Origin of the sequence: Halocynthiibacter sp. (assembly GCF_049608145.1) — a bacterium.
In the GTDB taxonomy this organism is placed as follows: domain Bacteria; phylum Pseudomonadota; class Alphaproteobacteria; order Rhodobacterales; family Rhodobacteraceae; genus Halocynthiibacter.
The window spans coordinates 1-42587 of sequence record NZ_JBMYXF010000025.1 but is presented as its reverse complement, the minus strand read 5'-3'; the positions used below and the strand labels follow the sequence as shown (position 1 = coordinate 42587).

Genomic DNA, 42587 nt, shown 5'->3' with positions numbered 1-42587 from the left:
TTTGGGCATGGGGGCAAAATAGTCAACCCCAACCTGGACGCGGGCGTTTCGTGCCGCGCCCGGCGTTTCCTTCGGCAAATGTCGCCTTAAGCAAATGGAAAGAACTGACCGCGCCCAAGCAAATTCAGCGCGACCCGATGAACATTCCGGCGGGGATCTAAGAACATTGTCTGGCCTCGGAGGAGGGGGCCAGACACCACAGCAAGACCCGTAAAAACGGGCAGCCAGGGGGGATAGTCTTGACACAAGACGTTGTTATTAAAGCACAGAATTTGGATCTGACCTTTCAGACCAATGACGGTCCTGTGCACGCGCTGAAAGATATCAACTTGGATATCAATAAAGGCGATTTCGTCAGCTTTATTGGTCCATCGGGCTGTGGCAAGACCACGTTTTTGCGCACCATCGCGGCGCTTGAAAACCCCACCGCAGGCAGCATTACGGTGAATGGCATGTCCGCGGAAGAGGCCCGAAAATCCCGTGCCTATGGCTATGTGTTTCAGGCCGCGGGCCTGTATCCTTGGCGTACGATTGCGGGCAATATCAAACTGCCGCTGGAAATCATGGGCTTTGATAAAGCGGAACAGAATGATCGTGTTGAACAGGTTCTTGAACTGGTGGAACTGTCTGGTTTCGGCAAGAAATTCCCATGGCAGCTGTCCGGCGGCATGCAGCAACGGGCCTCTATCGCGCGGGCGCTGGCCTTTGATGCTGACATCCTTTTGATGGATGAACCCTTTGGCGCCCTTGATGAAATCGTACGTGACCACCTGAACGAACAACTGCTGCATCTTTGGGGTCGCACGAATAAAACCATTGGCTTTGTGACGCATTCCATCCCCGAAGCGGTCTATCTTTCCACAAAAATCGTAGTGATGAGCCCCCGACCAGGCCGCATTGCAGATGTGATCGAAAGCACCCTGCCGCGTGAACGCCCGCTGGATATTCGCGACACGCCAGAGTTCCTTGAAATCGCCCATCGGGTGCGTGAAGGCTTGCGCGCGGGGCATGCATATGACTGATCCGCGCCAGAAAACTGGGGGCGCATATGCGTAATATTTTCCCCATCCTCACCGTCATCATTGCCATGATTATTGCCTGGTATGTGGGCGCTTTCATGATGAACAAAAAATGGACCTATGATCAGGCCAACCGCGCCGGTGTTGAACTGACCCTTGGCGAAGTCTTCACAGACACTATGGCCCAGCCCCGCCCGGTTTTACCCGCGCCGCATCAGGTTGCTGTAAATTTTTGGGAAACCACGTTTGAAAAGAAAATCACCTCGCGCCGTTCACTTGTGTTTCATGGCTGGATCACGTTGAAAGCAACCCTCACCGGGTTCATTTTTGGCACCATTTTAGGCACGCTGCTGGCGGTTGGGATTGTCTATTCCCGTGTAATGGACATGAGCATCCTGCCTTGGGCGATCATCAGTCAGACTGTGCCCATCGTGGCAATCGCGCCGATGATTGTGGTTCTGTCGAATGCGGTTGGGATCGAGGGCCATCTTATTCCTAAAACGATAATCTCTGCATACCTTAGTTTCTTTCCTGTATTAGTAAGCATGATTAAGGGGCTGCGAAGCCCAGATCAGATGCAGTTGGATCTGTTGCGCACGTGGGGGACTGGAAAGTCTCAGACTTTTTGGAAGCTCCGCCTCCCGGGGTCTATGCCGTTTTTTTTCGCAGCTGTCAAAATCGCTATCGCCGCCAGTCTTGTTGGGGCAATCGTGGGTGAATTACCCATGAGCGGGTCAGGGGGGCTTGGTGCAAGAATGCTGGTTGGTAGCCAATACGGGGAACCACTTTTCATTTGGTCTGCGTTGGCCGCTGCCGCTTTATTAGCGGTGGTTTTAGTCTTGATTGTCGGGACAATCCAGAAAATCATGCTAAAGCGTATGGGGATGGCACAATGATGATCTTCCTTGCGCTAGTGATCTGGATTGGTGGTCTTTGTATTAATGTTTTTCTGGCTAGATCGAAACATCACACGACCCAAATGGTCAAAATCGCCGTGCCGGTTATTTTCGGCCTGACGGTGATCTTGATGTGGGAATGTCTGGTGCGCGGCCTAGGGGTGAACCCTGTCATTTTGCCCGCGCCCTCCGCGATTGCGGAACGGTTTATATCTGGCTCACATCTGCTGTGGGTTGATTTCCTGCAGACCTTCGTAAAGGGCGCTTTGTCAGGATATCTGATCGGCTGCAGCGCCGCGATTGCAGTCGCGGTTGTGATTGATCGCTCGCCTTTCCTGCAACGTGGCCTTCTGCCCGTGGGCAACTTTATCGCGGGTCTTCCGATTGTTGGCATGGCTCCGATTCTGGTGATGTGGTTTGGGTTCGACTGGCATTCCAAAGCTGCCGTCGTGGTCGTCATGGTGTTTTTCCCCATGCTTGTGAACACGGTCGAAGGGCTGCGCGCCACGGACTCAATGCAACGTGATTTGATGCGCACCTATGCAGCCGGTTATTGGAAAAGCCTTGCGAAACTGCGCCTTCCGGCGGCAATGCCCTTCATGTTCAATGGCTTAAAGATCGCAACCACGCTGGCGCTGATTGGTGCGATTGTGGCCGAATTCTTTGGATCCCCCACACGCGGCATGGGCTTTCGTATCTCAACCGAGGTCGGGCGTTTGGGCATGGATATGGTCTGGGCCGAAATCACCGTCGCCGCCATGGCCGGATCCGCGTTCTATGGTATCGTCGCATTTATCGAAAAACGGGTGACCTTCTGGCACCCCTCACAACGAGGATAATCAACGCAGACAGAGGCCGAAAAAACGGCCCGGAAATTAAACAGAACCAATAAGGGAGAAGATGAGATGAAAAAGCTACTGACGGGCGCATTGACCGGGGCCATGGCCATGGGGGGTGTCGCCGCCGAGGCCGCCGATGATCTGACATTGCAATTGAAATGGGTGACGCAGGCGCAGTTCGCGGGCTATTACGTGGCGCTGGACAACGGGTTTTATGAGGAAGAAGATCTGAACGTCACGATCAAGCCAGGTGGCCCGGATATTGCCCCAACCCAAGTGGTGGCCGGTGGCGGTGCCGATGTTGTGATTGACTGGATGCCATCTGCGCTTGCGGCCCGTGAACGTGGCCTGGCGCTGGTGAACATCGCGCAACCCTTTGCAAGCTCTGGCATGATGCTGACCTGTCGCAAAGACACGGGCGTGACTTCCCCTGCTGACTTTGCCGGGCGGACCCTGGGTGTTTGGTTCTACGGCAATGAATATCCGTTCCTTAGCTGGATGAGCTCCCTTGGCCTTGGCACCGAAGGTGGCGATGGCGTGACGGTTCTGAAACAGGGCTTTAACGTTGATCCGATCCTGCAAGGGCAGGCCGATTGTGTGTCGACCATGACCTACAATGAATATTGGCAGATCATTGATGCGGGCCTGACAGCTGATGATCTGGTGACATTTAAGTACGAAGATCAAGGTGTTGCGACACTGGAAGATGGCCTTTACGTGCTGGAAGACCGTCTGGGTGATGCAGAATTCGAAGACGAACTCGTGCGCTTTGTACGTGCATCCATGCGCGGTTGGAAATGGGCCGAGGAAAATCCAGATGCGGCCGCAGATATCGTGCTGGAATATGATGAAACCGGTGCACAGACCGAACATCACCAACGTCGCATGATGGGCGAAATCGCAAAACTGACAGCAGGCTCTAACGGCGCCCTTGATCCGGCGGCGTATGAACGCACCGTTGCGACCCTTCTGGGCGGCGGTTCTGATCCTGTGATTTCCGCAGCACCTGAAGGTGCCTGGACACATGCGATCACTGACGCGGCGTTGCAGTAAAATCTGTCACCTGACAGCTTGAAGACAACAGGGGCGCGGGGCATCATTCCCGCGCCCCTTTCTTGTGGGCCATGGGGAGGGGTAGACATGAATCTTGCACATTGGCTGGAACGGACAGCGCGCGAAAATCCGCAGGCACCGGCCTTGTTTCTGGGCCAGGAACAGGTTGCGAATTACAGAGAATTCCAGGCGCGCGCCGCAGGTCTTGCCCGTAGTCTGCGTGACATGGGCGTGATGCCTGGGGATCGTATCGCGACATTTGTTAAGAATTGCCCGCAGTATCTGATCGTGAAATACGCCACCTGGATCGCGGGGGCCGCGATTGTGCCGATCAACAACAAGTTGCATGCACGTGAAACGGCATGGATCCTTGAAAACGCGGCGGCAAAATTCTGTTTTGTCAGCGCGGATCTGGCAGAACCGCTGCGCGAGGTTACGGAACTCTCTCTGGTTGATGTGTCCTCTGATTATTTCACGGATCTCTGCAATCTGAAACCGCTCTCGGTGACACCGCGCGGCGCCTCAGATCTGGCTTGGCTGTTTTACACATCCGGCACCACGGGACAGCCCAAAGGCGTGATGATGACCCACGGTATGCTCACGGCGATGTCACTGGCTTACACAAATGACGTGGATGAAGTGCGTGCAGAGGATGCCGTGATTTACGGCGCGCCCATGTCACATGGTGCGGGGATTTATTCCATGCTGCATATCCGGGCCGGTGCGCGTCATGTCTGCCCTGTGTCCGGTGGATTTGATGCCGCTGAAACGCTGGATCTCGCGGCGCATTTCGGATCGGTGCAGATGTTCATGGCCCCGACTATGGTGCGCTATTTGTTGGACGCCGCCAAAGCATCAGGGCGGAAGGGGGACGGTCTGCGCACAATCGTCTATGCGGGCGGCCCAATGTATAATGCAGATATCATCGAGGCGGTCGAACATTTTGGCCCGGTCTTTGTGCAGATCTATGGTCAGGGGGAATGCCCGATGGGCATCACGGCCTTGTCCCGCCATGATGTTGCAGACCGTTTACATCCTCGCTGGCGTGAACGGCTTGGGTCTGTTGGACAAGCCCAGAGCATCGTTGACGTGATGATTGCGGATGCCGATGGCAGGCCCCTTCCAGCGGGACAGACAGGCGAGATCATGGTACAGGGCCTGCCCGTTATGCCCGCGTATTGGCGCAACGTTAGAGCGACGGAAGCGACCCTTGTGAATGGGTGGCTGATGACCGGGGATATGGGGGCGCTGGATGAAGATGGCTATCTGACGCTGAAGGACCGCAGCAAGGATATGATTATCTCTGGTGGGTCAAACATCTATCCGCGCGAGGTGGAAGAATGCCTGCTGATGCACCCGGATGTGCATGAGGTTTCAGTTGTGGGGCGTGACAGTGCCCAATGGGGCGAAGACGTGGTGGCCTTTGTGGTAGCTGCCCCGGGCGCAACGGTGGATCCGGCTGGGTTAGAGACGCATTGCCTTGAAAACATAGCGCGTTTCAAGCGGCCCAAAGATTATGTTGTTGTGTCAGAGCTGCCTAAGAACAATTACGGCAAGGTTCTGAAAACCGAACTTCGGACGCGGCTTGACGCCAAATCGTAAAAGGGAAACGCCCCGGAACCCATGTTGGCTTCCGGGGCGTTTCGTATTTCGGATCAGCTGGCGCGTTCGGTGACTTTAATGCGGAAGAACACCACATAGAGCACCGGCACCACGATCAGGGTCAGAAGCGTTGCAAAACTTAGACCGAAGATCAAAACCACGGCCATGGATTTAAAGAACGCATCCCCAAGCAGCGGAAGAACGCCCAAAACCGTGGTCAGTGACCCCATCATCACCGGGCGCACCCGGCTGGCCGCACTGTCAACCACCGCATCAAAACGCGGCATGCCTTCGCGGATCTCAAGATCCATCTGATCGACCAGCACAATCGCGTTTTTGATCAGAAGGCCGGACAGGGACAGAACACCCAGGATCGCCATGAATTCCATCGGCACCCCCATGATCAGCAATCCGATGACAACCCCGATGATGGCCAGCGGCATGGTCAGAAAGATCAAAACCGGCTGACGGATTGCGTTGAACAGCAAAATCACCGTCAGAACCATCGCAACAAAACCCACCGGGATGGTAGAGGCCAGATCGGCGTTCGCATCGGCACTGTCACCGAATTCGCCACTCCATTTCATGCTGTAACCTGTGGGCAGTTCAATTGCTTCGATATCGGCTTGCAAAGCAGCCTGCAGATCCCCCGCCAAAACCCCTGCAATAGGGTCACTTTGGGCGGTGATCACCGGAACACGGTTCACCCGGATCAGACGGGCATCACGCCAGATTGTCCGGTAGCCATCCACAAGTTGATCCAATGGCACAGTGGCCCCCGTCACCTGGCTTGCAATCTGGATAGACCCCATGCTGTCCACGCCGCGACGTTCCCGTTCGGGGGCGCGCTGGATGATGGGGATCAACGTGTCGCCATCGCGGAAGGTGCCCATGCGGCGCCCGGAAAAGCTGACGTTAATCGCATTGGCGATGTCTTCGCGGGTGATACCCAAACGACGTGCACGCACCTCATTGATCACCGGCTCGATCACAGGCACCGGGTTGTACCAGTCGGTTTTTACCGAAATCGCATTCGGGTTGGCGGCCATAATCGCGGTGGCTTCGGCGGCCAGTTCATGCAACACGGCCGGATCTGGTCCGTGGAATTCGGCCTCGATTTTGGAACCACCACCTGGCCCAAGCTGGAACCGCCAAACTTTCGCCTGACTGTCTGGCATGTTCTGGTCAAGCCATGACTGGATTTCAGGGATCAGCGTATCAATCGCCTCATATTCCGACACTTTGATCAGCAGTTGCCCATAGGCCGAAGATGAACTTTCCGGCGCATAGACCAGCATGAACCGCAGGGTGCCAGCCCCAACAAGCGCATGCACATCTTCCACATGTTCAAGGCCCGTGACGAATTCTTCGACCACTTTGATGTCTGCATCGGTCTGGTTGATATCGGTGCCTTCGGGCAGGCGGTAATCAACAACGATCTGTGGGCTGGTTGAGGCCGGGAAAAAGCCGGGAATGACATAGGCAAAGCCCATGACCGACAAGGCAAAAGCCCCCAGAGTGGCGGCAAGCACCAGGTATTTCAGGCGCAGAACGGCCACCATAAAGGCTTTGTATCCGCGCATGAACATACCATCTGGTTTTGCCTCGACCTCGCCCTTGCTTTCCTTAAACAGGATGTCGGCAAAGATCGGCACGGCGGTGATTGCAAAGATCCAGCTGAACGACAGCGAGATTAAGATCACCCAGAACAGATCACCGGTGAATTCCGCCGTTGCACCGGGTGCAAATCCGATGGGCGCAAAGGCGATGATGCCAACAATCGTGCCACCCAACAGGGGCCATTTCGTGCGGGCAACAATATCAACGGCAACATCCAGCTTTTTCTTCCCGGCCTTCACGCCAATCAGAATGCCTTCGGTCACAACAATCGCATTGTCCACCAGCATGCCCAACGCAATGATCAGCGCACCAAGGGAAATCCGATGCATCGGAACCCCCCAAAGATACATCACCGTCAAGGTCGCCGCGATGGTCAGCACAAGCACGCCACCAATCACAACAGCCGGACCAACACCCATAAAGATCCCAAGGGTCACCAGAACGATCGCCAAGGCCAAGGCCACATTCACCGCAAAATCTTTAACCGATGTGTCAACAATGGCGGCCTGATCATAATAGGTTTCCAGTTCCAGACCAATCGGGCGTTCTGTTTCCAGGGCCGCAAGCCGGGCGTTCACAAGCCCACCGACACGCACGATGTTTTCACCTGAAACGGCAGAAATACCAATGCCAAGCGCGGGCAGACCGTTATAGCGCATCATTTGCTGGGGCGGGTCCTGATATCCACGGGTGATCGACGCCATATCACGCAGGCGCAGCACGCGGCCATCATTGCCAACAGATACAATCGTGTTTTCCAGCGCCGTAATAGTTTCGGTCGTGGGGGGCAATTGAATGGTCAGACGACGCCCGTCAAGGCTGGCCTGGCCCGCCGCCGCTACAGAACTGTGCTTGCTCAGCTGGCCAAAAATCTGATCCACAGACACACCGGCAGCGGCGATCTGTTCCTGGCTGAATTCGATATAAATCGCTTCGTTCTGCGCGCCCTGAAGGGTGACTTTGCCAACCCCATCAACCGTCAACAATTCACGACGCAGACCCTTGGCGTAATCCAGCATTTCTCGTGGGGTGAACCCGTCACTGGTCAGCACATAATACAGACCATACACATCGGCAAAATCGTCATTTACAATCGGATCTTGTGCGCCAGGGGGCAGTTGCCGCGCCGCGTCACGCGCCCGGTTGCGCAGTTTGGTATAGATCAGCTGCAAAGAGTTTTTGTCAGGTGAGAAATCAAACTTGATGTCGATTGAAATCCGGGACAGCCCATCTGTCGAAACGGAACGAACCTCTTCGACCTCCTGCATCTGCTGGAATTCGCTTTCCAGCACTTCCGACACTTCATCGGCAACTTCTTCTGGGGTTGCGCCCGGGTATTGGGTGAAAACCTCAACCGTACGAATGGTGAATTCCGGGTCTTCAAAACGGGGCATGTTTTCATATGCGATCCAGCCGCCAATAAGGCTGCCCAGGATCACGATGGCGGCGATCAGGCGGTTCCTGATCGAAAATTCAGCGATGCTCATGGATCAATCCTCATACCGGCGGATCTGCTGGCCTTCATGCAGATAGGTTGCACCGGCACCCACGATCGTATCACCCGCCGCAAGACCATCGACCACCGGCAGATTTTCCCCGATGGCTTCGGCCACGGTGATGTCACGACGGGATACGGTCATGGCGTCGGTATCAACGACCCAGACAAACGTCTGACCACCAGAAGATTGAACAGCGGAAAGCGGCACCTGAACACTCAGGTTATTTGCGGCATCACCACCATAAAGCAAATCTGCCTGGACCTCTCCGGTCATGCCGGGCAGAACAAGAAAGTTTGATGGAGCATCAAAAGAAAAACGCACCTCAAAGGTCTGACTGGCCGGATCTGCCTGGGGATCAATGGATTTGAACACAGCTGTGATCGGGTTCAGCGGGGACACATCCAGAATGACCTCTGTGCGTTGCACATCAATTTCATCAGGGTTCTGCAGGGCACGCGCAGGCAGATGCGCGATGGCTTCAAACGTGTCATTGCTTTGCAAAGTTGCAACCGCAGTTTGCGGTGATACGGTCTGGAACTGACTGACATTCAATGCGGAAATCACACCATCAAAAGGCGCATGTAATGTTGCATCATCCAGCTGTTTCTGTGCGGCCTGCAAGGACAGTTCCGCAATGTCGCGCTGCACCTTGCGCTGATCATAGGTGCTTTGCGCAATTGCTTGTTGTGGCAACAGGCTTTCGGCACGGTTAAATTCCAGTTCGGCATTCTCAAACTGTGTCTGCGCCTGGGCCAGGTTGTTCAACAAAGTTGTGCGATCCACCTGTGCGATCAGATCGCCTTCTGCGACGGGCTGTCCTTCAATCACCGGCAGTTCGGTCAGAACGCCGCCCACCTGCAATGTCAGTGCCGCCTCTTGTGCCGGTTCAACGACGGCTGGCAAATTGATGTGAACGACCGGGTCGATCTCTGCGATTTCGATCAACCGCGCTGGGCGGACTTGCGCGTCAGCTTCCTGCGCGCTGATTGCCAGAGGATGCGCCAATGTCAGGGCAAGTGCCCCTGCGGTGGCCATCAGAGTGCTGCGGGAGAAGGCAGAATACATGAATTGTCCTTTGCGAAAACAAAATCTGGATGCGCTTACAGCCTAGCAATCCACCAGAGGTGGTGCAACTTTGCGCGTTTACCGGTCTCTGCGCCTTAAGATCTAAACAGTCAAGTTCGCTCATGTGCAGGGGTGAAAAACCGGTTGTGCAGTTTTGAAAAGGTTAAGGGGGCGAACGGTGTGTATGCATAGAATGTGCATAGGATGTGCATGTTTTGTGCATGGCAAAAATGCCCGAAAATCCGCTCAAAAATTTGGGCAAAAAGAAACCCGCCGGGGAGAGATCGGCGGGTTTCTGATGTGGATGTTACGCGTCTTTATTGACGGTTCATCCTATTCTCAATCAGCTCATCCACAACCGCGGGTTCCGCCAAGGTAGAAGTATCGCCCAATGCACCAAAATCATCCTCGGCAATCTTGCGCAGAATGCGGCGCATGATTTTTCCAGATCTGGTTTTTGGCAGGCCTGGCGCCCATTGGATCAGGTCTGGCTTTGCAATCGGCCCAATTTCAGTGCGTACCCATTTTTCAAGCTCTTTGCGAAGCTCATCAGTGGGGTCAATGCCGTTCATCAAAGTGACGTATGCATAGATGCCTTGTCCTTTAATATCATGGGGATAGCCGACAACAGCGGCCTCTGCGACCTTGGAATGCGCTACCAGCGCGCTTTCAACTTCGGCCGTGCCCATCCGGTGACCCGAGACGTTGATCACATCGTCCACACGACCGGTGATCCAGTAATACCCATCGCTATCGCGCCGCGCGCCATCACCGGTAAAGTAATAGCCCTTATAGTCGCTGAAATAGGTCTTTTCGAACCGTTCATGATCGCCATAAACCGTGCGCATCTGACCCGGCCAGCTGTCGCGCATGCAAAGCACACCTTCGGCCTCAGTATCGGTGATTTCGACGCCGGATGTCGGATCAAGCATCACAGGGGTAATGCCAAAGAACGGCAGTGTACAAGACCCCGGTTTCGTCGCTGTCGCCCCCGGTAATGGCGTCATCAGATGCCCGCCGGTTTCGGTCTGCCACCAGGTGTCAACGATGGGCTTTGTGCCCTTGCCAACAACGTCATTATACCAATTCCAAGCCTCTGGATTGATGGGTTCCCCCACGGTGCCAAGAACCTTGATATCGGATAAATCGCATTTGTTTACAAAGTCTTCGCCATAGGCCATCAATGCGCGAATGGCTGTTGGGGCGGTGTAGAATTGATTGACTTTGTGCTTTTCGCAGACCTGCCAGAAACGGGATGCATCTGGGTAAGTTGGCACGCCTTCAAACATCAAAGTGGTCGCGCCATTCGCTAGCGGTCCATAGACGATATAGCTGTGGCCCGTGACCCAACCGACGTCTGCCGTGCACCAGAAAACGTCTCCGTCGTGATAGTCAAAGGTGTATTGATGCGTCATCGCGGCATAGACCAGATAACCACCGGAAGAATGCACAACGCCCTTGGGTTTGCCGGTGGAACCTGAGGTGTAAAGAATGAACAGCGGATCTTCGGCGTTCATTTCTTCCGCCGGGCAATCCGCAGACACTTCAGCCGCCAAAGCGTTGTAATCATAATCGCGATCTTGCGTCCAAGTTGTCTGGCCGCCGGTGTGTTTCACCACCAACATTTTCACGCTGTCTTTACAGTGCAAAAGTGCGGCGTCGGTGTTCGATTTCAACGCAGTCACACGGCCACCACGGGGCGCTTCGTCCGCTGTGATCACAACACGTGCGTCACAATCATTGATGCGGTTTGCCAGGGCATCTGGCGAAAATCCTGCGAAAACAATGGAATGAACCGCACCAAGACGCGCACAGGCCAACATGGCATAAGCGGCCTCAGGGATCATCGGTAGGTAAAGAATGACGCGGTGGCCTTTTTTGACGCCGAGATCTTTCAGCACATTTGCCATGCGGCAGGTGTTCTCATGCAGCTCTTTATAGCTGATGTGACGTGCTGGCGTGTCGGGGCTGTCGGCCTCCCAGATGATCGCGGTTTGATCACCACGTTCCGCCAGATGGCGGTCGATACAGTTGGCTGCGACATTCATCGTGCCGTCTTCATACCAGCGAATATCGATATTGCCGGGTTCAAAACTGGTATTTTTCACCTTTGTATAAGGCTTCATCCAGTCAATACGTTTGCCCTGTTCGCCCCAGAACGCATCGGGATCAGAGATCGATTCCGCATACATTTTTTCATAAGTCGCTTTGTCAGCATGGGCGTTTGCAGCGAAATCCGCCGCAGGAGGGTACATTTTATCAGTCATTTCTTCCGTTTCCCTGTTGTGGGCGCGGGGGAACATGCCCCCGCTGCCGGAATTGTTTTCCGGTCAGATGGCGAGATATTCAGCGCGCAGCGCCTCGTTATCAAGCACTTCTTGCGCGGATCCATCAAATACAACGCTGCCGGTATCCAAGATCACCGCACGATCGGCCAAGTTCAGCGCACGCACCGCGTTCTGTTCCACGATCACGGTGGTGATGCCCTGTTCCTTGATGATGTTAAGGGTGTTCTCAATTTCATCAACGATAACAGGTGCTAAGCCTTCGTATGGCTCGTCCAAAAGTAGGACTTTCACATCGCGTGCAAGGGCGCGGGCGATGGCAAGCATCTGTTGTTCACCCCCAGAAAGCGTGGTGCCTTCTTGTTTGCGGCGTTCACCTAGGCGCGGGAACAGATCGTAAAGACGTTCAATTGACCAGCCTACAGGTTCCATGATTTGGGCAAGCTGCAGGTTTTCTTCAACAGTCAAACCCTGAATGATGCGCCGATCTTCAGGCACCAGCGCCATACCGGCCTGGGCCGCTTGATGGCTTTTCATTGTGTGCAGATGCTTGTGGTCCAGCCAAATTTCACCGTGCGTGACCATCGGGTCATCAAGGCGGGCAATAGCGCGCAGGGTGGAGGTTTTACCCGCCCCGTTACGGCCAAGTAACGCCAAGATTTCACCTTCGTGGACGTTAAAAGAAACGCCCTGCACGATATAGCTTTCGCCGTAATAGGCATGCAAATCCCAGACAGAGAAATAGGCGGGTGCGGATGCGGTTTTTGCTTTTTGTGACATGTTCGCGTCCCTTATGTCTGCTGGGTTTCGCCAAGATACGCTTCACGCACCTTGGGGTGATCACGGATGTTGTCCGGCGTGTCTTCGACCAGCGGCGTGCCCTGGGCCAAAACGGTGATCCGTTCCGCCAGAGAGAACACAACATGCATGTCATGTTCGATGATCGCCATGGTGATGTCGCGCTTTTCCTTGATCTCTTTGAGCAGATCAATCGTGCTGTTGGTATCGGCCCGCGCCATGCCCGCTGTTGGTTCGTCCAGCAGCAAAAGCTTGGGATCTTGCACCAATGACATCGCCATTTCCAGACGCCGTTTATCCCCGCGTGACAGGCTAGAGGCCTGCATCTGCAGTTTGTCCTGCATGTTCACATCTTCAAGCATGGCGATGGCTTTTTCGTTAAGGTCTTTTTCGGCCTCAACTGTTTCAAAAGCATGCATCCGGAAAGATCCGTCACGTTTGGCAAAACAGGGGATCAGCACATTTTCAAGCACCGTCAGATCCCCGAAAATCTCCGGGGTCTGGAAGATGCGTGAAATACCCATCTGATTGATTTCATGCGGCTTACGCCCCAGAACAGATTGCCCCTGAAAGGTGACTGAACCCGTATCTGGGATCAGCTTGCCAATCAGGCAGTTCAGCAGCGTGGACTTGCCCGCCCCGTTTGGCCCGATGATGGCGTGAACCGTGTTTTCCTGGACGGAAAGGTTCACATCTGACAGTGCCTGGAGACCTCCAAACCGCTTGCCAACGTCTTTGACTTCGAGAAGACCCATAAGATCAGCCCTCCTTATTCGGCCACATGTGGCGTGTGTTGCGGTTTATGGCTGTCATCTTTGCCAGCGTCAGGTTTTTTGCGGAACAGATTGCGAATGCGTTGACCCAGTTCCACCAGGCCACCTGGCAAAAAGACAACAACCAGCATGAACAGAATGCCCAGTGTCAGATGCCAGCCTTTGCCGACAAACGGGTGCAGCAGCCAGACCAATGCATTTTCCAGACCATCCGGCAGGAAGGCGAACCAGCCATGCAAAACCTGATCGTTGATCTTAGAAAAGATGTTCTCAAAATACTTGATGAACCCTGCGCCAAGGATTGGCCCCATCATGGTGCCCGCACCGCCAAGGATGGTCATCAGTACGACCTCGCCAGACGCTGTCCATTGCATACGTTCCGCACCAGCCAGTGGGTCCATGGACGCCAGCAGACCACCAGCTAGACCCGCATACATGCCAGAGATCACGAAGGCCGCAAGGGTGTAGGGGCGCGAAGACAGGCCGGTATAGTTCATACGTTGCTGGTTTGATTTCACCGCACGCAGCATCATACCAAAGGGGGATCGGAAGATGCGCAGGCTTAGATAAAAGGCCAGGATCGCGATGATAGCACAGAAGTAGTACCCAAAGTTAAAGGTAAACTGCCAAGGCCCAACATCCATGATGTGGCTTGCGTTCATCTTTAGGCCAAAGAAATGCGTCGTGGTGATGCCATTCTCACCCATCAGGATCTGTGGATCGTCGTTATAGACCTGCAGGCCAGTTTCCCCATTGGTGATCGGGGTCAGCACGGAATAGGCAAGGTTAAAGCTCATCTGCGCGAAAGCCAGCGTCAGAATGGAAAAGTAGATGCCCGAGCGACGCAGAGACACATAACCAATCAAAAGGGCAAACAGACCGGATACAATGATCGCCAAAACAAGACCAGGCAGCACATTGTAATTCAGCAGTTTGAACATCCAGACGGTGGAATAGGAACCCACACCCAGAAACGCCGCATGACCGAAGGACAGGTATCCCGTCAGACCAAAGAGAATATTAAACCCGATGGCGAAGATGCCGAAGATCGCGAAACGCTGCATCAGGTCCGGGTAACCGGCGTTGAACTGCGCAAGGCCACTGTCGGCCGGGAAGGGTTGCAGAAGGATCGGGGTGAACAATGTCAGCGCGATCACGATAAAAAGGAACTTTGTGTCCCGTTGATTAAGACCAAGCATGATTATTCCTCCATCACACCTTTGCGACCCATCAGACCACGCGGACGCGTGAGAAGGATCAGAATTGCGACCAGGTAGATGATGATCTGGTCAATGCCGGGGATGATGCTTTTGATCAGGTTCATCGATGCAAAACTTTCCAGAATACCCAGCATGAAACCGGCCAGCACCGCGCCGGGCAAGCTGCCCATGCCACCGACAACCACCACAACAAAGCTGAGAACAAGAAAGTCCATGCCCATATGGTAGTTCGGGGAATTGATCGGCGCATACATGACACCAGCGATACCTGCGACGGCGGCGGCAAGGCCAAACATGAATGTAAAACGCTTGTCGATATCAATGCCCAGCAGCCCAACGGTTTCACGATCCGCCATGCCGGCACGTACGACCATGCCGAAGGTTGTGAACTGCAGGAAACTAAAGACGCCGCCAATCACAACAAGCGAGAAGGCAAAGTAAACCATGCGCCAGTAGGGATAGATGATTGTATTCTCTGCAAAACCCAGAAGAAGACCGAAATCAAAACTGCCGGTAAAGGCCGACGGGGCAGGGGTTGGGATCGGGTTGGCGCCGTAGAACGCTTTGATCACTTCCTGCAGAACGATCGCCAGACCAAAGGTCACAAGGATCTGATCCGCATGGGGGCGTTTGTAGAAATGTTTGATCAGCCCGCGTTCCATGATGAAACCAAAGGTAATCATGATCGGGATTGAAAACAGGATCGCCAACGGCACCGACCAGTCGATGATCGCAAGCCCCGTGCTTTCGCCGAACCATTCCACCACGTAAGGCGTCTTCACCGTGGCAGGATTGCCCAGAAAGTCGGTCTTTGTGGGGTCAATGGTTTCAAAGGACAGCGACAGAATGCGCTGTAAGGTTACGGAACAGAAGGCACCGATCATGAACAATGCGCCATGGGCAAAGTTCACAACGCCAAGTGTGCCAAAGATCAGGGTCAGGCCAAGGGCAATCAGCGCATAGGCTGATCCCTTGTCCAGACCATTGAGAATTTGCAGAAGGATCACGTCCATCTCATGCCACCCGGAATTTGGAAAAAAAAGACGGAGCCAGGGCTGCCAGGACAATGACTGCCCGGCTCCGCCGTAAAGTACCTGCCGCGGAGGTTCTGCGGCAGGGTGGGAAATTTATGCGCCGCCGTTGCAGGCACCCAGATCGCCACCGGCGAACATTGGGTGATCAACCGCATATTCAACTTGCGCACGTGGTGTGATTTCAACGATTTCAAGAAGGTCGAATTCGTTTTCAGGGTTCTCTTTACCCTTCACAACTAGCACATCTTTGAAACACTGGTGGTCGCCAGCGCGGTAATGTGTCGGACCATTGCCAAGACCGTCAAAGTCAAAGCCTTCCAGCGCTTCTGCAACCGCACATGGGTTGAAAGAACCCGCGCGCTGAACTGCATCCGCATAGAGAAGTGTCTGACAGTAAACAGTGTGTGCTGCCTGGCTTGGCGGGAAGCCGTATTTTGTGCCGAAGCTGCGCACAAAGGCTTGTGAACCTTCGTCAGTCAGGGACCAGTGCCAGTTGGTTGAGCCAAAGATACCCTTCACGTTTGCACCGGCACCACGCGCCATCAGGCGGGAATACAGCGGCACAACGATTTCAAAGTTTTTACCGTTTACAACTTTTTCACGCAGACCAAACTGAACAGCGTTGGTCAGGGAATTCACCATGTTGCCGCCGTAGTGGTTCAGAACCAGAACGTCAGCGCCAGAATTCAGAACCGGTGCGATGTAAGATGAGAAGTCAGTTGATGCCAGCGGCGTGCGCACTTTCTCAACTGTGTTCCAGCCCAGGGCTTCGGTCGCTGCTGCGATGGATTCTTCCTGTGTCCAGCCCCATGTATAGTCAGCGGTCAGGTGATAAGCGGTCCGATCGGTGCCGTAACGGGCCGCCAAAACGGGCGCAAGCGCAGCGGCAGACATGTAACCGTTAAAGAAGTGACGGAAACCGTTGGCTTTTTTGTCTTTGCCAGTGGTGTCGTTGGAGTGGGTCAGGCCGGCCATAAAGATCACGCCAGCTTCTTGGCAGAGACCCTGAACCGCAATCGCAACGCCTGAAGAAGACCCACCAGTGATCATCACAGCGCCGTCTTTTTCGATCATGGAACGTGCAGATGCGCGCGCCGCGTCAGATTTGGTCTGCGTGTCACCAGTTACATATTCAACTTTTTTGCCAAGGATACCTGTACCATCCAGAACCTTAGAGCTGAAAGTATTCATCATGCCGCCATCGCCGCCACCGTTCAGGTGTTCAACAGCAAGTTCATAGGCGCGCAATTCGTCCGCGCCTTCGTCGGCATATGGGCCGGACTGTGGCACGTTAAAGCCAAGAGTCACGCTGGAACCGGTCGGGTCATTTGTGAAAGCAGCAGCAGAAGATGCGGTGAAGATGGTCGGCATTGCAAGACCAGCGCCAGCAGCGGCACCTCCACGCAGAACGCTTCGGCGGGTCGTCAGTAGTTTAGACATGTGTTTCTCCCTTTTTGAAATGCACCTCTTGCGTTTCGGTCTCCTCAGCCGTCCTGCCGGTGCTGCCTTTTACAGGCGTTCCCTATTATCGCGTTGATTTTGAAAAATTCGCAATAAGTGCCTTAATCAAAAAGAAAAATATGTAAATAAATCTTCTCGCATGTGCGGTATCTTGTAAATATCGTGTAAATTTTCTATAAGCGATGAAGAAAAACAAAGGGTTAGATTATGGCAAAGTCAGAAGGCGCATTTTCTACGGGCACCCGTATCCGACAGCGGCGTACGGTGATTGGGATGCGTCAGGGTGAGCTTGCAAAACATGTCGGTATCTCGGCGTCTTATTTGAACCTGATTGAACATAACCGCCGCAGAATCGCTGGAAAACTTCTGGCCGATATCGCGGTTGTGTTGGATGTTGACCCGGCACTGCTGTCTGAAGATGCGCAATCTGCACTGTTGCAGGATCTGCGCACCGGGGCGGAAAACACCGGTGCCGAGCTTGACCGCATGGCTGATTTTGCAGGGCGCTTCCCGGGCTGGGCCCAGCATCTGGTGGATAAACAAAAACGCGTGTCCGAACTGGAACGCACTGTTGAAATCCTGTCTGACCGGCTGACCCATGATCCACATCTGTCTGATGCCCTGCACGAAGTCCTGACCGTTGTGACCGCGATCCGCTCTACCTCGGGTATTCTCGCCGGGGGGAATGATCTCGATGCTGTCTGGCAGACCCGGTTTCAGAAAAACATTGATGAAGATGCCCGACGTCTGGCTGAAAGTGCAGAATCCCTGGTGCAATATCTGGATGGGGCCGGGCAGCCGGATCAAGGTTTGTCATCCCCGGGCGAAGAGTTGGACGCCTGTTTTGCAAGCCATGGCTGGCATTTCCCCATGCTGGAAACATCAGACATGTCGGCGTCTCAGGCCCAAGCGCTTGCAAAAGATTTGGTGACAGAGAGCATGGACCTGCGATCAGATAACACACGTTCCCGTATGTTGCGTCATCTTCTGGAATATCGCATTCGTGTGATGCAGATGCCGTTGGATCGCTTTCTGTCTATGGCTGAGGAATGTGGCTGGGATCCCCTTGCACTGGCTGCGCATTTTAACCGTCCTGTGCCTGAGGTAATGCAACGTTTGGCCATGCTGCCCGCCGCTTCTCCTGCAGGGGGTATTGGTCTGATCAGCTGCGATGCCGCGGGAAATTTGAACTTTCGTAAATCTCCCGAAGGGTTTTCTGTGCCGCGCTTTGACGGGGCCTGTGCGCTCTGGCCCTTATTTGATGCCCTGGCCCGCCCAGGAGAGATGCTGTTACATCAGGTCGCACAAAGTCAGGGGCGCAACACAGATGATGTGCCCCGTTTTGCGGCTCTGTCATTTGGCACGCAGAATCAACCGGTTCAACTGGGGATGCCTGTTCAGCGTCAGGCATATATGCTGTTGATGTCAAAAGGTATTCTGTCCGACCAAGTCACATCCGTACCCGTTGTCGATACGGGGGCAAGTTGCCGGATTTGTTTGCAAAGCAACTGTCCCGCCCGGCGTGAGGCAGCGCTTCTCAGTCGTCAGAAAGCTGCAGATGGCTTTTGACACAGCGATATTTTCTGACAATAGTGGCCTACCGAAGGTGGCTTGTTCCAATCAGGCACGTCATTCAGGCAGTTCCGCCTTGGGGAGAGGGCGGTGGGAGGACACGTGGCAAAGACCGTTCTGCTTATCGAAGATGAGCCAAATATAGTAGAAGCAATCCGCTTCCTGCTGGCCCGTGATGGCTGGCGGGTCGAAACCCATGGCCGTGGCGATACTGCGATGGATGCCATTGAAAAACATCAACCGGATTTGATTGTTCTGGACGTTATGCTGCCGAAACGATCCGGTTTTGACATCCTGCGAGACCTGCGCGCGGCCGAAGCCACCCGCAACCTTCCCGTCATGATGCTAACCGCACGCGGCCAAACCAAAGATCGCGAACTTGCGGAACAATACGGCGTATCCCGGTTCATGACTAAGCCTTTCTCAAACACTGATATGATCGCCGCCGTGCGTGAACTGGCAGAGGCCTGATGACAGATAAACCTGGGGGAAAGCTGCCCGAAGATCCATTGGCACGCGGACCAGGGTCTCGTCTGTTTCTGGAATGGGAAAGTTATCGGCGCAAACGGGCGATGGATGCTGGAAATATCTTTCCAATCCTGGGTGTTATCTTGTTTTTGCTACCCGTCCTTTTTGCCAGCGGCCGCGATAGTCTGCCGGTGTCGGGGGCGATGATTTATGTTTTTGCCGCCTGGACTGTGCTGATTGCGCTGTCTGTCTGGCTGTCACGCCTGCTTAGTCAGCCCGATGATACCACCAAACACGGGCAGGATGATGGTCAGCTTTAATATCCTGATCGCGGTTTGCTTTGCCTACGTGGCTTTCCTGTTTGGCATCGCATTTTATGCGGATCGGCGGGCGCAGCAGGGGCGGTTGAAGTTCCTGCATTCGCCCCTGATTTATACCCTATCCCTGTCCATCTATTGCACGGCTTGGACGTTTTACGGTGCCGTGGGCAATGCGGCTCGTTCGGGGCTTGAGTTCGTGACAATCTACCTTGGCCCCAGTCTTGTGATGGTCGGCTGGTGGTGGCTTTTGCGCCGCCTTGTACGTATTGGGCGCGCCCAGCGGATCACGTCTATTGCGGACCTCATTTCATCGCGTTTTGGGAAATCTAACCTGCTTGGCGTTCTGGTTACCTTGTTGGCCGTTGTGGGGACAACCCCCTATATTGCCCTTCAACTTCAATCTGTTACCCTGTCGTTCTCAGTGTTTTCACGCGATCTTTCAGCGGGTTTTATGCAAACAGATCTGGCGTCTACGGCGTTCTGGGTTGCGGTTGGTCTGATGTTGTTCACCGTGTTGTTTGGCACTCGCAATCTGGATGCAAATGAGCGCCACCACGGCGTGGTCACCGCGATTGCATTTGAAGCCATTGTGAAACTGATTGCCCTTTTGTCGGTCGGTGCATTTGTGGTTTGGAGCATTGCAGACGGCCCCGCAGATATCCTGGCCCGCATGGATGCAAGCCCCATCGCCAACTGGCAGATCCGCCCCGGCCGTTGGGCGGGGCTGATCTTCCTGTCTGCGGCCGCCTTTCTGTGCCTGCCACGTATGTTTCAGGTCATGGTGGTGGAAAGCGCAGATGAACGAAACCTTGCCATGGCTGGTTGGGCGTTCCCTCTGTATTTGATGTTGATGAGCCTTTTCGTTCTGCCCATCGCTGTGGTTGGGCTGGAACTGCTGCCAAAAGGCTCTAACCCTGATCTTTTTGTCCTAACGCTGCCCCTGTCACAAGGTCAGGACGGGCTGGCCCTGCTCAGTTTTCTGGGTGGTTTTTCTTCGGCTACGTCGATGGTCATCGTCGCCGCCATTGCTTTGTCTACGATGGTGTCAAACCACATTGTGATGCCGGTTTGGGTGTCTTTGCGGTCTTCCGGCGCGACGGTCTCCGGGGATTTGCGCCAGGTGGTTCTGACCGCGCGGCGCGTATCTATCATGGTCGTTGTCGGGCTGGGGTACCTCTATTATCGCATTTCTGGTGGTGGGGCTGCACTTGCATCGATTGGCCTGATTTCTTTTGTCGGTGTCTCACAGGTTCTGCCTGTCTTGCTGGGCGGATTGTTCTGGCGTCGCGCCACCAAAGTTGCCGCCGCTGCGGGGCTGATCACAGGGTTTGCGATCTGGCTTTACACATTGTTCCTGCCTTCCATTGGCGGGGCAGGTGTTCTGTCTGAATCTGTCATGCAACAGGGGCTGTTTGGGGTTGGTATTCTGCGCCCACAAGGGCTGTTCGGAACGGGGGGGCTTGATCCGGTGGTGCATGCGATATTCTGGTCGATGTTTCTGAATTCCTTCGTGTTTTTTGCCGTATCTCTATTTACCTTCCCCACCCCCCTAGAACGCTTGCAGGGGGTCCAGTTTGTAAATGTATTTGAACACAGCCCCGGTCCACGTGGCTGGACATCCGGTGCCGCAGGTGCGGAAGATCTGCTGGTCATGTCGCAACGTATTCTGGGTGCGCAACAGGCACAGAAACTGTTCGAAGCCGAGGCCCGTGCGCAGGGAAAACTTGGCCATCTTCCGGACAGTTCCCCGGCATTCCTAGAACGTCTTGAACGGGAACTTGCCGGGTCTGTCGGATCGGCCACAGCGCATGCGATGATCGGCCAGATCGCAGAGGGGGCTTCCGTCTCGGTCCAAGATCTGATGGCGGTGGCGGATGAAGCCGCACAGATCATGGAATATTCCAGCCAGCTTGAAGCGAAATCAGCTGAACTGGGCCGCACCGCGCAACAATTGTCTGAAGCCAACGAAAAACTGACCCGTTTGTCGGTGCAAAAAGATGCCTTCCTGTCCCAGATCAGTCATGAATTGCGTACGCCTATGACATCGATCCGTGCGTTCTCTGAGATCCTGCGTGATATGGATGCCCTGACCCCGAAGGATCAGACACGCTATGCCACGATTATCCATGATGAAACCCTGCGTCTGACCCGATTGCTTGATGATCTTCTGGATCTATCTGTGCTGGAAAACGGACAGGTTACCTTGAACCGTGAACAGGTCAATCTGCACGATATTTTGAACCGTGCCATCGGCGCGGCCCTTGCTCCGCAGGATGATGAACCCATCCGGATTGAGCGCAATATTACATTTGAAAGCGCGATGTTGGTGACGGATGGCGATCGCCTTAGCCAGGTGTTCATCAACCTGATTTCCAACGCCCGCAAATACTGTTCTGCACCGGATCCGGCTCTGACGATATCGGTGCAGACGGGCCATGATCAGCTGCAGATCGATTTCGTCGACAACGGCGCGGGTATTCCAGCCCATCAACAACCGCTGGTGTTCGAAAAATTCGCACGTCTCACCGATCATGCCCGCGCGGGCGGGGCGGGGCTTGGTCTGGCGATTTGCCGTGAGATCATGAACAATCTTGGCGGTGCGATTGACTGTCTGCCCGATCAAAGTGGCGCAGCCTTCCGTGTCACGGTGCCTTTGCAGGTTGAAACGCAGGAAAAAGCCAACGAAACACGGATTTCGTAACGATTTCGTAACTCTGATTGCCGATGCTGAAAAGGATACTCAGCAAGGGTTGGCAGATGTCTGAAACGGGCAGCACAGAAAACGAAGAAAGCGATAATATTTCAGTTATGCGCAAGATGTCTTCGCGCAGACTGGTAGGATCGGCCAAACGGATGAACCCCGTTCTGGCGCTAAAGGCGGCATTGCCGAAGGCGGCGGAACTTGAACTGAACATGCGATTGACCGTGAAGGAGGCCAAAGAAGGTGTTCTGGACACTCAGGCCATGATGGAAGCAATCCCTGAAGATGCGTTATTAACCATTCTGTCTGCACGGGACGGGGCACAGGGGCTTGCCGGGTTTGACCCCCAATTGCTGGCCGCATTGATCGAAGTGCAAACAACAGGCATCGTCAGTAAACTTCAGGCGACTGTGCGGCCCTGGACAATCACAGATGGGCAGATGTGCGAACCCTTCATTGATCGTGTGTTTGATATGCTTGAACTGTTGCTTGATGCGGATGGCCGTGGCCCTTGGTTTTACGGCTATCGATTTTTGCGCAAGGTCAATGATCGCCGCAAGTTGGCGATGACACTCGAAGAAACCCGTTATCTGTTTTATGCCTGCAAGGTAGAACTGGGGGATGAGGCTAAGACGGGAATGCTGTGGCTGGCCTTGCCAGATTCCGTGCGTCATGCCACCACCGAAGGCAATGTTGCACCAGGAAATGAAGACTGGCAGGGCGGTTTGCGGGCCTCAGTTCTGAACAGCAATGTACAGCTTGATGCCGTTTTGCACCGAACACGCGTGCCTCTGTCCTGGCTGATGTCCTTGAAACCTGGTGACACAATTCCTGTGCCAGGGCAGCAGCTTGATGCCCTAAGTCTGATTGACAGCAGTGATCGAATTGTCGGGACGGCGCGTCTTGGTCAGGCTTCTGGTCTGAGGGCGATCCGATTGATGACGGATGATAGCGATGGCGGTGTGCGGTCGGCATCTGTTGCCCCGGCGTCTCTGCCCGCAGCATCAGGAATGCCGGATCTTTCGCCGTCGGGTGGCGGTTTGCCAGGGGTGCCGGATTTACCACCAGGAGCAGGGGGGGGGATGGAAGGCATACCTGATTTGCCTGGGCCATTGCCCGATCTGCCAGAAGATTTGCCAGATCTTCCCTCTGCGGGGGATCTTCCTGGATTGCCGGATCTTTCCACAGGCGGTGGTCTGCCTGATCTGCCTGCCGCAGGTGGCTTGCCTTCAATCGGCGAGGGGGGCGATCTTCCGGGGCTTCCTGATTTACCGGATCTTCCGCCATTACCAGCTTGATCCGGGCCCGTCCGAAGTATCTATCACCCCAGAATAACACCGGTGACAACCAGCATCAGTCCAACCCCTGACAGGGCCAACGCCCCCAGGTTGACCGTCACGATTTTTTGCAGACGAACACGCAAAGCTTCGTCATCAAGGCCGGCATTGCGTGCTTTCATGGCCTGCAGGATACACCAGACAATGCCACAAAGGCCCAGGAAAGACAGGGCGGCACCCGGCCAGATAATATATGACATTCTATGCTCCGATTTATTGCCGCTTGTCTCTACTGCGCTACAGCCCGCCGTGCAAGCGTACCGCAAACCAGGCCTCTTGCGAAGGACGGTCTAGCAGGGTAATCAGAGGGCCTTACAAAAAGGACGCAGTCATGAACGATATCACTTCCGATTCAAGCTACCGGGTAACTGCTGATGAACTGCGCCAGTTCATTGAACGTATTGAACGGCTTGAAGCCGAAAAGAAAGATATTGCTGAACAGCAGAAAGAAGTCATGGCCGAAGCAAAAAGCCGCGGCTACGACACTAAGGTTCTGCGCAAAGTGATTGCACTGCGCAAACGTGAGCCTGATGATATCGCTGAAGAAGAAGCGGTACTTGAGATGTATAAAGAAGCGCTCGGTATGAGCTGATCTGCCATTCCATCGGCACTTACGGCTGAATCATGTCCACATCTGGCATCGACATGATTCTGGCCGTATCTTCTTCATAAACCTCCATCGCCTGCTCGATCAGCTCGGCATTCCACGATGGCATGTTGATTTCCATCTCCAGGGCGTCTGGCACTGCAAATTTATCCAAGAAGGCGGCCGCAACTGCACTGTGTTGTTGCTGTGTCATTGGCGAACGGGCCTGCATATAGGCCTGATAGCGCTGCAACCCTTCCTGCGTCATGATTTCGGACAGAATATCATTTGATGCTTCCAGTGGTTTCACGCTGGCAGCAAGACCGGCAACGGTCAGCAGAACCTCTGACCAGATCATAGGCGTATCTTCCTGACACCAGACCACCAGCGGTGCATTCGGGCAAGACTGCCGCAGACGTTGTATCAGTTCTGACCACAATAGACGGCGGGGATCTGCACCTGTCACCTGGGGATTCTGGTTTTTCGTTGTATTCAAGGCCATTACAGCGGGCACGAAACTGACCGGGCTAGAGATCGACAGATGGATCTCAGATTCATCAGCCGGCAAAAGGTTGATCAGATTTGAAATTCTATCATGGGCGTCCGGATACAAAATGTTCTTTTCAATTGCGAACTTTGGAAACCCCATGAAGTTAGGGGCAGACATGACCAGACGCTGGGGTTGTTCCCCTTCCAGAATGGCTTCCAGAATTTCCTGGCCCTGTGCCTGCGTCATTGGCACATCCTGCGCATAAGCAAGAGCTTCGCGCAGGCGGCGGCGGTATTTTCCTGGCCCGGGCACGGCGATCCCACTTTGCAGAAGACGTTCTTTATCCTTAAGCAATCCCCGCAGAAGGTTGTCCCCATCCGCCGAATGTGCGCCAATATGGTACGCAATTTTCATCTTAAACCCGATGCCCTGTTTATTTTCCGGCACCTTACAAAAGAAACTCTGCTGGTGCGACGGTAATCGGCCCACTATAAGCACAAAAATACAGGGAAAAAAAGGTGATGAAATCCTGATGGCGCAGGCACAGACAACCGATGTGGCAGAAAAATCCGCCAGGCCATTGAACAGACGCCGGATATCCGGTGTGGCCCCTTGGTCTCTGGGGGCTTTTCTGATCGCGACCTGTGTGGTTTTGCCGGTACTATGCGTGGTGTTTCTTGCTTTCTTCCCAACGGAAAACATCTGGCCCCATCTGCTGAACACCACCCTGCCGCGTTATTTCTTTAACACCCTGTCACTGATGTTATCTGTCGGCGCTATTGCCGGGGTGACCGGAGTGGTCACGGCATGGCTGATCGTGATGTATCGATTTCCCGGGGCCCGGGTGATGGAGTGGCTTTTGCTGCTGCCCCTCGCGATCCCGGCATATGTCGGCGCTTATGCGTTGGTCGATTTTCTTGAATACGCGGGGCCAGTGCAAACCGCGCTTCGATCTATGTTTGGTTGGGCGACCTCGCGTGATTACTGGTTCCCAGATATCCGTTCCCGTGGTGGGGCCATTCTGGTTTTGTCTGGCGCCTTATATCCCTATGTCTATCTGCTGTGTCGTGCAGCCTTTCGGGAACAATCCGCCGCCGGATATGACGTAGCCAGGGCGCTGGGCGCTGGGCCTTTTGCGCGCTTCTTTCGTCTTGGCTTGCCCCTTGCCCGGCCAGCACTGGCCGCAAGTTGTGCCGTGGTTATGATGGAAACCGTGGCCGATTTCGGGACTGTGGAATATTTCGCGGTTCAGACATTGACCACTGGGATTTTCACGACCTGGCTTGAAAGCAACAATGCTGGTGGGGCTGCACAGATCGCCTGTGTTGTGCTGACCCTGGTTTTGTTGCTGGTTGGTTTTGAACGTATCAGTCGCCGCAAACACCGCTATCACAATTCCGCACGCAATGCGCGCCCCCTGACACAGACGCAACTGCAGGGCGGGCAGGGGGCATTGGCTTTGATCCTGTGTCTGATCCCTTTTGCAATTGGCTTTGTTTTGCCTGTTGGCGTGATCTCTTGGCACAGCCTGAATAATTATGATTTCTGGAATGACAGCTCTCTTCTGAAGGCGTTGTGGAACACGATATTTACAGGTCTGTCCGCAGGGTTTCTGACCGTTATCGCCGCGTTGTTTATGGTGTATGGCGTGCGTCTCAGTGGGCGACGTCTTCCGCGATTGCTGTTGCCCGTGACGACCATTGGCTATGCAGCACCTGGTGCGGTTTTAGCCGTGGGCATCCTGATCCCGCTGGCCGGGCTTGACCATATGATTGCCGATGGTGTGCTTGCCTTGACCGGCTATGATCCCGGGCTTTTGCTGACGGGATCTGCGGCCGCCCTGATCTTTGCTTATTGTGTCCGCTTCTTTGCGATCGCTCAGGGGGCCACTGATTCAGCCCTTGGTCGGGTCGCGCCAAGCCTGCCTATGGCGGCGCGCTCTCTCGGAAGAAGCCAGGGGGGCGTATTGCGCGAAGTCCACGTGCCTCTGATCCGCGGGTCGGTGACCACCGCCGTGCTTTTGGTGTTTGTGGATTGCACAAAAGAGCTGCCCGCAACGCTGTTGCTGCGCCCGTTCAATTTCAACACACTTGCCACCCGGGTGTATGAACAGGCCTCTCTTGAAAACCTAGAACAGGCCGCCCCCGCAGCCATGTTGGTGATCCTGACAGGTCTGTGCGCGGTTCTAGTTCTGGCGCGTTCCAGTCGCTGAAGGGAAACAAAAAGGCCTTTGCACCGTTTGATGCAAAGGCCCGTTGTTCGTTTCGGATCAATTAGATCAGATTAAATTGCCAGCCTGAAACAGTGCTTTGATGTCGGTCTTTGGGCGTGGACCCATGTGCCGGATACATTCAGCCGCAGCTATGGTGCCCATTTTAGCACAGGTTTCCAGAGACTGACCTGTCGCCAGACCATAAAGGAAACCCGCCGCAAACATGTCACCCGCGCCTGTTGCATCCACCGGGGTTACCCGATCAACGGCGACTTCGATCTTTTCATCACCACGGATCGCAATCACTGGATCGCCGGAACGTGTGCAAACGACCAGTTCACATTCTTTGCGGGCCATTTCCAGGGCGTCAACGACGTTGTCCTGCTCATATAGGGAACACCATTCTTCCTCATTCCCCAGCACGAAATCCATTTCGTCTTTCACCAGACGGCGGAAATCATCACGGTGACGGTCAACGCAGAACGGGTCAGACAGGGAAATACCGGTTTTCCCACCAGTAGACCGACAAGCTTTCGCGGCAGCGGCAAAGGCTTCTTTGCCTTCGGGTTTGTCGAACAGGTATCCTTCAAGGAAGATATATTCTGCATCTGACGCCACATCTTCGGACACATCCGCCGGGCTGATATCCGCAGAAATGCCCAGATATGTGTTCATGGAACGCTCGCCATCCGGGGACACAAAGATCATCGAACGTGATGTAGGCAGATCGCTGTCTGACACGGGCGGGTTGACGAATGCTGTGCCGCCCGCCTCTGTCCCTTCCACATAGAACCGGCCCAAAGCATCATCACGTACACGCCCGATCAAGGCCGTATCAAGACCAAGGGCACCAAGAGCAGCCAGCGTATTACACACAGATCCGCCCGGCGCCTGCACGCGGCTTTCCATTGCACCATAAAGGGTCTCTGCACGGTCTTTTTCAACCAGCTGCATGATGCCTTTTTCGATCCCCATATGATCCAGGAATGTGTCGTCACACTGGGTCAAAACATCAACGATGGCATTGCCGATACCGACGACTTTGTATTTCTTGCTCATGGGGTTCTCCGGTTTCACGGTTTACAGGTTTTTATCTTCAAAAAGACAGAGATCACGTATCAGGCAATTACTGCACATTGGTTTACGGGCCTTACAAACATAACGGCCATGCAGGATCAACCAGTGATGGGCGTGATGTTGAAATTCAGCGGGAATGTTATCTTCAATCGCACGCTCCACCGCATCCACATCCTTGCCAGGGCAAATGCCCGTGCGATGCCCGATGCGGAAAATATGGGTGTCCACGGCCTGGGCGGGCTGTTTGAACCACATGTTCAACACAACATTTGCGGTCTTGCGGCCGACACCGGGCAGACTGACCAAAGCGGCGCGGCTTGAGGGCACTTCTCCCCCATAGTCATCCACCAGGATCTGCGCTGTCTTCATGACGTTCTTCGCCTTCTGACGGTAAAGCCCGATGGTTTTGATATGATCCGTCAGCGCCTCAATCCCCAGATCCAGCATCTTCTGGGGCGCATCAGCAACCTTAAACAGCTCTTTCGTCGCCTTATTCACCCCCACATCCGTCGCCTGCGCAGACAGCGCCACCGCGACCACAAGCGTATAAGCATTGGTGTGATCAAGCTCCCCCTTGGGTTCAGGTTCAAGGTCGCGAAACCGCGTGAAGATTTCCTTCAACACAGGATAGGACATTTGCTTGGCGGGTTTGGCTGGGCTAGAAGTCATGCCCGTTTTATGCCCGGATGCGGGGAGGAGGTCTAGCCATCCATTGATCTGTTTATCCGACCTGTCGGCGTGTGTTTAATCTCGCCTTAGTGGGAAAGTGAAGCCGAGCCCCAGAGCGCCAAAATGATCTCCATTATTAACACCATGGCTGATATCCAAGAAAAAGTTGCGGTAGATGATCTGTAGAGAAGGGGCGAAACCCGTAAATCCGTTTCCGTCTGAGTTCCGATAACTGGCAACAATGCCTGCTTGAAGCTCTGGGTGAATGTTCCACATTTGGGACACTGCTAGGTATGTCGTGGTGTCCGAATAACTATCTTTATAAGCGCCTATTGAGTAGTTTAATTCCAAAGCCCTGTTTTCCCAGGTCATGATCAGCCCCGGGTTGTCTTCATTAAAATCGTTTTTTTTTTGTGCTCCCCATTTGCCGTAGTGATGACAGGCAAGAGGGATAGAAAAACGATCAGGCCTCCACGAAGGGGGGGCATTGTGAAAACTGAAGGCTTCAGCTTGTACGGCTGGACAGAATGTAAGGGCAATACAGGCTGCAGTAGAGTATCGTAGCATAAATAACTGGCTCCCATTGTAACGTGAAACAGGAACAAAATGACAGTTTGTAGTTAATTGTTGGTTGCTTCGTTTTAGGATTTCCCTGCGGCTACAGATTATAGCCCGGTTTTTACACGATAGCAGGGGCTCGGAAAAACACCGTTTCTAACGAACCTCCAGCCAATAGATCAGCAGAGACAAACAATACAAAGTTTCAACCGTGAAACATCTTTGGCTAAATAGGTGAAATTCATGATAATTGAGAAGAACACCGCGATGACCCAGACATGTATCTGGGGTAACTGCTAGTGGAACAGGACTAAAAGCAAAACATATAAAACAGAAACCAAAGCTGGGGGGCTGGTGGCGTCGGAAGTAGGCATACTTGTGAGGCACGTAGGGGCATTTTGTTGCGCATTATCTATCACTACAGCTCTAGCCACTGGGCGGTGCATGTGGCAGAGCAACGCGGCTGGCTCTAACAACCTTTCTCCATTAAGGCATAGAAATCCACCAACCTTTTGCCGCGTTCTTCTTTAAACCGTTCACCTTCCTCAAGGCACCGGATGCGGTCGAGGCGGAACATGCGGAAGTCTTCGCGTAACTCGCACCAGCCGACAATTGTCCAGACTTTGCCCCAAAACCACAGACCCAGCGGGCGGATAGTGCGATTTGTTTGCTTCCCTTCCACATCTCCATAGGTCAGCAGCAGGCGCAGGCGTCCGTCACAGGCGGCTTCGATCCGGTCGATCCGGCTGCGAACATCATCGTTTAATTCCGGCGATGATAGCGCATGGATCGGCACGGCCTCTGCATGAACGCGGTCCCGATCCGGCAGCACGGCGTTGATTTTGACAAGGGCTTCTTCGGCGGCGGCGGCCATTTCGGCCCCGCCCCAAGCTTTGATCAAACGCGCGCCGGACACCAGCGCGGTGATTTCCTTATGGGTGAACATAAGCGGCGGCAGATCATAGCCGTCGCGCATCAAATAACCGACCCCGGCCTCGCCATCTATGGGCACGCCAGAGCCGATCAAATCCGCAATATCGCGATAAATCGTGCGTTCCGACACCTCCAAGCGATCCGCAAGCATCCGCGCCGTGGTCAGGCGACCACCGCGCAAATATTGCACAATCTGAAACAGTCGGTCCGCACGACGCATGGGTTAATTCCCTTCAAACAACCCGATGGAATTGCCATCAGGATCAATGCCATAGACGAAGCGCCCCGCCGGAATAACCACAGGATCACCCGCCAGAACTTCGCCACCAGCGGATTTGAAGCGTTCTGCCGTGGCCTCAAGCGTGTCAGGTGCCAGTAGATGCAATGTCGCTCCAGAACCGTCTTTTGCAGGTTTGCCCTCATAAAGATTCGCCGCCACACCCTGACCATCCGCCGTTGGAATCAGCGCAATCATATTCGGCCCCATATCCATGGTTTGCAGGTCATAATGGAACACTGCGTTGTAAAATATAACGGCCTTTTCCAGGTTTGAAACCGGGATTTCAGCCCAGACCATTGCGTTTTGCGGTTTGAAATTTGCGTCGCTCATAAGGTGTCCTTCCATTGCTGAGAATTGCCTTATGACAGCCCCCTCCTGACAGCATTATGTCAGGAGGGGTACGCAATCAGACCCTTGCAGGAGGCTGGGGGATGTTTTGTCCATTCCAACGTGTTGAGGTCCAGCATATACACATCCTTGTTGTCGCGATAGTCACGCCCAACCTTGCCGCCCATAATCATGATGCCGGTTTCACATAATATGGCTTTGTGACTGTTTATCCAGTCGGGGTGATCGCCGGTCGTTTCAATAGGTTGCACAGAGAAATCATCCAAACTAAGCCGCAAGACCTGCGTGAAGCCAACCTTGAGATCCTCTGGATATCCAAGTGATCCGATAAGCCAGATGTGGTCGCCCACTAAACTTGCCGTATGAAAATCTGTCGGGGGAAAGACATCCGCAGGATAAATATAATGATCCAATCCACCGCGCCCATCCAGCACAGTTACATCCGCGTAAATGCAGAAATCAGGGTCGTAACCATCTTCATGTTCACCAGCAATCAGAACAAGCCGCCCATCAGGAAGCCGGGTTGCTGTGCGCCCATAGCGTTGTACGGACCAGATCGGTTTTGTACGGTCCCTTTCATGGGGCATGTCTTTTGGGGCCGCGTATCTACAGCTGCGCATTTGTTCTTGCCAGAAGGCGGGCAAAAATCGTTCCGGGTTGTGTGTTCCTGGGCGCGCGCTGCGATTTGTTTCAAAATCTTTCTGTGTCAGGGGGATCTCAGGTAGAAACCCCATCTCTGGTGCTTCCGGGTTCAATGCATAGTTGAAATATGCCGGATGAACCCCGTTTTGAACAAACACCCGCCGCATGCGATCGGTTGTCGCCATTGCAGCCGCTGACATAAATTCATTTTCGGATTGACCATATGGCGTGGCCCCGGCCTTTAGCAGCAGGTCAGCGGTTTCGATATCGTCATTTTCTGCCGCATACTTCAGGGCACTGCTGCCATGCTTTGTGCTCGCATTGGGGGAAAACCCTTCCGCCAGAAGCCAAGCAACAATCAACACGGCACGGGATTGTACGCAGTCGATCAGGGCTTCATCTGCGCGGTTTTTGTAAACTGGCGAAGCCGCTGCATATGCTTTGACCGCATCAAGATTTCCAACGCGACAGGCAAAAAGAAAGGGGTCCAGTCCTTTGGTGTCCGGATCAATAGGGGCATCCCCCAGCGCGATTGCGACTTGATCTTTCGTCCAGTTGGTGCGCGCACCCGCCCGGATCAAAAGACGCATCGCTGCCAGTTTCCCGTCATAAAAACAGCGCTTCACGGCCGTCATACCGTAGCCACGCGGTGATGCTTCTATATCTTCCCCCGCCGCAAGATGTTGGTGCAATACGGGGCATAGTTCATCATCGGGCAGCTTTATCGCATCCCGCAAGATGGGCAGAAATCGGTCTAGCTGTTTGTCTCTATATTCTTGATATCTGCTCTGTAAATTGTGATCTCGCAATGCATCTTGCACCGCGCGTTCTTCCGCCTGAAGTCGGGCGTGGAGTTCTAAGGTGTTCATAAGTATTCGCCGGCTGATCGGCGTAAAGGGAAATATGTCTTAGACTATGTGCGGAATATTGTGGGATTGCAACTTAAGGCTTCAACCAGCTCAATCCATCTTCTGTGCGCCCCGATGGGTGATATTCACCGCTGATTAAGCCAGTATATCCCGCCTTATCCAAAGCCTTAAAGAACGTCGGGAAGTCATAGCGATTTTCTAGGGTGGGTTCATGGCGACTTGGGTGGGAGGACACTTGCACATGACAGATCAAATCTTGGTATTTGCGAAACAGGTTCAACGGATCATGGCCCATGTTCGCGGCGTGAAATGTATCAAACAATAGGCCCAGATTTGGCCGGTCCACTTTGGCGATAACCTTGGCGGCGGCCTCGAAACTGTTCAACGCATATCCAGGAACAGCCTGCGTGCTGATGGGTTCAATGATAAAGCTTTGCTCTGGTTCCAGATCACAGGCTTGGATCAGATTATCGGTCAGCACATCACGGCCGCCATCCCCGGCAAGGCCTGCCATCACATGCACATGTGTCACGCCCAGAATGTCTGCCATATCAATGGTTCTTATGATTTGACCAAAGAACGCCATTTGCTGACCATCCTGTGCGCCGATGCCCCAACTGTCCCCACGCGGTGTATCCATCAGGGCAAATTCCACACCTGCGGCATCCGCCAGCCGTGCCAGTTCTTCCGGGGGCTCTTCGGCTTCATCTGGCCAGAGAAGTTCCACCGCATCAAATCCAGCATCCGCCGCCGCCTGAAACCGATGGGCAAGGGGCAGTTCCTGAAACAACATTGTCAGATTGGCACAAAACCGCGCCATCAGACGTCAAGTTCCCGGGATGGGATCACTGGGAAAAACTGGCCGGATGACCACAGGCCAAACCAGCTTTCGCCTTGCACATCCTTATGCGCGCCAATGTCCACCAGGCGATAAAAGCTTTTACGGTCGATCAGCGCCTCCAGATTTGCGCGGACCAAAATGTAGGGGGAAGGTTCACCTGTTTCCGAATCCCGCGCCACGCGAATGGGGTTATCTGGCCCGGCTATCGCGACATCATCCACATGGGTCGTGAAGGTCAAAATCTGATCTTCACCATCACCGGTCGCGTCGAAATCAATCGCCACAAAAGGCGCGTCATCCACGGTGATTCCTACTTTTTCAACCGGCGTGACCAGAAAATAGTCGTCGCCATCCTTGCGAATGATCGATGAAAACAGCTTTACCAGTTCTTTGCGCCCCATGGGTGTTCCAAGATACCACCAGGTGCCATCGCGTGCGATGCGCATATCAAGATCGCCGCAGAAATCAGGATTCCACAGATGCACGGGTGGCGGGCCCTTCTTTGATGCCGCTTTCACTGCAGATGCGAGGTTTTCCGCCGACGGGGCGGCAGTTTTCTGGTCATTTGAGGATTTTGTCATTTGTTCTTCGCCCCAATCCGGCCTTTAATACGCATATTGTAACACGACCTTAATCGCAGCGGGAGCGTATCACCATGGCAGAAGCGGAAAATCTTGTCGCAGAGATTGAAATGCTGGGCGAAAAGCTGGCCCGGGCAAAGGCCGGGATTGCTGAACGCTTTATTGGTCAGGAACAGGTGGTCGATCTGGTGCTGGCTGCTCTGTTGTCCGGGGGGCATGGGCTGTTGATCGGGCAGCCTGGGCTTGGCAAAACCCTGCTGGTGGAAACCCTGTCGACGGTTATGGGGCTGGATGGCAGTCGTGTGCAGTTCACGCCGGATTTGATGCCTGCGGATATTCTGGGATCTGAAGTGCTGGAAACCAGATCCGACGGATCTCGTGAATTTCGCTTTATCGAGGGCCCTGTTTTCTGTCAGTTGCTGATGGCCGATGAGATCAACCGCGCATCCCCCCGTACCCAGGCCGCTCTTTTGCAGGCGATGCAAGAAAAAGAAGTCACTATTGCAGGGCAACACCGTCCGCTTGGCAAACCCTTCCATGTACTTGCCACGCAAAACCCGATTGAACAGGAAGGCACCTATCCGCTGCCCGAAGCCCAGCTTGACAGATTTTTGCTGCAGATCAATGTGACCTATCCTATGCGCGATGTGGAACGTGACATTCTTTTGGCCACAACAGGGGTGACGGTTGCAAAAGCGGAACAGGTGTTCACGGCGGACGATTTGATCGCGGCACAGACATTGCTGCGGCGTATGCCCGTGGGCGAAAACGTGGTTGATCTGATCCTCGATCTGGTGCGCAGCTTCCGTCCCGAAGATGAAAACGCTCCTGAAATTGTCCGCAACTCTGTCTCCTGGGGGCCAGGGCCCCGTGCGGCGCAGGCTTTGATGTTGGCGGTGCGTGCGCGTGCGTTGCTGGAAGGCCGTCTTGCCCCCTCCATCGATGATGTCATGCAATTGTCGCGCCCGGTTCTGATGCATCGTATGGCGCTGGGTTTTGGGGCCCGTGCACAGGGGCTGGAATTGGGGGGGCTGATTGATCAGATTACGTCAGATGTAATCCGCCGCGCGCGCAACACAGGGGCCGCTGCGTGACCACCCTCGCAGCCCGGATATTGCGTCGCGATGCTGCGGGTTTAGCCGCAGATTTCCCACCGCTTCTTGCTGCCGCAGAACGTCTGGCCCAAACGGTTTTGCCCGGTATCCACGGGCGTCGTCGCGCAGGGCTGGGGGATGAATTCTGGCAATATCGCCCTGCAATAGACAGTGATGAACCGCGCTACATTGACTGGCGGCGGTCTGCGAAATCGGATGGAAATTTCATCCGCCAGAAGGAATGGCAGCTGGCGCAAACTGTGATGTTTATGGTGGATCCTGCGGCCTCTATGCAGTACAGTAGCGATAAGAAAATTCCCGAAAAATCAACGTATTCTGCCATACTGGCCCTGGCCTGTGCCATGTTGTTGCAACGTGGTGGTGAACGTTTTGGTCTGCTGGGCACATCGGTTGCTGATTTCATTTCTGCCGGGCGTGGCGATACGCAGATCTTGCGTCTGGCCCAGGGCATTGAAGCAATGTTTCGCCGAGATGAACCCGACTTTACGACGCCTGATCTGTCTCTGTTACGCGCGGATACACAGCTTGTGCTGATCTCAGATTTTCTAGGGGATCCCACAGCCTTGCGGGATGTCATTTCGCAGGCCAGCGCCCAGGGCGTCACTGGCGCGATCGTTCAGGTGCTTGATCCTGCAGAAGAGGCCTTTCCTTGGCAGGGTCGTACGGTTTTTGAAAGCAAGACCGGGGCTTTGCGTCATGAAACCCTGCGTGCAGGGGATTTGCGGGCGCGGTATCAGGATCGTCTGATGGAACGCAAAGCTGCCATCCAGGACATCGCCCGGCAGGCAGGCTGGCACTATAAGTGTCACCACAGCGACCAGCCCGCGGCGTCCGCCTTGCTTTGGATGTATCAGGCGCTTGAAAGGCGGCACGCATGATCGCATTTGGCCCTCTCGGGTTTACCGCTCCACTGATGCTTTGGGCGCTGGCCATTTTGCCGGTCATCTGGTTTCTGTTGCGTGCCGTGCCGCCGGCACCTGTGCGTCGTGTTTTTCCTGCGGTTGGGCTGCTTCTGGGGCTGAAAGATCAGGACAGTCAGTCTGATCGCACGCCATGGTGGTTGTTGCTTTTGCGGATGATGGCGCTGGCTTGTGTGATTTTCGGCCTAGCGGGACCTGTTTTAAACCCTCAAACTGCACGTGAAGGGCAAGGCCCATTGTTGGTGCTTTTGGATGGCAGTTGGCCAGCTGCACGGGATTGGAACAACAGTCAGTCAAAGCTGCAGGATGTATTGAACGAAGCGGGGCGCAATGCCCGTCCGGTGGCGATTGTATCCCTCACGGATTTGCCCCCAGATGGGGTGCGTTTTGAGACTGCGGACACTCTGCGCAGCCATATCGCTGGCTTTATCCCTGCGGCCTGGTTGCCGGATGCACAAGGCGTCATGGCCTGGGAAGAAACACTGACGGATCAGCGTTTTGACACATTCTGGTTTTCAGACGGGCTGGCCCGTGATGGTCGCGACGATCTATTTTCTGCCCTGACGGAACGCGGCACTGTCACGATCTTTGAAGGGGCGCGGCCGCTTTATGCGCTTGAACCCGTCACTTTTGAGGATGAGCTGCTGCATTTCACCGTTCGCCGCCTGTTCACAGATCCCGAGGAACAGGTGACACTCCGCGCTATGGGGCCTGATCCTTCCGGGCGGGAGGTTGTTCTTGGCCAAGGGGATGCGCAGTTTGAATCGGGTGCTGACAGTGCCACATTGTCTTTTGCTATGCAGCCTGAATTGCGCAATCGTGTTACGCGTTTTGTGATCGCAGACCAGTCCACCGCAGGCGCGATTGTTCTGGCTGATGATGGATTGCGGCGCAAAGAAATTGCCCTGATTTCAGGTGCTGCGCATGAAGGGATCGATCTTCTTAATCCTCTGTATTATCTGAATAAGGCGCTGAACCCCGGGGCTGATATTCTGACGGGCCACATGGCGGAAATCCTGCCTGCAAATCCGGATGTGATCATTCTGGCGGATGTGGCTGATTTGCCCACAGGCGAGAAAGACGCCTTGGTGCAATGGGTGGAAGATGGCGGTTTGCTGCTGCGTTTCGCCGGGCCGCGTATGGCGGCAAGCGACCTATCCCGCACACGCGAAGACATTCTGATGCCTGTCCGTTTACGATCCGGCGGGCGAACCCTTGGCGGCACGATGTCCTGGGGCGATCCCCGTGGTCTTTTGCCCTTTGATGAAGCCTCGCCATTTTACGGACTGGCGATCCCTGATGATGTCTCTATCACCTCACAGGTTGTCGCCCAGCCTGATCCCGAACTGTCGGGCCGTGTCATCGCCGCGCTGGAAGATGGCACACCGCTTGTGACGCGTAAATCGCTGGGCCGTGGGCGGGTGGTGCTGTTCCATTCAACGGCCAATGCTGAATGGAATGATCTTCCGTTGTCCGGTCTGTTTGTCTCCATGCTGGAACGTCTTGCGGTGTCGGCTGGGGGGCTGTCTGATGACCCGGCTGATTTAGCAGGCACCACTTGGTCCGCCGAACGTGTGCTGGATGGTTTCGGACAGATCCGTGATGCAAAAGACCTGACCGGCGTTGATGGCGAAACCCTTGCAGTAGGGGCGATTGGGCCTGATCTTCCGCCTGGGCTTTGGCGCAATGACGACAAGGTGGTCGCCCTGAATGTCATGCAAAGCGGCCAGGCATTCACCGCCGCATCTTGGCCTGCGGGTACCCGGATTGAAGGTTTCGAAGGTGTAAAAGAAACCCTGCTTTCAGGCTGGCTTCTTTTGCTGGCGCTTCTACTTCTGTCCCTTGATGCGCTTGTGACATTGGCCTTAACCGGGCGCCTGAATACCCGGGGGACCCGTTCTGTTTCTGGATTGGTGCTGGCCCTTACCCTGACGGGTCTGCCGCAGGATTTATCTGCACAGGCCACACACCCCCCGCAGGATGACAGCCAAGCAATCGCGGTCACTTCTGATGTGACTTTCGCCCATGTATTGACCGGGGATCCGCAGCTGGATGAGATCGCCTATGCAGGTCTTCGCGGGCTGTCACGCGTTCTGATCTTGCGCACATCCATCGAACCGGCCCGTCCCGTGGGCGTGAATGTGGAACAGGATGAGCTGGCTTTCTATCCTTTCATCTACTGGCCCATCAGCCCATCACAGCCCGCATTGTCTGACACCGCAGTCACGCGCCTGAACGCATATCTGCGCAGTGGTGGCATGATCCTGTTTGACACCCGCGATGCCGGCATCGCGGGCACAAATGGCCCCAATCAGCGTAAGTTGCGTGACCTGGCTGGGGTGCTGGATATCCCCGCACTGGAACCCGTTCCCCAGGATCATGTGCTGACTCGCTCTTTCTATCTTCTTCAGGATTTCCCGGGACGCTATCGCAGCGATGATGTCTGGGTCGAAGCCAGCACCGGGGATGCACAGACCATCGAAGGCATGCCCTTTCGAAACCTGAATGATGGCGTGACCCCGGTGGTGATTGGCGGCAATGACTGGGCATCGGCCTGGGCGGTAACGGAACGTGGTCAATATATGCTGCCCGTAGGCCGAGGCTTTGCCGGGCGGCAACAACGCGAAATTGCGCAGCGTTTTGGCATCAACCTGATCATGTATGTGCTGACGGGCAATTATAAGTCAGATCAGGTGCATGTGCCTGAACTGCTGGAACGGCTGGGGAATTAACGCAATGGTGCAAAATATCCTCTTTGATCCGCTTTTGCCGCTGCCGGTACTTTTTGCGGCTGTGGGGCTGGCTGTTTTGATCCTTCTGTTCAGCACCTGGCAGAGGTTGTCCGGTTGGCTGATCCGGGGACTGGGGGCGTCGCTGATCCTGCTGGCCCTGGCTAATCCATCATTGCAACAGGAAGAACGCGAAACCCTGAACGATATTTTGCTGGTTCTGGTGGATGACAGCGCCAGTCAGGGTATTGGCGGGCGTCCAGACCAAAGCGAGGCCGCCCTTTCAGATCTGCGCCGCAAAACAGAGGCCCGCCAGAATACAGATATACAGGTCGTGCGTATAGGGGATGCAGATGATGATCGCGGCACGCTGATCCGTGGCGCGATCACCCGGGCGCTTGCCGACATTCCGGAAAACCGCATTGCTGGCATCGTGGTTATCTCTGATGGTGTTGCTCATGATGTAACCGACGCCACAGATCCTCCAGTGTCGGCGCCTATGCATTTGTTGCAAACTGGACGTTCCACAGATCGCGATCGTCGCCTTTCCGTCAAAAGCGCGCCAGGATTTGCCATTATGGGCGAAGCCATAACGCTGACCCTGCGCATTGATGATCTTGCCGCGACACCCACGGTCAACACCGATACTAGCGCCCCGCTGTCCATCGCGGTTGATGGCGAAGATCCAGTGACACTAAATGTGCCAATAGGGCGGGATTTCACCCTCCCATTTAGTCTGCCGCATGGCGGTATGAATACGCTGCAGTTCTCTACGCCAACAGAAAGCTGGGAACTGACGGATCGCAACAATCAGGCGATTTTGCGCATCAACGGGGTGCGTGACAGGCTGCGGGTGCTTCTGGTTTCGGGGGAACCCCATGCGGGTGAACGTGTTTGGCGGAACCTATTGAAATCTGACAGCACCGTTGATCTGGTGCATTTCACCATCCTGCGTCCGCCGGGTAAGCAAGACAGTGTGCCAACCAGTGAACTTGCCCTGATCGCTTTTCCGACGCGTGAATTGTTCATCGAGAAAATCGACGAATTCGATCTGATCATTTTTGATCGTTACAAACGTCGGGGCATCCTGCCGGGTACGTATTATGATGCGATGCGTGATTACGTGTTGAACGGGGGCGCGGTTCTGGTGGCGGCCGGACCGGATTACGCCTCTGTGGACAGTCTCTGGTATTCGGCGCTGTCTGACATTCTGCCGGGTGGTCCAACCGGGCAAGTCGTAGAACGTGGCTATCACCCCGAGGTATCTGATCTGGGTCAGCGCCACCCGGTGACCCGTGGCCTTGATCTAGGCTCCGATGACAATACGCCGCCCTGGGGGCGTTGGCTGCGTCTGACAGAACTGACAGCAAAAGACGACGCTCAGATCGTGATGACCGGCCTTGATACCCCCCTTCTTTTGTTGGATCGCGCGGGTGAAGGTCGCGTCGCCTTGCTCGGTTCCGATCAAAGCTGGCTTTGGGCACGGGGCTACGAAGGGGGCGGGCCGCAGGGCGAACTGTTGCGCCGTCTCGCCCATTGGATGATGAAAGAACCGGATCTTGAAGAAGAACGCCTGACAGCAAATCCGCGTGGTCAATCGATGCAGATCACCCATCAAAGCCTCTCTGATACTGTGGAAAACGTCGAAATCACGGCCCCCTCTGGGGATGTGATCACCTTGCCCCTGACAGAAAACATGCCCGGCCAATTCACCCAAGATTGGGATGCGCCTGAACCGGGTCTCTATCACCTGAAATCAGGTGATGCAGAAGCCGTGGTTGCGCTGGGCCCCGCTGCCCCGCGTGAATTCGTCGATACAATCGCAACACCGGACATTCTAGCGCCGCTCATCCGTGTTGCTAAAGGGGGCAGTTTTCGCGTGGAAAACGGACTGCCCGATCTGCGCACCACCCGTGCAGGCCGTCCCGCTGCCGGTCGCAATTGGATCGGATTACATGAACGAGGCGCAACCCGCACACTTGATATCACCCGTCAGCCGGTTTTGCCGCGTTGGGCCTGGCTGTTTCTGATCCTCTCCATCATCTGTACCGCATGGCTCTACGAAGGGCGACGTGTGTGAAGCCTGATTGGCCTTGTGATTGCTTTAATCTACGGGGTTCTTCTGCTCCGGATGATCTTCGGAATACCCTTTTGATGCCGTACAGTCAGACAGGTAAAACGCTGCTCTTTCACCTTCTTCAAATACTCCGGGGGAATCCATCGTAGATGGATGGGGGCAGGCCCCCTTACGGCATCAGGTCCACAATAACACGCTCTGTACTCCAACCGGTGGTCAGTGTTCTAGCCCGGACATATACTTGTATTACATCGGCCGGAATATTCACCCCAGACAGGCTGCGTGTGAAAGGCTGTTCATTCACATGTGGATGATGCAGCACGCGTGTGCCCAGCACATTTCCTTCTGCATCCTCAATCCGCCACCCGTCCGCGTAATCATCCCAGCCCGTATCCGCATGGCGCAGGGTGACACTGAAGGTCCAGTTGGTTGAAACGTGTTTTGCCTCAACCGCTTCAATGCGGGCATCATCCGCCAGCGCGGGGGTGGTCAGGGCGATAAGGGCGAAAATGAAATGGCGCATAAATCTGTCTCCGTTTGGGGCATTTTGACGTCAGGCGCCCGGTTTGACCAATCACTTGCATGTGAGTGTAAATTGGTTATATTATTTTACCAATTGATATCTCCGGGAGAGTCCCTATGCAAATGCCCAAGCCCGACGCCAGGGTCACAGAGCGCAAGGATCAGATCGTTGCCCGCCTGCGTGCGGCCCTTCCCAACTGCCCCGTGATCTCTGATCCCCGTGAACTGCATGCGTATGAATGTGACGCGCTGACAGCCTATCGCTGCCCGCCGATGTGCGTGGTTCTGCCCGGAAACACTGACGAAGTCTCGGTGGCGTTGCGGATCTGCCACGAAGAAAATACCCCCGTGGTGCCTCGTGGTGCGGGCACCTCTTTGGCTGGGGGGGCATTGCCAACATCCGATAGTGTCATCATCGGTGTCGCGCGGATGAACCGCTTCCTTGAAACCGATTACACCAATCGTTTCATCCGGGTTCAGACCGGGGTGACAAACCTATCCGTTACAGGGCAGGTGCAGGAAGACGGGTTCTTCTATGCTCCAGATCCGTCCAGCCAGCTTGCCTGCGCAATTGCGGGTAATATCGCCATGAATTCTGGCGGGGCGCATTGTCTGAAATACGGTGTGACGACGAACAACCTTTTGGGTGTCACAATGGTGATGATGGATGGTGAAATCGTTGAAATTGGCGGTGACTATCCGGATGCTGGCGGTGGTCTGAACCTTCTGGGGTTGATCTGTGGATCAGAAGGCCAGCTTGGCATTGTGACCGAAGCCACCCTGCGTATCCTGCATGCCCCAGAAGGGGCGCGTCCGGTGATGATCGGCTTTGACAGCAACGAAGTCGCCGGTGAATGTGTGTCTGACATCATTCGCGCAGGCGTTCTTCCTGTGGCGATCGAATTCATGGACCGCCCCTGCATTCGTGCCTGTGAAGCCTTCGCCAAAGCCGGTTATCCCGACGTCGAAGCCTTGCTGATTGTCGAGGTCGAAGGCTCGGAAAACGAAATCGCGCACCAACTTGGTTTGATCAAAAATATCGCGATGAGACATAACCCCGCTGAGTTCCGCGAAAGCACATCAGCGGCGGAAAGTGCCGCCATTTGGCTGGGTCGGAAATCGGCCTTTGGGGCCATGGGGCAGATCAATGATTACATGTGTCTGGATGGCACGATTCCCGTGTCGGAACTGCCCTATGTTCTGCGTCGTATTGGCGAGATGAGCCAGGATTACGGCCTTGATGTTGCGAATGTTTTCCATGCGGGGGACGGCAATATGCACCCGCTGATCCTGTTTGATGCGAATAAGCCGGGCGATCTAGAGCTGTGCGAAGATTTTGGCGCGGATATTCTAAAGCTTTGCGTCGAAGTGGGGGGATGCCTGACCGGAGAACATGGGGTTGGGGTCGAGAAACGTGACCTGATGGATCATCAGTATGCACCCGTTGATATCGAGGCGCAGTTGCGTGTGAAAGATGTTTTTGACCCGGCTTGGCTTTTGAATGCGGCGAAGGTTTTTCCGCTGTCGGCAACGGAAACACGGCGGGTGGCGTCATGAAACCTGTGAATGAAATTGA

Annotated in this window: 36 protein-coding genes and 1 pseudogene; 18 read left to right on the top strand and 19 right to left on the bottom strand. The window is 54.6% G+C overall.

Annotated features, from left to right (window positions below; translation table 11 throughout):
• The 6 genes and pseudogenes from ACPGUT_RS09390 to ACPGUT_RS09365 form a co-directional block, all read left to right on the top strand.
• A pseudogene (locus tag ACPGUT_RS09390) lies at nucleotides 1-161 on the top strand (dihydropyrimidinase); the annotation flags it as partial.
• A 78-nt stretch (nucleotides 162-239) separates the two neighbouring features.
• Nucleotides 240-1022 (top strand): ABC transporter ATP-binding protein, encoded by a 783-nt coding sequence (locus tag ACPGUT_RS09385; protein WP_423990688.1) that lies wholly within the window; start codon nucleotides 240-242, stop codon nucleotides 1020-1022.
• Between the two features lie 26 nt (nucleotides 1023-1048).
• On the top strand, nucleotides 1049-1915 hold the full coding sequence (locus ACPGUT_RS09380) for an ABC transporter permease (protein ID WP_423990686.1): 867 nt from the start codon (nucleotides 1049-1051) through the stop codon (nucleotides 1913-1915).
• Complete coding sequence (locus ACPGUT_RS09375) at nucleotides 1912-2754, top strand: ABC transporter permease (protein WP_423990684.1); 843 nt, start codon at nucleotides 1912-1914, stop codon at nucleotides 2752-2754. Before ACPGUT_RS09380 ends, ACPGUT_RS09375 begins: the two co-directional genes overlap by 4 nt.
• A gap of 66 nt (nucleotides 2755-2820) precedes the next feature.
• A complete protein-coding gene (locus ACPGUT_RS09370) occupies nucleotides 2821-3807 on the top strand; it encodes an ABC transporter substrate-binding protein (RefSeq protein ID WP_423990682.1) in 987 nt (328 codons plus the stop codon).
• Nucleotides 3808-3894: 87 nt separating this feature from the next.
• Entirely contained in the window at nucleotides 3895-5409 is a 1515-nt protein-coding gene (locus ACPGUT_RS09365) for a class I adenylate-forming enzyme family protein (RefSeq protein WP_423990680.1), read from the top strand.
• A 53-nt stretch (nucleotides 5410-5462) separates the two neighbouring features.
• Here the strand turns inward: ACPGUT_RS09365 and ACPGUT_RS09360 are convergent, their stop codons facing one another.
• The 8 genes from ACPGUT_RS09360 to ACPGUT_RS09325 form a co-directional block, all read right to left on the bottom strand.
• Nucleotides 5463-8516 (bottom strand): efflux RND transporter permease subunit, encoded by a 3054-nt coding sequence (locus ACPGUT_RS09360; RefSeq protein WP_423990678.1) that lies wholly within the window; start codon nucleotides 8514-8516, stop codon nucleotides 5463-5465.
• Between the two features lie 3 nt (nucleotides 8517-8519).
• Nucleotides 8520-9593, bottom strand: coding sequence for an efflux RND transporter periplasmic adaptor subunit (locus ACPGUT_RS09355; RefSeq protein ID WP_423990676.1), 1074 nt, complete (start codon nucleotides 9591-9593; stop codon nucleotides 8520-8522).
• A 317-nt stretch (nucleotides 9594-9910) separates the two neighbouring features.
• Complete coding sequence (gene acs, locus ACPGUT_RS09350) at nucleotides 9911-11860, bottom strand: acetate--CoA ligase (protein WP_423990674.1); 1950 nt, start codon at nucleotides 11858-11860, stop codon at nucleotides 9911-9913.
• 63 nt (nucleotides 11861-11923) lie between these two features.
• On the bottom strand, nucleotides 11924-12658 hold the full coding sequence (locus ACPGUT_RS09345) for an ABC transporter ATP-binding protein (RefSeq protein WP_423990672.1): 735 nt from the start codon (nucleotides 12656-12658) through the stop codon (nucleotides 11924-11926).
• Between the two features lie 11 nt (nucleotides 12659-12669).
• Complete coding sequence (locus ACPGUT_RS09340) at nucleotides 12670-13431, bottom strand: ABC transporter ATP-binding protein (RefSeq protein ID WP_107496957.1); 762 nt, start codon at nucleotides 13429-13431, stop codon at nucleotides 12670-12672.
• 14 nt (nucleotides 13432-13445) lie between these two features.
• Nucleotides 13446-14648: a branched-chain amino acid ABC transporter permease gene (locus tag ACPGUT_RS09335; RefSeq protein ID WP_423990669.1), complete on the bottom strand. Its 1203-nt coding sequence runs from the start codon at nucleotides 14646-14648 to the stop codon at nucleotides 13446-13448.
• 2 nt (nucleotides 14649-14650) lie between these two features.
• Complete coding sequence (locus tag ACPGUT_RS09330) at nucleotides 14651-15682, bottom strand: branched-chain amino acid ABC transporter permease (protein WP_423990667.1); 1032 nt, start codon at nucleotides 15680-15682, stop codon at nucleotides 14651-14653.
• Nucleotides 15683-15796: 114 nt separating this feature from the next.
• Nucleotides 15797-17143, bottom strand: a complete 1347-nt coding sequence (locus tag ACPGUT_RS09325) for a substrate-binding protein (protein ID WP_423990665.1) — start codon at nucleotides 17141-17143, stop codon at nucleotides 15797-15799.
• A 228-nt stretch (nucleotides 17144-17371) separates the two neighbouring features.
• On the opposite strand from ACPGUT_RS09325, the gene ACPGUT_RS09320 reads away from it, so the two are divergent.
• From ACPGUT_RS09320 to ACPGUT_RS09300, 5 genes are all read left to right on the top strand, one after another.
• Nucleotides 17372-18733, top strand: coding sequence for a short-chain fatty acyl-CoA regulator family protein (locus tag ACPGUT_RS09320; protein WP_423990663.1), 1362 nt, complete (start codon nucleotides 17372-17374; stop codon nucleotides 18731-18733).
• Between the two features lie 105 nt (nucleotides 18734-18838).
• Nucleotides 18839-19207, top strand: a complete 369-nt coding sequence (locus tag ACPGUT_RS09315; protein ID WP_423990661.1) for a response regulator transcription factor — start codon at nucleotides 18839-18841, stop codon at nucleotides 19205-19207.
• On the top strand, nucleotides 19207-19524 hold the full coding sequence (locus ACPGUT_RS09310) for a hypothetical protein (RefSeq protein ID WP_423990659.1): 318 nt from the start codon (nucleotides 19207-19209) through the stop codon (nucleotides 19522-19524). The genes ACPGUT_RS09315 and ACPGUT_RS09310 overlap by 1 nt, the downstream gene beginning before the upstream one ends.
• The gene (locus tag ACPGUT_RS09305) at nucleotides 19511-22225 is read left to right on the top strand and encodes an ATP-binding protein (protein WP_423990657.1); all 2715 of its coding nucleotides are present in this window, start codon (nucleotides 19511-19513) and stop codon (nucleotides 22223-22225) included. Before ACPGUT_RS09310 ends, ACPGUT_RS09305 begins: the two co-directional genes overlap by 14 nt.
• A 56-nt stretch (nucleotides 22226-22281) precedes the next feature.
• Entirely contained in the window at nucleotides 22282-23523 is a 1242-nt protein-coding gene (locus ACPGUT_RS09300) for a FliM/FliN family flagellar motor switch protein (RefSeq protein ID WP_423990655.1), read from the top strand.
• A gap of 23 nt (nucleotides 23524-23546) precedes the next feature.
• On the opposite strand, the gene ACPGUT_RS09295 is transcribed toward ACPGUT_RS09300, so the two are convergent.
• Complete coding sequence (locus ACPGUT_RS09295) at nucleotides 23547-23762, bottom strand: hypothetical protein (RefSeq protein WP_423990653.1); 216 nt, start codon at nucleotides 23760-23762, stop codon at nucleotides 23547-23549.
• Nucleotides 23763-23893: 131 nt separating this feature from the next.
• Between ACPGUT_RS09295 and ACPGUT_RS09290 the strand changes: the two genes are divergently transcribed.
• On the top strand, nucleotides 23894-24154 hold the full coding sequence (locus ACPGUT_RS09290) for a DUF2312 domain-containing protein (RefSeq protein WP_423990651.1): 261 nt from the start codon (nucleotides 23894-23896) through the stop codon (nucleotides 24152-24154).
• A gap of 19 nt (nucleotides 24155-24173) precedes the next feature.
• Here the strand turns inward: ACPGUT_RS09290 and ACPGUT_RS09285 are convergent, their stop codons facing one another.
• Nucleotides 24174-25052, bottom strand: coding sequence for a hypothetical protein (locus ACPGUT_RS09285; RefSeq protein ID WP_423990649.1), 879 nt, complete (start codon nucleotides 25050-25052; stop codon nucleotides 24174-24176).
• Nucleotides 25053-25170: 118 nt separating this feature from the next.
• On the opposite strand from ACPGUT_RS09285, the gene ACPGUT_RS09280 reads away from it, so the two are divergent.
• Nucleotides 25171-26850, top strand: a complete 1680-nt coding sequence (locus ACPGUT_RS09280; protein ID WP_423990647.1) for an ABC transporter permease — start codon at nucleotides 25171-25173, stop codon at nucleotides 26848-26850.
• 66 nt (nucleotides 26851-26916) lie between these two features.
• On the opposite strand, the gene ACPGUT_RS09275 is transcribed toward ACPGUT_RS09280, so the two are convergent.
• From ACPGUT_RS09275 to ACPGUT_RS09240, 8 genes are all read right to left on the bottom strand, one after another.
• Nucleotides 26917-27909 (bottom strand): adenosine kinase, encoded by a 993-nt coding sequence (locus tag ACPGUT_RS09275; RefSeq protein WP_423990645.1) that lies wholly within the window; start codon nucleotides 27907-27909, stop codon nucleotides 26917-26919.
• Between the two features lie 21 nt (nucleotides 27910-27930).
• Nucleotides 27931-28596, bottom strand: coding sequence for an endonuclease III (gene nth, locus ACPGUT_RS09270; protein ID WP_423990643.1), 666 nt, complete (start codon nucleotides 28594-28596; stop codon nucleotides 27931-27933).
• Nucleotides 28597-28671: 75 nt separating this feature from the next.
• Entirely contained in the window at nucleotides 28672-29163 is a 492-nt protein-coding gene (locus tag ACPGUT_RS09265) for a hypothetical protein (protein WP_423990641.1), read from the bottom strand.
• 460 nt (nucleotides 29164-29623) lie between these two features.
• Entirely contained in the window at nucleotides 29624-30307 is a 684-nt protein-coding gene (locus ACPGUT_RS09260) for a helix-turn-helix transcriptional regulator (RefSeq protein ID WP_423990639.1), read from the bottom strand.
• A gap of 3 nt (nucleotides 30308-30310) precedes the next feature.
• Complete coding sequence (locus ACPGUT_RS09255; RefSeq protein WP_423990637.1) at nucleotides 30311-30697, bottom strand: VOC family protein; 387 nt, start codon at nucleotides 30695-30697, stop codon at nucleotides 30311-30313.
• Between the two features lie 59 nt (nucleotides 30698-30756).
• The gene (locus ACPGUT_RS09250; RefSeq protein WP_423990635.1) at nucleotides 30757-32226 is read right to left on the bottom strand and encodes an ankyrin repeat domain-containing protein; all 1470 of its coding nucleotides are present in this window, start codon (nucleotides 32224-32226) and stop codon (nucleotides 30757-30759) included.
• A gap of 73 nt (nucleotides 32227-32299) precedes the next feature.
• Nucleotides 32300-33046: a hydroxypyruvate isomerase family protein gene (locus tag ACPGUT_RS09245; protein WP_423990633.1), complete on the bottom strand. Its 747-nt coding sequence runs from the start codon at nucleotides 33044-33046 to the stop codon at nucleotides 32300-32302.
• Nucleotides 33046-33648 carry a DUF1285 domain-containing protein gene (locus ACPGUT_RS09240; protein WP_423990631.1) on the bottom strand — a complete coding sequence of 201 codons (603 nt, stop codon included), beginning with the start codon at nucleotides 33646-33648 and terminating at the stop codon, nucleotides 33046-33048. The genes ACPGUT_RS09245 and ACPGUT_RS09240 overlap by 1 nt, the downstream gene beginning before the upstream one ends.
• Nucleotides 33649-33722: 74 nt before the next feature.
• Here ACPGUT_RS09240 and ACPGUT_RS09235 point away from each other — a divergent pair, with 74 nt between their 5' ends.
• Genes ACPGUT_RS09235 through ACPGUT_RS09220 form a run of 4 tightly spaced genes read left to right on the top strand, consistent with a single transcriptional unit; the run spans nucleotide 33723 to nucleotide 40492 of the window.
• Entirely contained in the window at nucleotides 33723-34742 is a 1020-nt protein-coding gene (locus ACPGUT_RS09235; protein WP_423990629.1) for an AAA family ATPase, read from the top strand.
• Nucleotides 34739-35641, top strand: a complete 903-nt coding sequence (locus tag ACPGUT_RS09230; protein ID WP_423990627.1) for a DUF58 domain-containing protein — start codon at nucleotides 34739-34741, stop codon at nucleotides 35639-35641. Before ACPGUT_RS09235 ends, ACPGUT_RS09230 begins: the two co-directional genes overlap by 4 nt.
• Complete coding sequence (locus ACPGUT_RS09225) at nucleotides 35638-38415, top strand: DUF4159 domain-containing protein (RefSeq protein WP_423990625.1); 2778 nt, start codon at nucleotides 35638-35640, stop codon at nucleotides 38413-38415. Before ACPGUT_RS09230 ends, ACPGUT_RS09225 begins: the two co-directional genes overlap by 4 nt.
• A gap of 4 nt (nucleotides 38416-38419) precedes the next feature.
• Nucleotides 38420-40492, top strand: a complete 2073-nt coding sequence (locus tag ACPGUT_RS09220; protein ID WP_423990623.1) for a hypothetical protein — start codon at nucleotides 38420-38422, stop codon at nucleotides 40490-40492.
• 166 nt (nucleotides 40493-40658) lie between these two features.
• Here the strand turns inward: ACPGUT_RS09220 and ACPGUT_RS09215 are convergent, their stop codons facing one another.
• The gene (locus ACPGUT_RS09215) at nucleotides 40659-41012 is read right to left on the bottom strand and encodes a hypothetical protein (RefSeq protein ID WP_423990621.1); all 354 of its coding nucleotides are present in this window, start codon (nucleotides 41010-41012) and stop codon (nucleotides 40659-40661) included.
• Between the two features lie 116 nt (nucleotides 41013-41128).
• Here ACPGUT_RS09215 and ACPGUT_RS09210 point away from each other — a divergent pair, with 116 nt between their 5' ends.
• Complete coding sequence (locus ACPGUT_RS09210; RefSeq protein WP_423990619.1) at nucleotides 41129-42568, top strand: FAD-linked oxidase C-terminal domain-containing protein; 1440 nt, start codon at nucleotides 41129-41131, stop codon at nucleotides 42566-42568.
• Nucleotides 42569-42587 lie beyond the last annotated feature (19 nt).

What these genes read in the sequence shown, in the direction of transcription:
- ACPGUT_RS09295 (WP_423990653.1), bottom strand. Translation starts at nt 23,762, where the DNA reads ATGTCATATATTATCTGGCCGGGTGCCGCCCTGTCTTTCCTGGGCCTT.
- ACPGUT_RS09360 (WP_423990678.1), bottom strand. Translation starts at nt 8,516, where the DNA reads ATGAGCATCGCTGAATTTTCGATCAGGAACCGCCTGATCGCCGCCATC.
- ACPGUT_RS09215 (WP_423990621.1), bottom strand. Translation starts at nt 41,012, where the DNA reads ATGCGCCATTTCATTTTCGCCCTTATCGCCCTGACCACCCCCGCGCTG.
- ACPGUT_RS09365 (WP_423990680.1), top strand. Translation starts at nt 3,895, where the DNA reads ATGAATCTTGCACATTGGCTGGAACGGACAGCGCGCGAAAATCCGCAG.
- ACPGUT_RS09340 (WP_107496957.1), bottom strand. Translation starts at nt 13,431, where the DNA reads ATGGGTCTTCTCGAAGTCAAAGACGTTGGCAAGCGGTTTGGAGGTCTC.
- ACPGUT_RS09325 (WP_423990665.1), bottom strand. Translation starts at nt 17,143, where the DNA reads ATGTCTAAACTACTGACGACCCGCCGAAGCGTTCTGCGTGGAGGTGCC.
- ACPGUT_RS09305 (WP_423990657.1), top strand. Translation starts at nt 19,511, where the DNA reads ATGGTCAGCTTTAATATCCTGATCGCGGTTTGCTTTGCCTACGTGGCT.
- ACPGUT_RS09345 (WP_423990672.1), bottom strand. Translation starts at nt 12,658, where the DNA reads ATGTCACAAAAAGCAAAAACCGCATCCGCACCCGCCTATTTCTCTGTC.
- ACPGUT_RS09380 (WP_423990686.1), top strand. Translation starts at nt 1,049, where the DNA reads ATGCGTAATATTTTCCCCATCCTCACCGTCATCATTGCCATGATTATT.
- ACPGUT_RS09245 (WP_423990633.1), bottom strand. Translation starts at nt 33,046, where the DNA reads ATGGCGCGGTTTTGTGCCAATCTGACAATGTTGTTTCAGGAACTGCCC.
- ACPGUT_RS09280 (WP_423990647.1), top strand. Translation starts at nt 25,171, where the DNA reads ATGGCGCAGGCACAGACAACCGATGTGGCAGAAAAATCCGCCAGGCCA.
- ACPGUT_RS09285 (WP_423990649.1), bottom strand. Translation starts at nt 25,052, where the DNA reads ATGAAAATTGCGTACCATATTGGCGCACATTCGGCGGATGGGGACAAC.
- ACPGUT_RS09320 (WP_423990663.1), top strand. Translation starts at nt 17,372, where the DNA reads ATGGCAAAGTCAGAAGGCGCATTTTCTACGGGCACCCGTATCCGACAG.
- ACPGUT_RS09210 (WP_423990619.1), top strand. Translation starts at nt 41,129, where the DNA reads ATGCAAATGCCCAAGCCCGACGCCAGGGTCACAGAGCGCAAGGATCAG.
- ACPGUT_RS09335 (WP_423990669.1), bottom strand. Translation starts at nt 14,648, where the DNA reads ATGCTTGGTCTTAATCAACGGGACACAAAGTTCCTTTTTATCGTGATC.
- ACPGUT_RS09250 (WP_423990635.1), bottom strand. Translation starts at nt 32,226, where the DNA reads ATGAACACCTTAGAACTCCACGCCCGACTTCAGGCGGAAGAACGCGCG.
- ACPGUT_RS09300 (WP_423990655.1), top strand. Translation starts at nt 22,282, where the DNA reads ATGTCTGAAACGGGCAGCACAGAAAACGAAGAAAGCGATAATATTTCA.
- ACPGUT_RS09330 (WP_423990667.1), bottom strand. Translation starts at nt 15,682, where the DNA reads ATGGACGTGATCCTTCTGCAAATTCTCAATGGTCTGGACAAGGGATCA.
- ACPGUT_RS09235 (WP_423990629.1), top strand. Translation starts at nt 33,723, where the DNA reads ATGGCAGAAGCGGAAAATCTTGTCGCAGAGATTGAAATGCTGGGCGAA.
- ACPGUT_RS09240 (WP_423990631.1), bottom strand. Translation starts at nt 33,648, where the DNA reads ATGACAAAATCCTCAAATGACCAGAAAACTGCCGCCCCGTCGGCGGAA.
- ACPGUT_RS09265 (WP_423990641.1), bottom strand. Translation starts at nt 29,163, where the DNA reads ATGCTACGATACTCTACTGCAGCCTGTATTGCCCTTACATTCTGTCCA.
- ACPGUT_RS09290 (WP_423990651.1), top strand. Translation starts at nt 23,894, where the DNA reads ATGAACGATATCACTTCCGATTCAAGCTACCGGGTAACTGCTGATGAA.
- ACPGUT_RS09370 (WP_423990682.1), top strand. Translation starts at nt 2,821, where the DNA reads ATGAAAAAGCTACTGACGGGCGCATTGACCGGGGCCATGGCCATGGGG.
- nth (WP_423990643.1), bottom strand. Translation starts at nt 28,596, where the DNA reads ATGACTTCTAGCCCAGCCAAACCCGCCAAGCAAATGTCCTATCCTGTG.
- ACPGUT_RS09255 (WP_423990637.1), bottom strand. Translation starts at nt 30,697, where the DNA reads ATGAGCGACGCAAATTTCAAACCGCAAAACGCAATGGTCTGGGCTGAA.
- ACPGUT_RS09355 (WP_423990676.1), bottom strand. Translation starts at nt 9,593, where the DNA reads ATGTATTCTGCCTTCTCCCGCAGCACTCTGATGGCCACCGCAGGGGCA.
- acs (WP_423990674.1), bottom strand. Translation starts at nt 11,860, where the DNA reads ATGACTGATAAAATGTACCCTCCTGCGGCGGATTTCGCTGCAAACGCC.
- ACPGUT_RS09275 (WP_423990645.1), bottom strand. Translation starts at nt 27,909, where the DNA reads ATGAGCAAGAAATACAAAGTCGTCGGTATCGGCAATGCCATCGTTGAT.
- ACPGUT_RS09220 (WP_423990623.1), top strand. Translation starts at nt 38,420, where the DNA reads ATGGTGCAAAATATCCTCTTTGATCCGCTTTTGCCGCTGCCGGTACTT.
- ACPGUT_RS09375 (WP_423990684.1), top strand. Translation starts at nt 1,912, where the DNA reads ATGATGATCTTCCTTGCGCTAGTGATCTGGATTGGTGGTCTTTGTATT.
- ACPGUT_RS09310 (WP_423990659.1), top strand. Translation starts at nt 19,207, where the DNA reads ATGACAGATAAACCTGGGGGAAAGCTGCCCGAAGATCCATTGGCACGC.
- ACPGUT_RS09260 (WP_423990639.1), bottom strand. Translation starts at nt 30,307, where the DNA reads ATGCGTCGTGCGGACCGACTGTTTCAGATTGTGCAATATTTGCGCGGT.
- ACPGUT_RS09225 (WP_423990625.1), top strand. Translation starts at nt 35,638, where the DNA reads ATGATCGCATTTGGCCCTCTCGGGTTTACCGCTCCACTGATGCTTTGG.